The sequence below is a fragment of the Rossellomorea sp. LJF3 genome, assembly GCF_037046045.1.
GTDB lineage: Bacteria > Bacillota > Bacilli > Bacillales > Bacillaceae_B > Rossellomorea.
Map to the genome: position 1 here is coordinate 1 of NZ_JBANLY010000022.1, position 55,862 is coordinate 55,862.

General features: G+C 43.8%; 56 protein-coding genes, 2 tRNA genes and 1 rRNA gene. 3 read left to right on the plus strand and 56 right to left on the minus strand.

All coding sequences use genetic code 11. From position 1 onward, the window contains the following. Nucleotides 1-463: 463 nt before the first annotated feature. The 18 genes from lysS to spoIIE form a co-directional block, all read right to left on the minus strand. Nucleotides 464-1,960, minus strand: coding sequence for a lysine--tRNA ligase (lysS, locus tag V8G47_RS17150; protein ID WP_336201170.1), 1,497 nt, complete (start codon nucleotides 1,958-1,960; stop codon nucleotides 464-466). Between the two features lie 239 nt (nucleotides 1,961-2,199). Then, on the minus strand, nucleotides 2,200-2,424 hold the full coding sequence (locus V8G47_RS17155; protein WP_336201171.1) for a helix-turn-helix domain-containing protein: 225 nt from the start codon (nucleotides 2,422-2,424) through the stop codon (nucleotides 2,200-2,202). Continuing rightward, entirely contained in the window at nucleotides 2,376-2,900 is a 525-nt protein-coding gene (gene folK, locus V8G47_RS17160) for a 2-amino-4-hydroxy-6-hydroxymethyldihydropteridine diphosphokinase (protein ID WP_034763018.1), read from the minus strand. The genes V8G47_RS17155 and folK overlap by 49 nt, the downstream gene beginning before the upstream one ends. A 1-nt stretch (nucleotide 2,901) precedes the next feature. Next, nucleotides 2,902-3,261 (minus strand): dihydroneopterin aldolase, encoded by a 360-nt coding sequence (folB, locus tag V8G47_RS17165; RefSeq protein ID WP_336201172.1) that lies wholly within the window; start codon nucleotides 3,259-3,261, stop codon nucleotides 2,902-2,904. Further along, nucleotides 3,254-4,027, minus strand: coding sequence for a dihydropteroate synthase (gene folP / locus V8G47_RS17170; RefSeq protein ID WP_336201202.1), 774 nt, complete (start codon nucleotides 4,025-4,027; stop codon nucleotides 3,254-3,256). Before folP ends, folB begins: the two co-directional genes overlap by 8 nt. 52 nt (nucleotides 4,028-4,079) lie before the next feature. Then, a complete protein-coding gene (pabC, locus tag V8G47_RS17175) occupies nucleotides 4,080-4,949 on the minus strand; it encodes an aminodeoxychorismate lyase (protein WP_336201173.1) in 870 nt (289 codons plus the stop codon). Nucleotides 4,950-4,952: 3 nt separating this feature from the next. Next, a complete protein-coding gene (gene pabA, locus V8G47_RS17180; protein ID WP_336201174.1) occupies nucleotides 4,953-5,537 on the minus strand; it encodes an aminodeoxychorismate/anthranilate synthase component II in 585 nt (194 codons plus the stop codon). Then, on the minus strand, nucleotides 5,534-6,934 hold the full coding sequence (pabB, locus tag V8G47_RS17185; RefSeq protein WP_336201175.1) for an aminodeoxychorismate synthase, component I: 1,401 nt from the start codon (nucleotides 6,932-6,934) through the stop codon (nucleotides 5,534-5,536). The genes pabA and pabB overlap by 4 nt, the downstream gene beginning before the upstream one ends. Before the next feature lie 159 nt (nucleotides 6,935-7,093). Beyond that, entirely contained in the window at nucleotides 7,094-8,023 is a 930-nt protein-coding gene (cysK, locus tag V8G47_RS17190; protein WP_159360924.1) for a cysteine synthase A, read from the minus strand. Between the two features lie 231 nt (nucleotides 8,024-8,254). Beyond that, nucleotides 8,255-9,136, minus strand: coding sequence for a peptidyl-prolyl cis-trans isomerase (locus V8G47_RS17195; RefSeq protein ID WP_336201176.1), 882 nt, complete (start codon nucleotides 9,134-9,136; stop codon nucleotides 8,255-8,257). A 25-nt stretch (nucleotides 9,137-9,161) separates the two neighbouring features. Continuing rightward, nucleotides 9,162-10,043 (minus strand): Hsp33 family molecular chaperone HslO, encoded by an 882-nt coding sequence (gene hslO / locus V8G47_RS17200; RefSeq protein ID WP_336201177.1) that lies wholly within the window; start codon nucleotides 10,041-10,043, stop codon nucleotides 9,162-9,164. Nucleotides 10,044-10,062: 19 nt separating this feature from the next. Then, nucleotides 10,063-10,830: a type III pantothenate kinase gene (locus tag V8G47_RS17205; RefSeq protein WP_179126166.1), complete on the minus strand. Its 768-nt coding sequence runs from the start codon at nucleotides 10,828-10,830 to the stop codon at nucleotides 10,063-10,065. Nucleotides 10,831-11,216: 386 nt separating this feature from the next. Next, nucleotides 11,217-13,178, minus strand: coding sequence for an ATP-dependent zinc metalloprotease FtsH (ftsH, locus tag V8G47_RS17210; protein ID WP_336201178.1), 1,962 nt, complete (start codon nucleotides 13,176-13,178; stop codon nucleotides 11,217-11,219). 103 nt (nucleotides 13,179-13,281) lie between these two features. Continuing rightward, complete coding sequence (hpt, locus tag V8G47_RS17215; protein ID WP_034762998.1) at nucleotides 13,282-13,830, minus strand: hypoxanthine phosphoribosyltransferase; 549 nt, start codon at nucleotides 13,828-13,830, stop codon at nucleotides 13,282-13,284. A gap of 3 nt (nucleotides 13,831-13,833) precedes the next feature. Continuing rightward, a complete protein-coding gene (tilS, locus tag V8G47_RS17220; protein WP_336201179.1) occupies nucleotides 13,834-15,237 on the minus strand; it encodes a tRNA lysidine(34) synthetase TilS in 1,404 nt (467 codons plus the stop codon). A 68-nt stretch (nucleotides 15,238-15,305) separates the two neighbouring features. After that, nucleotides 15,306-16,313 (minus strand): serine/threonine-protein kinase, encoded by a 1,008-nt coding sequence (locus V8G47_RS17225; RefSeq protein WP_336201180.1) that lies wholly within the window; start codon nucleotides 16,311-16,313, stop codon nucleotides 15,306-15,308. Further along, complete coding sequence (locus tag V8G47_RS17230) at nucleotides 16,282-17,022, minus strand: VWA domain-containing protein (RefSeq protein ID WP_034762994.1); 741 nt, start codon at nucleotides 17,020-17,022, stop codon at nucleotides 16,282-16,284. The genes V8G47_RS17225 and V8G47_RS17230 overlap by 32 nt, the downstream gene beginning before the upstream one ends. 91 nt (nucleotides 17,023-17,113) lie before the next feature. After that, nucleotides 17,114-19,600, minus strand: a complete 2,487-nt coding sequence (spoIIE, locus tag V8G47_RS17235) for a stage II sporulation protein E (protein ID WP_336201181.1) — start codon at nucleotides 19,598-19,600, stop codon at nucleotides 17,114-17,116. A gap of 289 nt (nucleotides 19,601-19,889) precedes the next feature. Here spoIIE and V8G47_RS17240 point away from each other — a divergent pair. Together V8G47_RS17240 and V8G47_RS17245 are read left to right on the plus strand one after the other, a co-directional pair. Continuing rightward, nucleotides 19,890-19,966, plus strand: a tRNA-Met gene (locus V8G47_RS17240). Nucleotides 19,967-19,975: 9 nt separating this feature from the next. After that, nucleotides 19,976-20,047 (plus strand) — tRNA-Glu (locus tag V8G47_RS17245). 53 nt (nucleotides 20,048-20,100) lie between these two features. Here the strand turns inward: V8G47_RS17245 and V8G47_RS17250 are convergent. The 27 genes from V8G47_RS17250 to metG all read right to left on the minus strand — a co-directional run bounded on the left by V8G47_RS17250 (nucleotide 20,101) and on the right by metG (nucleotide 46,747). After that, entirely contained in the window at nucleotides 20,101-20,571 is a 471-nt protein-coding gene (locus V8G47_RS17250) for a DinB family protein (RefSeq protein WP_336201182.1), read from the minus strand. 164 nt (nucleotides 20,572-20,735) lie between these two features. Beyond that, nucleotides 20,736-21,161: a S1 domain-containing RNA-binding protein gene (locus V8G47_RS17255; RefSeq protein WP_098353691.1), complete on the minus strand. Its 426-nt coding sequence runs from the start codon at nucleotides 21,159-21,161 to the stop codon at nucleotides 20,736-20,738. Nucleotides 21,162-21,235: 74 nt separating this feature from the next. Beyond that, complete coding sequence (locus V8G47_RS17260; protein ID WP_060674209.1) at nucleotides 21,236-21,625, minus strand: FtsB family cell division protein; 390 nt, start codon at nucleotides 21,623-21,625, stop codon at nucleotides 21,236-21,238. Nucleotides 21,626-21,668: 43 nt separating this feature from the next. Next, complete coding sequence (gene yabQ / locus V8G47_RS17265; protein WP_261749129.1) at nucleotides 21,669-22,322, minus strand: spore cortex biosynthesis protein YabQ; 654 nt, start codon at nucleotides 22,320-22,322, stop codon at nucleotides 21,669-21,671. Then, a complete protein-coding gene (yabP, locus tag V8G47_RS17270) occupies nucleotides 22,319-22,615 on the minus strand; it encodes a sporulation protein YabP (protein ID WP_034763030.1) in 297 nt (98 codons plus the stop codon). The genes yabQ and yabP overlap by 4 nt, the downstream gene beginning before the upstream one ends. Nucleotides 22,616-22,713: 98 nt before the next feature. Next, complete coding sequence (locus tag V8G47_RS17275) at nucleotides 22,714-22,980, minus strand: RNA-binding S4 domain-containing protein (RefSeq protein ID WP_159363168.1); 267 nt, start codon at nucleotides 22,978-22,980, stop codon at nucleotides 22,714-22,716. 22 nt (nucleotides 22,981-23,002) lie between these two features. Continuing rightward, complete coding sequence (gene mazG / locus V8G47_RS17280; RefSeq protein WP_336201183.1) at nucleotides 23,003-24,463, minus strand: nucleoside triphosphate pyrophosphohydrolase; 1,461 nt, start codon at nucleotides 24,461-24,463, stop codon at nucleotides 23,003-23,005. Nucleotides 24,464-24,476: 13 nt separating this feature from the next. Continuing rightward, nucleotides 24,477-26,093, minus strand: coding sequence for a putative polysaccharide biosynthesis protein (locus V8G47_RS17285; RefSeq protein ID WP_336201184.1), 1,617 nt, complete (start codon nucleotides 26,091-26,093; stop codon nucleotides 24,477-24,479). 157 nt (nucleotides 26,094-26,250) lie between these two features. Continuing rightward, nucleotides 26,251-26,787 carry a stage V sporulation protein T gene (spoVT, locus tag V8G47_RS17290; RefSeq protein ID WP_034762981.1) on the minus strand — a complete coding sequence of 179 codons (537 nt, stop codon included), beginning with the start codon at nucleotides 26,785-26,787 and terminating at the stop codon, nucleotides 26,251-26,253. 299 nt (nucleotides 26,788-27,086) lie between these two features. Further along, complete coding sequence (gene mfd, locus V8G47_RS17295) at nucleotides 27,087-30,617, minus strand: transcription-repair coupling factor (RefSeq protein WP_336201185.1); 3,531 nt, start codon at nucleotides 30,615-30,617, stop codon at nucleotides 27,087-27,089. Nucleotides 30,618-30,702: 85 nt separating this feature from the next. Beyond that, complete coding sequence (locus V8G47_RS17300; RefSeq protein ID WP_034762976.1) at nucleotides 30,703-30,933, minus strand: anti-sigma-F factor Fin family protein; 231 nt, start codon at nucleotides 30,931-30,933, stop codon at nucleotides 30,703-30,705. 115 nt (nucleotides 30,934-31,048) lie between these two features. Then, complete coding sequence (pth, locus tag V8G47_RS17305; protein WP_034762974.1) at nucleotides 31,049-31,606, minus strand: aminoacyl-tRNA hydrolase; 558 nt, start codon at nucleotides 31,604-31,606, stop codon at nucleotides 31,049-31,051. An 85-nt stretch (nucleotides 31,607-31,691) separates the two neighbouring features. Then, entirely contained in the window at nucleotides 31,692-32,345 is a 654-nt protein-coding gene (locus V8G47_RS17310) for a 50S ribosomal protein L25/general stress protein Ctc (RefSeq protein WP_336201186.1), read from the minus strand. Between the two features lie 244 nt (nucleotides 32,346-32,589). Beyond that, entirely contained in the window at nucleotides 32,590-33,549 is a 960-nt protein-coding gene (locus V8G47_RS17315; RefSeq protein ID WP_336201187.1) for a ribose-phosphate diphosphokinase, read from the minus strand. A gap of 13 nt (nucleotides 33,550-33,562) precedes the next feature. After that, the gene (gene glmU, locus V8G47_RS17320; protein ID WP_336201188.1) at nucleotides 33,563-34,936 is read right to left on the minus strand and encodes a bifunctional UDP-N-acetylglucosamine diphosphorylase/glucosamine-1-phosphate N-acetyltransferase GlmU; all 1,374 of its coding nucleotides are present in this window, start codon (nucleotides 34,934-34,936) and stop codon (nucleotides 33,563-33,565) included. Between the two features lie 488 nt (nucleotides 34,937-35,424). Further along, the gene (gene spoVG / locus V8G47_RS17325; protein ID WP_032085215.1) at nucleotides 35,425-35,718 is read right to left on the minus strand and encodes a septation regulator SpoVG; all 294 of its coding nucleotides are present in this window, start codon (nucleotides 35,716-35,718) and stop codon (nucleotides 35,425-35,427) included. Between the two features lie 171 nt (nucleotides 35,719-35,889). Continuing rightward, nucleotides 35,890-36,264, minus strand: a complete 375-nt coding sequence (locus tag V8G47_RS17330) for a RidA family protein (protein WP_336201189.1) — start codon at nucleotides 36,262-36,264, stop codon at nucleotides 35,890-35,892. Nucleotides 36,265-36,279: 15 nt separating this feature from the next. After that, nucleotides 36,280-37,116 (minus strand): pur operon repressor, encoded by an 837-nt coding sequence (purR, locus tag V8G47_RS17335; protein WP_261749137.1) that lies wholly within the window; start codon nucleotides 37,114-37,116, stop codon nucleotides 36,280-36,282. A 71-nt stretch (nucleotides 37,117-37,187) separates the two neighbouring features. Next, complete coding sequence (ispE, locus tag V8G47_RS17340; protein ID WP_034762961.1) at nucleotides 37,188-38,042, minus strand: 4-(cytidine 5'-diphospho)-2-C-methyl-D-erythritol kinase; 855 nt, start codon at nucleotides 38,040-38,042, stop codon at nucleotides 37,188-37,190. Between the two features lie 229 nt (nucleotides 38,043-38,271). Continuing rightward, nucleotides 38,272-38,454, minus strand: coding sequence for an alpha/beta-type small acid-soluble spore protein (locus V8G47_RS17345; RefSeq protein ID WP_098438557.1), 183 nt, complete (start codon nucleotides 38,452-38,454; stop codon nucleotides 38,272-38,274). Nucleotides 38,455-38,573: 119 nt separating this feature from the next. Next, a complete protein-coding gene (gene veg / locus V8G47_RS17350) occupies nucleotides 38,574-38,843 on the minus strand; it encodes a biofilm formation stimulator Veg (protein ID WP_032085220.1) in 270 nt (89 codons plus the stop codon). A gap of 688 nt (nucleotides 38,844-39,531) precedes the next feature. Further along, complete coding sequence (gene yabG / locus V8G47_RS17355) at nucleotides 39,532-40,425, minus strand: sporulation peptidase YabG (RefSeq protein ID WP_079534934.1); 894 nt, start codon at nucleotides 40,423-40,425, stop codon at nucleotides 39,532-39,534. A 231-nt stretch (nucleotides 40,426-40,656) separates the two neighbouring features. Further along, the gene (rsmA, locus tag V8G47_RS17360) at nucleotides 40,657-41,535 is read right to left on the minus strand and encodes a 16S rRNA (adenine(1518)-N(6)/adenine(1519)-N(6))-dimethyltransferase RsmA (RefSeq protein ID WP_336201190.1); all 879 of its coding nucleotides are present in this window, start codon (nucleotides 41,533-41,535) and stop codon (nucleotides 40,657-40,659) included. Further along, nucleotides 41,528-42,088: a ribonuclease M5 gene (gene rnmV, locus V8G47_RS17365; RefSeq protein ID WP_261749139.1), complete on the minus strand. Its 561-nt coding sequence runs from the start codon at nucleotides 42,086-42,088 to the stop codon at nucleotides 41,528-41,530. The genes rsmA and rnmV overlap by 8 nt, the downstream gene beginning before the upstream one ends. Nucleotides 42,089-42,206: 118 nt before the next feature. Beyond that, nucleotides 42,207-43,442 (minus strand): ubiquitin-like domain-containing protein, encoded by a 1,236-nt coding sequence (locus V8G47_RS17370; RefSeq protein ID WP_336201191.1) that lies wholly within the window; start codon nucleotides 43,440-43,442, stop codon nucleotides 42,207-42,209. A 250-nt stretch (nucleotides 43,443-43,692) separates the two neighbouring features. After that, entirely contained in the window at nucleotides 43,693-44,460 is a 768-nt protein-coding gene (locus V8G47_RS17375; RefSeq protein WP_336201192.1) for a TatD family hydrolase, read from the minus strand. A gap of 325 nt (nucleotides 44,461-44,785) precedes the next feature. Next, nucleotides 44,786-46,747 (minus strand): methionine--tRNA ligase, encoded by a 1,962-nt coding sequence (gene metG, locus V8G47_RS17380; protein ID WP_336201193.1) that lies wholly within the window; start codon nucleotides 46,745-46,747, stop codon nucleotides 44,786-44,788. A gap of 486 nt (nucleotides 46,748-47,233) precedes the next feature. Between metG and V8G47_RS17385 the strand changes: the two genes are divergently transcribed. Beyond that, entirely contained in the window at nucleotides 47,234-47,515 is a 282-nt protein-coding gene (locus V8G47_RS17385; RefSeq protein ID WP_034762946.1) for an AbrB/MazE/SpoVT family DNA-binding domain-containing protein, read from the plus strand. A gap of 56 nt (nucleotides 47,516-47,571) precedes the next feature. Here the strand turns inward: V8G47_RS17385 and rsmI are convergent, their stop codons facing one another. The 11 genes from rsmI to rrf form a co-directional block, all read right to left on the minus strand. After that, nucleotides 47,572-48,444 (minus strand): 16S rRNA (cytidine(1402)-2'-O)-methyltransferase, encoded by an 873-nt coding sequence (gene rsmI, locus V8G47_RS17390; protein ID WP_336201194.1) that lies wholly within the window; start codon nucleotides 48,442-48,444, stop codon nucleotides 47,572-47,574. 20 nt (nucleotides 48,445-48,464) lie between these two features. Next, on the minus strand, nucleotides 48,465-49,226 hold the full coding sequence (locus V8G47_RS17395) for a tRNA1(Val) (adenine(37)-N6)-methyltransferase (RefSeq protein ID WP_336201195.1): 762 nt from the start codon (nucleotides 49,224-49,226) through the stop codon (nucleotides 48,465-48,467). A gap of 380 nt (nucleotides 49,227-49,606) precedes the next feature. After that, nucleotides 49,607-49,981, minus strand: coding sequence for a DNA replication initiation control protein YabA (gene yabA / locus V8G47_RS17400; protein WP_336201196.1), 375 nt, complete (start codon nucleotides 49,979-49,981; stop codon nucleotides 49,607-49,609). Between the two features lie 14 nt (nucleotides 49,982-49,995). After that, entirely contained in the window at nucleotides 49,996-50,823 is an 828-nt protein-coding gene (locus V8G47_RS17405; protein WP_336201197.1) for a PSP1 domain-containing protein, read from the minus strand. A gap of 7 nt (nucleotides 50,824-50,830) precedes the next feature. Next, entirely contained in the window at nucleotides 50,831-51,814 is a 984-nt protein-coding gene (gene holB, locus V8G47_RS17410) for a DNA polymerase III subunit delta' (protein ID WP_336201198.1), read from the minus strand. A 17-nt stretch (nucleotides 51,815-51,831) separates the two neighbouring features. Continuing rightward, nucleotides 51,832-52,272: a YaaR family protein gene (locus tag V8G47_RS17415; protein ID WP_336201199.1), complete on the minus strand. Its 441-nt coding sequence runs from the start codon at nucleotides 52,270-52,272 to the stop codon at nucleotides 51,832-51,834. Between the two features lie 17 nt (nucleotides 52,273-52,289). Beyond that, nucleotides 52,290-52,619, minus strand: coding sequence for a cyclic-di-AMP receptor (locus V8G47_RS17420; protein ID WP_034762933.1), 330 nt, complete (start codon nucleotides 52,617-52,619; stop codon nucleotides 52,290-52,292). A 134-nt stretch (nucleotides 52,620-52,753) separates the two neighbouring features. Beyond that, a complete protein-coding gene (tmk, locus tag V8G47_RS17425; protein ID WP_336201200.1) occupies nucleotides 52,754-53,386 on the minus strand; it encodes a dTMP kinase in 633 nt (210 codons plus the stop codon). A 15-nt stretch (nucleotides 53,387-53,401) separates the two neighbouring features. Further along, nucleotides 53,402-54,817, minus strand: a complete 1,416-nt coding sequence (locus V8G47_RS17430; protein ID WP_336201201.1) for an aminotransferase class I/II-fold pyridoxal phosphate-dependent enzyme — start codon at nucleotides 54,815-54,817, stop codon at nucleotides 53,402-53,404. 164 nt (nucleotides 54,818-54,981) lie between these two features. Further along, nucleotides 54,982-55,182, minus strand: coding sequence for a sigma factor G inhibitor Gin (locus tag V8G47_RS17435; RefSeq protein ID WP_034762928.1), 201 nt, complete (start codon nucleotides 55,180-55,182; stop codon nucleotides 54,982-54,984). A 573-nt stretch (nucleotides 55,183-55,755) separates the two neighbouring features. Next, a 5S ribosomal RNA gene (gene rrf, locus V8G47_RS17440) occupies nucleotides 55,756-55,862 on the minus strand; the annotation flags it as partial.

Genomic DNA, 55,862 nt, shown 5'->3' on the forward strand with positions numbered 1-55,862 from the left:
CCTGAGCCAGGATCAAACTCTCCGATAAAAGTTTGAATAGCTCTTTAAAAATAAATCTAGAATTAACGTTGACGTATTGTCTTGTTTTGTTCAGTTTTCAAGGTTCAATGTGTAAGCGCTTCGTTTGAAGCGACCCTTACTATGTTACATGAATGTTAACTTGTTGTCAACAACTTTTTAAAAGAAGTTTTTATCAAGTTTTTCATATTGTGTGTCGCGTTTTGCGGCAACAGATAATACTATACCACCATAAAAACCCCGGCGCAAGAGTTTTTATGATTCTTTTTTAACTTCTATATAATATCAGTCTAATGACATTGTTTCCTTTCATTTTTACGTAAAAGAATGAGCTCCTTTAGTCCCGATTGAGTGTTTGCACCAAATTAATATCTGCCTTCCTTTTCGATATGATTCAATAAAAAAACAGCCAAGGCTGAACCCTCGGCTGTTTTTACATATCTTATTAGTCACGGTGACGCATCAATGGGAATAATAGTACGTCCCGGATAGAAGGGGAATTGGTTAACAGCATAACAAGTCTGTCGATGCCGATACCCAGGCCACCAGTCGGCGGCATTCCGTATTCAAGAGCCTCGATGAAATCATTATCCATCATGTGGGCTTCGTCGTTTCCTTCTTCTCTTTCTTTTAATTGTGCCTCAAAGCGTTCTCTTTGATCGATTGGATCATTAAGCTCCGTGAAGGCATTGGCATGTTCACGGCCTACGATGAATAGTTCAAAGCGATCCGTGAAGCGCGGGTCTTCGTCATTCTTCTTCGCAAGTGGAGAGATTTCCACAGGATGACCATAAATGAAAGTAGGCTGAATCAGCTTATCTTCCACCTTTTGTTCGAAGAATTCATTGACGACGTGACCATATTGCATGTTGCCTTTGATTTCGATGCCGTGTTCTTTCGCAAGGGCACGGGCATCTTCATCGGACATTTCCTGCCAGAAATCTACACCTGTGTGCTCTTTAACGGCGTCTACCATATGAAGACGAGTCCATTCCGGCTCAAGATTGATTTCATTGTCAGCGTATTGAACTGTGGTAGATCCGAATACTTCCTTTGCAATATGGGCAACAAGATTTTCAGTTAGAGCCATGATATCACGGTAATCCGCATACGCTTCATAAAGCTCGATCATCGTGAACTCAGGGTTATGTCTTGTTGAAACTCCCTCGTTACGGAATACACGTCCAATTTCGTATACTTTTTCAAGCCCGCCAACGATCAGGCGTTTTAGATGAAGCTCGATTGCGATACGCATATAAAGCGGCATATCAAGAGCGTTATGATGTGTATTGAATGGACGGGCAGAAGCCCCACCTGCGATTGCGTGCATCATTGGTGTTTCTACTTCCAGATAACCGTTATTGTCCAGATATCTTCTCATGGATTGAATGATGCGGCTGCGGGCGATGAACGTTTCTTTGCTTTCCTGACTTGTAATCAGATCGAGATAACGTTGACGATAACGCTGTTCAACGTCTTTTAAACCGTGGAATTTTTCAGGAAGCGGGCGAAGTGCTTTCGTCAGCAGGTGGAATTCTTTCGCTTTAACAGAAAGTTCCCCTACCTTTGTTTTGAATACAGTACCCGTGATCCCTACGATATCACCAAGGTCTGCTGTATTGAAAACCTCATATGCTTCTTCACCGATGGCATCTTTACGAACATAGATTTGAACTTGTCCAGCCAGATCCTGAAGATGGGCAAATCCCGCTTTACCTTTTCCACGCTTCGTCATGATACGACCTGCGATCGTGACAGTGATATCTTTCTCTTCCAGTTCCTCTTTAGAAAACTCATCGAATTGAGATTTGATATCCGATGAACTGTGTGTACGATCATATCGTTTACCGAATGGATCCTGTCCCTTTTCACGGATGGCTTCCATCTTTTCGCGTCTGACGCGAAGCTGGTCATTGATTTCTTCGTGACTCATGTGTTTCACTCCTATTCTATCTGCTTGCTTTAGTAGACTAATACGGTTATATACCATACTATTTTACACAATATCTATGTTTGTAACACCCCTAAAGTATGAGTAATTTCAGAAACGTACGCCAGGGTGCCCGAAAACCTATTGAAAAAATCTAAAAAAGGCCGATCCAATTGGGTGACAGTGTCACATATTGGTTACAGCCTTATCTAGAATAACATAAAAAGGAATACAGGTGAATCAAGCGGCTTTTACTCACTACGGCCAGATTCTTCTTGAGGCATCAGATCGTTCAGTGGAATCTCCAGGACTTCCGCAACGTTCTCCAGAAAATCCTCTTTCGGTATCCGACTCCCCCGTTCCACTTCCCCAAGGACCGAAACGGAGATGGAGAGTTCCTTGGCCAAACTTTCCTGAGTAAATCCTTTTAACTTTCTGAATGCACGAATGCGTCTTCCCCATTTATCTGTTTCCATAACCGAACTCCTTCTTTGTCAGGTATTTCGTCCAGAAATTCAGCCAACGGGGCATTAAAAGACGGGTGCTCAATACTCGGAGCCACCTCTAATAACGGGATTAATACAAATGCTCTTTCTTGCATTCTTGGATGAGGGATGAGAAGATTCTCTGCTTCGATCGTTTCGTGATTAAAGAGTAGGATATCGAGGTCGATTATCCTCGGACCCCATTTGAACTCCCTTTCCCTTCCAAGGTCGATTTCCACCTGCAAGCACTGATGTAATAGAGTTTCTGGACTTAAACTGGTACGAATTTCGATGACCATGTTCAAAAATTGATCTTGTTCTGTAAATCCTACCGGGTCTGTTTCATACAGAGAGGATCGTTTCGTTACCTCTATCTTACCATGACTGCCTAAGATGTTTATGGCTTTTTCTAAATAACCCGCCCTGTCTCCCATATTGGAACCAAGGGAAATATATGCAGTATTCATCCTATCGACTCCTATTAATCTCCACCGCTACCGATCGGTAATGACCAGGAATGGGTGGATCAGGCTTGATTAGTGTGATTTTACAGCTCTTGACAGCGTTGAATGTTTTCAGGATCCGGGAAGAGATGTCTTCAGCAACAGCTTCGACCAGATTCCTGGGCTCTCCTTCCACAACACTTTTGGTGATGGAATAGATCTCCGCATAGTTTACGGAGTCTTCAAGCTGATCGCTTTGACCGGACTTCCTTAAATCTAAATGCAACTCTACACTAACACGAAAACGTTGTCCAAGTTTGTTCTCCTCCTGGAATACACCGTGATAGCCGTAAAACTCCATTTCGTTCAATAGAATCTTATCCATACCTTTTCTCCTTTCCAACGAGGACATCCATCATTTTTGCCATGCGTGCCATTTCCTTCACATCATGAACACGTACGATGTGACAGCCTTTTTGAATACCGTAGCAAACTGTAGCCCCCGTCCCCTCCATCCTCTCCTCCACAGGGAGATCAAGGACATGTCCGATGATGGATTTCCGTGACGTTCCGAGCAGGACAGGATAGCCAAGGGAGACGATGGCATCCAGATGCCTCATCATATCTATGTTCAATTGTACTGTTTTGGCAAAACCAATGCCAGGATCGAGGATGATCTGTTCATCTTTTACACCCGACCCCTTAGCGATGAAGATACTCTCCTGCAAATCTTGAATCGCATCCCGCACGAAGTGGCTGTATTCCCGATTATCCCGGTTATGCATGAGAATGATCGGGGCACCGGTATCCGCTGCTACCCGTGCCATTTCAGGGTCCTTTTTCGCACCCCATACATCATTAATGATGCTTGCGCCTGCTTCAAGCGCTTTTCTTGCTGTGGCAGCCTTATACGTGTCAATGGAGATTGGTACGTTCACTTCCCGGGCGATCGCTTCAATAATCGGCACAACCCGGGAAATCTCTTCTTCGGCAGGTACGACCTCGTGGCCTGGCCGGGTCGACTCCCCCCCTATATCAATGATGTCTGCACCCATCTCCACCATTTCTTTCGCCCGTTCCACAGCCCGGTCTAACTCATTGAAAGACCCGCCGTCAGAGAATGAATCGGGCGTGATATTCAGTATCCCCATGATAAGGGTCTTCTCTGTAAAATCAAGTTCGTATGTTCCGCACTTCACTGCGTCATCCCCCTCTCATCATTTCCTGTATGGAATTCAAGTGTCGTGTATATTTCGTGTACTGCTCATGAAAGAGCCCTACGTACTTCCCATGTCTCCCCGGTAATCGTATAGAATCCATTTTGTTTACCGGTATGATCTCTTGAACGGAATTCGTGAAAAACACTTCATCCGCTTCAAGCATTTCCACTTTTTCAAACATCCCGACCTGTACCGGTATATTCAATCGATCGGCAAGAGCCAGGATGAACTGCCTGGTGATCCCGTTTAACAGTCCGGTTTCCACCGACGGCGTATATAATCCTCCGTCCTTTACCCAGAAGAGGTTGGAGGTGATCCCTTCACAGAGGAACCCTTCTTTTGACAGAAAGATCCCTTCTTTATCCACGGTTGCTCCGATTTCCCTTTTTGCCGCCATATTGTTCAGGTAATGATGGGATTTGAGACGTTCTTCCGTTTCCGGAGTGTTTCTCCTAAGCTTTAGGAACACCCCTTCCTTTTCCTTTAATGGGGCGGAAGGCGGTAACTCCTTTTGAAAAAGGATGACGGTTGCCTCCTCATAAGGAGTCGTCTTCAAGCCGATTTCTCCTGGTCCGCCTGACACATTGAACCGGCAATACGCATCCTTAAGGTCGTTTTTCTTTAACAGATCCGAGATGGTCCACCTGATCGTTTCCTCATCCAGGTGGGCTTCAATATTCAATTCCTTTAACCCCAGTGATAGTCTGTTCAGATGATCCTTTAGCAAAAAGGGATGACCGTCATAGGTTCGAAAGGTTTCAAATACTCCCATCCCGTACAAGTAGCCGTGATCGAATGGAGAAATGACCGCTTCTGACTGGTGTACGATGTCCCCGTTCATATATAGATACATGGGTCAGGACATCCCTACTTTTTTATACGCGTTCAGAAAGTTAAGGAGCAGCCGCTTCCCCTGCTCCGTCATGATGGATTCAGGGTGGAACTGTACTCCCTCCACGGGAAGGTATTTATGTCTGATTGCCATGATCTCTCCCTGTGCCGTTTCCGCTGAAATGTCGAAGCAATCCGGAAGGGTCTCCCGTTTAACGATCAGGGAATGATACCTCGTTGCATTGAAAGGATTCGGCATTCCTTCAAATACGGTTTTCCCGTCATGGATCATCGGGGAGACCTTTCCGTGCATCAACCGTTCGGCACGAATGACATCTCCTCCGAAAACCTGGGCGATCGACTGATGTCCGAGACAGACGCCGAAGATCGGAATCTTCCCGGCAAATGTCCGGATCGCCTCAAGACTTACACCCGCTTCGTTCGGGCTGCACGGACCAGGAGAAATCATCAAATAATCCGGGGACAAAGCTTCAATTTCATCGGGGGTGATCTCATCGTTTCGCTTCACGATCAGTTCCTCCCCAAGCTCCCCTAAAAATTGCACAAGATTATAGGTAAATGAATCATAGTTATCAATCATGAGAATCATAGATTTTCTCCTTCCGCCATTGCCTTTGCGACCCAGAGGGCTTTCGCTTTCTTGAGGGATTCTTTGTATTCGTACGCCGGATTGGAATCGATCACCACTCCCGCTCCTGCTTGGATGTGACCTTTTCCTTCTTTTACAAGCATCGTCCGTATGACGATGTTCAATTCCATATCGCCATTGAGACCGATCCAGCCAATGGAGCCTGTATAAATGCCCCTCCTGACCGGTTCAAGCTCTTCGATGATCTCCATCGTCCTCACTTTGGGCGCACCGGTAATCGTTCCCCCGGGAAAAACGGATCGAATGACATCCGCCCCTGTTTTGGTTTCATCCAGTTTGCCCCTGACATTGGATACGATGTGCATGACGTGGGAATATTTTTCGATCACCATGAACTCGTTGACTTCGACTGTCCCGTACTGGCATACCTTCCCCAGGTCATTCCGCTCAAGATCCACAAGCATCACATGCTCGGCTCTCTCTTTTTCATTATGGATCAGTTCAAGGGCAAGTCTCTCATCCTCATCCGCATCCTTCCCACGGGACCGGGTACCTGCAATCGGCCTCGTGCTAACTTCCGTTCCTTTTTTCTTCACGAGCAGTTCAGGTGACCCGGAAACAATCTGGAAATCAGGGCTATGGATATAACTCATATAAGGAGAGGGATTTAATTCCCGAAGCTTTTTATAAACCTCATATGGCTCTGTTCTCAACTGTTGAGACTGCCGGACAGATAAATTCACCTGAAAGACATCCCCCTGTGAGATATAAGCTTGAATTCTTTTCACTGCTTCTGAGAATTCTTCCTCATCCATCGACACTTCAACATCCGCCATGTCGTCATTAGGACCCTTCTTCTTTTCATTCCTGGATGGCAGGACATTATCCCATGAGGCTGTCCACTGTGAAAGCTTCGCCTCTGCCGATTCCGGATCCTGCTCGGATAAAATCATTGTCCATATACAATTCTCCTGGTGATCGAAGACCGCCCACTCTTTCAGGTAGTAAAAATAAAGGTCGGGAATCTCCAGATCATCACGTCCCAGCGAAGGAAGTTTCTCGATCTTTCTTGCATAGTCATAACTAAGAAAACCGATCACTCCCCCCTGGAAGTCAGGGAGATCCTCTCTTCTTTCCGTTCGATGGGGGGTCATCCATTTTTCCAATTGAATCAATGGATCTCCATGTATCACTTCAGCTCCAGTAGAGTCTTGTATTCTCAAACCTTCCGGAATACTTTGTAAAATGACGTCAGGTTGCAGTCCAGCCACACTATATCGACCACCCCGTCCGCTTTCTAACAAAATGTGATGTGTTTGATGCTGACTGAGCTGTTCATATGCTGCGAAGAATTGTTCTTTGGTTGTATGTTTTTTATGAAAATACAGGTGCTGCACGGACCCCTCACACTCCTAATGTTTATCTCCTTTCATGATACATGAACTTCGGGAAGGTTTCATCGTTAAAAAAATGAAATTATCATAGGCTGAGAGGTTTTTTAAACATAAAAAATGGACCCCGAAGCAACGTGCACTTCAGGATCCTGCATTCAAATTCTATTCTTCATCAAATTGGTATAGTGGGGTGCTTAAATAGCGTTCCCCGTTACTAGGGAGGATGGCGAGCACTTTTTTGCCCTTCCCTAACTTCTTCGCTACTTCAAGGGCTGCATAGATGGCTGCCCCGGAGGAAATTCCGCCCAGGACACCTTCTTCTTTTGCTGCTCTTCTTGCATACTCAAAAGCTGAATCCTTATCGACCTGTATGACATGGTCATATACATCTGTATCTAAAATTTCAGGGATGAATCCGGCACCGATCCCCTGAATTTTATGAGGACCCGGCTTTCCTCCTGATAAGACTGGGGAATCAGACGGCTCGACTGCGTATAATTCAACCGATGGATAATGCTTTTTCAACACTTCACCAACACCTGTAATCGTTCCGCCAGTACCGATCCCTGCGATAAAGGCATCAAGCTGATCACCCATCTGCTCAACGATTTCCGGTCCGGTCGTTTCACGATGAACCTTGGGATTAGCTTCGTTTTTAAATTGCTGCGGCATGAAGAAGCCTTTTTCTTTCGACAGCTCTTCCGCTTTGCGAATGGCGCCATTCATTCCTTCAGAACCCGGTGTCAACACAAGTTCTGCACCGTAGGCTCGTAACAGGTTGCGCCTTTCTGTACTCATCGTGTCAGGCATGACGAGCAAAGAACGGTAACCTTTAGCGGCAGCGACCATGGCAAGGCCGATACCCGTGTTGCCGCTTGTCGGCTCAACGATGGTATCTCCGGGTTTGATCGTACCTGCAGCTTCCCCTGCTTCAATCATGGCCAGGGCGATCCGGTCTTTCACGGAACTGCCCGGATTCATGTATTCTAATTTTAAATAAACATCCGCACTATTCTCATCCACTAATCGATTCAGTTTTACCACTGGAGTCTGACCTATTAATTCTGAAATTGAATTGGCTACTCGCACCATTCGTTCATCACTCCTAATTCCAAGTAAATTTGTTGGTTTTAATAAAATGTAACAATATTCAATATATTTGTCAACGATATTGCTTTTCTTTTCCGGGCACTGCTCTACGACCGACGCCGCGATGCACACCCTCCTCACTCACCTACATTTATATGCACCTTGCACTTATCCTATGTTTCGTTGAAAGGGTTCGAACTATGTAAAAGGAGCTGACCGAAGCCAGCTCCTTCATTATTCCTGTTTGCCATAAAACCACTCGACGTCCACTTCATCCCAAAAGGATTCAGGCTTTAGCGGTGTTTCGACTTGCTCTAATGCAATCTGCCTGCGAATTTGTGATTTTACTTCCTTAAACGAAAAATCCCTCTCCTTCAGGATACCGTCTACATAATAAATCACATAGTCTGAATCCTGTTGAATCGGTGATGTCCATTCACCCTGTGATAACGGTTCTACCTCCGCCTTCGCTTCCGGGGAAAGAATATCCCCATCAATGGGAACATACCCAATGTCCCCTCCTAAATGTGCGCTTTGCTCATCGGTAGAGCGCTCCATGGCCAATGCTTCAAAGTTAGATCCGCCATCGAGTTCCTTCAGAACCTGCTCCGCTTCTGTTCGATCCGCTACCTTTAATTGCTTCAGCTTATACATTTTAGGGATTGAATACTGGTCCTCATTCTGAGCATAGAATTTTTTCATCTCTTTTTCAGGAACCTGAACGTCCTTCGTAATGAGCTCCTCTAATAATAATTCAGATTTGATCTGCTCTTTCAGCGTAGCTTCATCTTCAAGATTCTCTTCATCATAGGCATTATAAACCGATTGAATAAGGTAGTATTCCTGTTCTACTTCTTTATTTGAAACAGAAATATCGTATTTCTTCGCCAGGTGGTCGATCACTTTTTGATTGACCATGGCCCTCAGTTCTTCTTTACCATGTTGCTGCTCCAGTGCGTATAACCAATCCTCCCGGGTAACGGATTCCCCGCCGACCGATGCCACTACTTCCGGAGTACCGACTTTCCGTGAGGACCAGTTCCACACAAGCGTGATCAGATTCGTGACAAGCAGTACTCCGATGACCACCATGAGTACAGACCGTTTAATTCTCATTTCTCCCATTCTCCCTGGATGTAATTTATTCCTTAGCGCTTGCTTTCAGTTCTTCTAATTCTTCTTTAGAAAATATATAGGTTTCATTACAGAAATGACAGCTTGCTTCCGCACTGCCGTCTTCATCGATCATCTCTTGAATTTCCTGTTCCCCTAAGCTGATGATGGCATTCGAGAAACGCTCTTTATTGCATTGGCACTTAAATGCTACTGGAAGTGTTTCGAGTACTTTGACTTCCCCTTTTCCAAGTACTTCTTCCAATACCTCTTCAGGACTAAGGCCTTTTTCGATCAATTTAGAGATTGGAGGGATTTTCGCCAGACGTTCCTCAATCTTTGTAATCGTCTCATCCTCTGTACCGGGCATAAGCTGGAGGATGAATCCTCCTGCAGCTAGTATCGAGTTGTCTGGATTGACCAGCACTCCGACCCCAACTGAAGAAGGCACTTGTTCTGACGTGACGAAATAATAGGTGAAGTCTTCCCCAAGTTCTCCCGATACAATGGGAACCTGACCTGAGAAATGATCTCTCATACCGATATCCTTTACAATCGATAACGTACCTTCCGTACCGACCGCACGGCGGACATCAAGCTTTCCGTGCTCATTCAAATCAAAGTGGACATGTGGATTGGTCACGTATCCTCTGACCTCACCTTTTGCATTGCTGTCCACAAGGATGGCTCCGATCGGACCGCCGCCTTCTACTTTGATCGTCAATTTATTTTCACCTTTGAGCATAGCCCCCATCATCACACCGGCACTGATGCTTCGACCAAGTGCTGCAGATGCAGTCGGCCATGTACCATGTCTTCTTTGGGCTTCTCCTACTGTATCCGTACTTTTGACAGCATACGCACGTACTTGTCCGTCATAGGCTAACGCCTTTACTAAATAGTCACTCATGGTTGTAGCTCCTTTCACTCTAGTTCATGTTTCTCTTATAGATTAATTTTAGCCCTTTCAACGTCAAGAATGGATCTACTACGTCAATGCTATTGGATTCTTTCGAAATCAGCGTGGCCAATCCTCCTGTTGCAATGACCGTTGGCTCCTTCTTACTTTGTGCTTTCATTCTTTGAACGATACCTTCGACTTGTCCGACATATCCATAAAGGATACCCGCCTGCATAGCTGTGACGGTATTCTTACCGATGATCTGTTCCGGACGGGCGATTTCGATCCTTGGCAGTTTGGCCGCCTTCGAGTACAGGGCCTCCGTTGATATACCGATTCCCGGGGCAATCGCACCACCCATATATTGTCGTTCTTCATTGATATAGCAATACGTCGTCGCTGTACCGAAGTCAACGATGATAAGCGGGCCGCCATACTCGTGAATGCCAGCGACTGCATTGACGATCCGGTCCGCTCCGACTTCCCTGGGATTTTCGTACTTTATGTTCAAGCCTGTCTTAATCCCTGGTCCAACGACAAGTGGAGTAATATGAAAATACTTCTCGCACATGCGTTCCAAACTGAACATGATTGGAGGGACAACGGAAGAAATGATGATTCCGTCAATTTCCTCAAACGTCAGATTCACATGCTCAAATAGATTCTTTACAAGCATGCCAAACTCATCTTCTGTTTTATGTCGATTCGTTTCAGCTCTCCAATGATATTTTAAATGGTCATTTTCATACACACCAAACACGATATTGGTATTCCCTACATCCATTACAAAAATCAATATCCTCACCTACTAAGCCAATTGTTTTCACACTGCCAACATCATACCATAATTTATTTAGAATAGGTACAAAAGCGGAACCGGCTGGTCAGACCCGACAAGCATAAGACGAACCGGCCAGAAAAGCGTTCTTTGCAGGCCCAGCGAACCATGACAACCCGTGTGTTAGCAGAATCCAGCCGTTTTCATAAGTAATTCAGCGGAAATACTCCTTTATTCAGCCAGAATCACTGAAAATCCAGCCGATTTTAAGAAAAATCCGGCCGAAAAAAAACATAATCCAGCCGTTAAACAATATTATCCAAATCAACAAAACAATCTAATCCGAATTCTACCCGGCACAACACAAAAAAGATGCACCCACGAATGGATGCATCCTTTTTTATTTACGTGCGATCAGAAGTAGAGTCGTCTTCTTTGGAAGTCGTGTCTTCTACAATCGCAGTTTCTTCATTTTTCTTCTGGATATTCACCTTCACGTCACTGTTTTCCTGATCGGATTCATACGTGCGTTCAGGCAATTTGCCGTGATCCATTAGAGACTTGATTTGCGCTGCGTCTAATGTTTCTACATCCAATAAAGTTTTGGCAATGAGTTCAAGCTTGTCACGGTTCTCAGTAAGAATCCGCTTCGCTCTCTCATAGCTGTCTTTAATGAGACGCTGCATTTCTAAGTCAATTTCATACGCGATGGCATCTGAATAGTTTTGTTCACTATTGATGTCACGTCCAAGGAACACTTGACCACCTTGGGATTGACCGAACTGAAGTGGTCCGAGCTTGTCACTCATACCATATTCAGTGACCATTTTACGGGCAATTCCAGTTGCACGTTGGAAGTCATTGTGCGCACCAGTGGATACATCTCCGAAGATGATTTCCTCTGCCACACGACCACCGAGTAATCCGGTAATCTTATCAAGAAGCTCAGGCTTCGTCATGAAGTAACGATCTTCCTTAGGAAGCATGACAGCGTAGCCGCCAGCCTGCCCACGAGGAACGATGGTTACTTTATGTACCATGTCAGCTTCATCAAGGACTAACCCAATCACGGTATGACCCGCTTCGTGGAATGCAACGATTTTACGTTCTTTTTCAGATATGACGCGGCTCTTCTTCGCAGGACCTGCAATGACACGGTCGGTTGCTTCGTCGATATCACGCATATCGATTTTCTTTTTGTCCTCACGAGCCGCAACAAGTGCCGCTTCGTTCAGAAGGTTTTCCAAGTCGGCTCCGGAGAAACCTGGTGTTCTCATGGCAATCGCTTTTAGATCGACTGAATCATCAAGCGGTTTGTTATGAGAATGTACTTTAAGGACAGCTTCACGGCCTTTTAAGTCTGGACGATCTACTGTGATTTGACGGTCGAAACGTCCTGGACGCAATAATGCCGGATCCAGAATGTCAGGTCTGTTCGTTGCAGCAACGATGATGATTCCTTCGTTCGCTCCGAAACCATCCATCTCAACAAGCAACTGGTTCAGGGTTTGCTCACGCTCATCGTGACCTCCGCCCAAGCCTGCTCCACGCTGACGACCGACTGCATCAATCTCATCGATGAAGATGATACAAGGCGCATTCTTCTTCGCGTTTTCGAATAAATCACGTACACGAGATGCACCGACACCGACAAACATCTCAACGAAGTCGGAACCACTGATTGAGAAGAATGGAACTCCCGCTTCTCCAGCTACCGCTCGTGCAAGTAGGGTTTTACCGGTACCAGGAGGTCCCACTAGAAGGACACCCTTCGGAATACGGGCACCCACTTCAGAGAACTTGCGTGGATCCTTTAAGAATTCCACTACCTCTACAAGCTCCTGCTTTTCTTCATCTGCTCCCGCTACATCTTTAAAGCGGACTTTCTTCTTCTCTTCACTGTAAAGCTTTGCCTTACTCTTACCGAAGTTCATGACACGGCTTCCGCCGCCTTGAGCTTGGTTAAGTAAGAAGAAGAACAGAATGAAGATGATGACAAACGGAATGATGGTTGTGAAGAAAGATACCCAGCCGCTTGTTTCCTTGGCCTGTAATACTTCCACATCAATGCCCTGCTCTGACGCAGCCGCATTGATTTTATCCATCAGCTTTCCATCTGTAGTAAGGACATAGGTCAAGAAGTACTCTCCTTCTTTAGCCCCTTCCATCTGTCCTTTTACTTCATAAACACCTCTGCCAGGTTGAATTGAAAAAGAAGAAACATCTCCGTCTTCAAGGTTATTAATAAATGTACTGTACTCGATATTTTTGGTTGGCTCGTTGTTGTTGCTGAAATAACTCACCACACCTATGATCACTAAAAAGACCAGTAAATAGAATATGGTGTTTCGAAAGATCCGGTTCATCCCTTACCTCCTCCCACGGGTAAACAAACTAAGTAAAATAGTATCATAGAAAATCATGGCATTACAACAAATTGCACTTACAAGATTCCTCTTTAGAATATACTTATTCTCCTGTTGTATACACTCTTGGTTTTAAAACACCGATATACGGCAGATTACGATATCTTTCAGCGTAATCAAGGCCATATCCGACCACGAACTCGTCAGGAACAATAAAGCCCACATAGTCCGCTTTGATATCTGCTTTACGACCGGTTGGCTTGTCAAGCAGAGTCACAATGCTGATGGATTTTGCCTTACGATAGCGGAAAAGCTCTACCAGATAGCTTAATGTTAATCCGCTGTCGATGATATCTTCAATGATGAGGATATCACGACCTTCCACTTTCGTATCTAAATCTTTCACAATCTTTACTTCTCCGGAAGAGACAGTAGAGTTCCCGTAGCTGGATACATCCATGAAATCCATTTCCATATGAGTATCCATGCGCTTACAAAGGTCAGCCATAAAGGGCATCGCACCTTTTAAAACGCCAATCGCCAAAGGAAAACGATCTTGATATTCCTCTGTTAATTGTGCACCTAACGCTTTAATCTTTTCTTGAAGTTCTTCTTCTGAAATTAACACTTTCTCAATATCTTGGTTTAACAATGTTCAACTGCCTCCTAGAAGATGATTGCTTGTAAATTGTAGTACTAAACTATTTTCCTGCTCTTCTCCCAAATCGTAAATAGACTTCTTCATGCCCGGAACCCAGAGTATACGTTGTTCAGCGTCCACTACAACCGGCCACTCCTCACGAAGGTGAGCGGGAAGTTTATGATCGATAAAGAGGGTTTTCAGCTTCTTGGAGCCTTCCATCCCCTTCACTTTCATTCTATCCCTACTTCTTCTCGTTCGCACGTAAAGAGGGAGGGACACAGTGCTTGGATCAAGATAGATCACATCACTGGTACAGTCCGGGGTGTGCGGGGAAGAATAGAGATGAAACTGATATTCACCTTGAATGTCCAGCCCCTTATCAACCTTCAGCTCATAACAATATGGAACCTCGGTCAAGGCTAATTCTCCAAAGTGAAAATAGCATGTATGATACGCACGTGTTACCTTAAGCCCCTTTGGTAAGTCTATGCTGGCATTCGGCGCTTTTCCTTTTAAAATACCCAATACATCGTAAATATGTATAGACGATAAGGAAGATGGTCTTCGTTTGTAAAGATAGTTTAATATTAGATTAATCCCTCTTCTTTGTAAAGGCTGAGCCATTGCAAGAAAACCATCGATATGTATTGAGGAGTAATCCCCGGTGTTATTCCATACCTTATTCAACTTTTCCTTTGTTAATTCCTCTAAATATGCCTCATCTTCTGCCAATTCTTCACTAAATCGTTGGAATTGAAGATGGACATGAGGGTTTTCCTGTTTTAAGAATGGAAGGATTCTCTTTCTAAACCGATTCCTTGTATAAGCTTCCTTCTGGTTACTGGGATCTCTTCGCGGCTCTAGATCATGCCTATCACAATAGTTCTCGATCTCCATTTTAGTCACAGTCAGGAACGGCCGGATAATGTCGCCGTCAGCAAATGATCGTTTCAGGGGAATGCCGGCTCTACTCGCCCCCGATGCCCCTCTTGTCAATTTCATCAGGATGGTTTCGATTTGATCATCCCCATGATGACCCAAGGCAAGCTTGGTTGCTGACACCTCTCTCATGACTTCCTCCAAAAACCCATAACGAATCTTTCGGGCCATATCCTGCATACTTCCATTTTCGGCTTCGATTTCCTTCGAAACATCCACTCTTTCTCCGTAAAAGGGGATATTCCGCTGATGACAGAAATCCCGGACGAACTGAAGCTCCTGAAAGGATTCGTCCCCCCTGAACATATGATCCAGATGGGCCGCCGCCACTTCCACCCCTAACTCACCTTTGTTCGAGTCAAGAAAGTGCAGCAGCGCCAGGGAATCAGGACCACCTGATACTGCTACCAGAATGCGGTCGCCCTTTTGAATGAGCCGGTGATCTTGAATGAATCGTTTTGTCGTATGCTCTAACATTGTGCTTCCTCTTCCTAAAACCATTTTCCCCATTGTATCAATTTCTACTGGTTTCTCACACCGTTAAGCTACAGCAATTCCCCATAAATATACAAAACGTACAGGAGAGATACAATGATCACGACAAGCACAGTCTCCAGAAAGTGACTTGAATTTTTATTCCGCTGATTTTGATATCTGCTTGGGTGGGGGGAAGATGTTCTTACAGTAGAGCTTTGCGGAACGGATTTTTGGGCCTTCGGTTTAGGTTTCGGCTGCTGCACCGGCTGGGCATGAGAAAGTCCATGTAAAAGACTCTCTCTCATTTCATTGGCAGATTGAAATTTGCCTTCGAGGGAAGCAAGGATCGTCCCTGCAAACTTTTTCAGCTGGTCCTTGGAATCCACAGCCTGCCTCAGTTGTTTTATATTCCCTTCCCCGGTCTTGGTGAAACGCGTTGGATGGGCCAAATTAATAAGAATCATCCCTACTGAGAAAAGATCATAGGAAGGTTCCGCCCTCCTGGATCCCCCTATCCAATATCCCCTATCAAAAAACTCCGTAAACTCCTTGATCGCCCGGCCATTGATGGTCGTGCCCCCAACGTCAATACAGCGAATTCTGTAAGGAGGACCCGTCACAATTAAGTTTTCTGGCTTTAAATCCCCAAAGACCCATCCTTCCTTATGAATCCGCTCCAGGTCTGTGAGGAGCTGGGCGACGAGGACACCTGTCCAGGAGAATCCCTTTGATTGAACAAACGACAGGAGATCGGTTCCCTGTATATATTCCATCACGTAGAAATGGATTTTTTGACCCCTTACCTCCCAATCATCCACATCAAGAAGCTTGGGCCCAAGGGGGGAACCTTGGACCTTGGAGAAAGCTTTTAATACATTGACTTCAGATGTAATCGATACATTGCTGTCACTCATTTTCAACGCCTGGTATCCTGAGGACCCTTGCACAAGGTATACAATCCCGTTCGCCCCATATCCCAATTCTTTTACAATCGTATAAATATGTTTATACCACTTGCCTCTTATAACTGTTCCAGGGGGGAAACTAAATGGTTTCTTCGAAGTATTGTTCATCATCGCCACGAGAGAGCAATCCCCTTAATGAACGTTTTTTCTTAAAGTGTGTGATGGCCTCTGAGATCGCAGGCCCCGTTGGAGTGATACCGCCTGGAGACAATTTAGAGAAAATACTCGTCAGTGTTTCGAGCCTTGGTGTCCAATCCAGCAATTTTTCGACATCTTGTCGTTTCCCGGGAAATACAAACACAGAAAACTTGTTATCTCCCATACGTGCATTTAAGCTCAATGACAGATCCAGTAAGGCTTCTTTGACCGTCGGAAGCTTGTGCTTCATGCTTGCTGACGTATCGACAAGAATCAACACTTCCATATCGACGGACTCACCCAGTTCATCCACGACTTCCATAACCTCTCCACGCTGTTCGGGAGGAAGCTCTTCCATGGAGGCAGATTTCCCGAGAATTTGTTTCAACTCTTTATTCACAACTCCCTGCAAGGTCTGGGTCATGGCTTTACGCGTGACCATCTGTACCGTTTGAGAAAGCTGTTGCGCATATACAATCTGGCTCACCCCACCCCCCGATAGAGCAATCCCTTCAATTTCCTGCATTCCATTATCATCTATGACGTCATTGTCCATCACACCAATTACATTGACCGAGATTCCCTGCTCCTTGGCAAGGGCTGCCATCGCAATTGGGTCTTCTCCTTGATTCGAGCAACCATCCGTAATTAAAAGAATTTGACGAAGTGTACCTGGCTTCATCAGACTCCCCTCCTCATTCTAAAGTTGATATCATCTTCGCCGAATAAGGAGGGATTTATACTCTAGTTAACTATTTTAAAGGGTTCCTACCCTAGGAAATTTTATCTTTCGTCTTCGATTTTTGCGTGGGGATGGATGACCATTTCGGTATGTTATGTTTGATTTTCGATACCACGATAGTCATATCATCTTCTATTAAACCGGAGCTCGACCGGATGACCTCCTCCATTAATATGTCTGCCACTTCCTGTGGATCATCGGTTTCGAGTTCTTTTATCTTTCGCTTCATCCACAGGTCATAATTTTCTACATGCTTTGGTCCCTCAAAGGCACCGTCACTCATCATGATGAGAAGATCTCCTGCTTTCAATTGTTCCGAGACGACATCGACATCAAAGTCCTGCTGAAGCATCCCCATCGGCAAGTTACTGGCTTCCACCTTGAGGATTTTATCCCCCCGCTTAATGAAGCTTGGGGTCGAGCCTATTTTTAAGAACCTCGAAGACGCATTTTGCAGATCGATCATGGCTAAATCCAGTGTGGAGAAGATTTCATCATTCGTTCTGAGGGAGAGAATCGAATTGATGGACTTGATCGCCACCTGTTCTTCGATCCCCGACTCCAGGATCTTTTTCAATAGCCTCAGTGTTTCATTGCTTTCGTAATGGGCCCGTTCACCATTCCCCATCCCGTCACTGATCGCAACGGCATACTTCCCCCTTCCCAATTCAATCATGGAGTAACTGTCTCCTGAAACCAGACCGCCGCCTTTTGCCGCATGGGATGCCCCTGTATCGACGACAAATTTCTTGGCAGATTGAAAGGTTACGTGACACTGACCATTCGGAAATTGAGCGCACTCCTCCTTTTGTACGACGATGTTTTCCCCTAATATATCGGATAGCATGGGTGCGATGAGCTTTTCCCCCTGTCCGTGACCTCCGCAATAAGGCATGGTCATATCGATATCGACATTCCCTTGCTCCAGATTATAGATTTCTATATTTTCGATCTCGATCCCGAACTCTCCGATACTTGCCAGGATCTGTTCTTCCTGAATATGATGATTCTCCCTTTCTCTCTGGATTTCTTTCGCAAAATTCCCCATGACTTCGGACACACCAAGCAACTGGTCAGCCACAAGCTTCCTGCTTTCCTGGACCTGTTTCTTCAATTTCAGATTGGCCTGATAGAAAGTGAGCTCCTGATAGATCGTATCCTTCAGCTTCTTCTCTCTCGTACAATGCTTCTCTACTTCTCTTGCAAGTCTCGGGGAAAGGGGGACCCTTCCCTGATCATACTCAGTCATCACTTCTTTCATGAGATTATAGGTTTTATCAAAATTCCGCGCCCAGCACTGATCCTTCTTAAAGCAGGTTTGACAGGTCTTCTCAGTGACATTGCTGAGGAAATAGTCAAATTCTTTATCTTCCTCCTCTTCAAACCGGTCTTCTATTTGTTGAAAGCTGTTCGAAAGAGCTTGAAACACTGACGAGAATTGAGTGACCCGGTTGGCGGTCACATCCCTCACCCGGCGCATATACCCCTGTTGGTCCTGCTGATATTCAGCTGTACCCGGTATATGCCTCGCAATTTTAGACGTTAAACTTTGAGGAGTGAGAAATAGGAGTAATATCGCTACCCCCGATTCATAAAGGGTTTTCGTTATGACAGTATCCGTATCCCCGTACATGCCCATCAGCAATGTAGCGATTAACAAACCGATTGCCGCTCCGAATTTCTTCCCTTCTTTCATGAGTCCGCCCAGAAGTCCGGAAAAAGCAAGCAAGCTCATTTGATAAAAGCTTGAAACGTTGGCTAAACTGAAGACGAGGCCGGTCACGACCCCTACCGTCGAGCCCACTGTGGCCCCTGCAATAAAGGAAAACAGCAGTACCAGATATCTTGATAACACATGTTCTACAGACAGATTGTATACGGACCATCCGATCGTTCCCGTCATGATCGAGGCCAGAAGGATGATCAAGCTCACTACTTCTTCTGTTTTCAGTGATTTCCTTCTGCGCTGAACCGTGACAAGGGGGACGCTCTGGATGAAGATATAGGTTAAGAGAAACGCAAGGCTTGCTTCAATTACCGCCATGACCCCGTTATAGATCGTCAAGGCCTGTCCCTGTTGGATATAATCGAGCCCAAGCTTTGCAGCCATCACCGTAAAGAACACATAGAAGGCGACAACCCTCACATTATTCTTGTGATATTTTTGCGATAATCGATACGTTAACAGGAATAATACCGCACTGACAAACGTATAACTGATACTAGGAATGGATAAGGTGAGCGCTCCTGCCAGCAATCCCATCAGTGCAATCGGTGACTTCTCTCTCCGGATAATATAAACCGACGCAAAGAATGGCAGAGCAAAAGGTGTCAGATGTGAAAGGATTAAAGCTCTTCCGAGGAGAAACCCGATGACGAATAGAGCAACCCCCTTTTCTACGAATAACCACTCAAGCTTTGAATAAATGGACCGGATCCCCTTGGACAGTTCCACCCTCGTGTGTTCAATGTCTACGTTCTGAACTGGTTCGATGATCGACTGATCGACTTTCCCCATGTATGAAACACTCCCCATTTCTTTTTTGTTCAGTATAAAGGGTACAAGCTCAAAACTTTGTCAAAATGAGGGAATGCATTCCAAGAATGTTTCGACGTCTTTCTATGGTTTCCGGTAAAATATTCAGAATATTCCAGTTCCCTTTCTTTTCGAGTTTGGATTTTTTCTTTTAAAATGCTTATGTAACTATGCTTAAGGGAATTTTGACAATTTCTTTATAATTGGATATTGACAAGTAAACCCTTTCTGGGTATCATAGTTTTTGTGCCAAAAAGGCGCATATCCATATGGCGGTGTAGCTCAGCTGGCTAGAGCGTACGGTTCATACCCGTGAGGTCGGGGGTTCGATCCCCTCCGCCGCTACCATATTGTGTCGGCCCGTTGGTCAAGCGGTTAAGACACCGCCCTTTCACGGCGGTAACACGGGTTCGAATCCCGTACGGGTCATAGAAAAAAGACTATCATCATGATAGTCTTTTTTTGTTTATTCTATTATCCCGTCAAACCTTTTCGGCAGATACCATTTCTTCGATCTGCTCCTGATGGTGCTTATCGTGACCGATGAAGTCTTCGAAAAATTCTTCCAGGGTGAAGCTTTGATCCCCGACTTTGAACGATTGCCCGAAATCATCGTCCGGTACGTTTTTTACATATGTGATCATCAGATCCCTTGTTCTGATCCCTTCTTCGATCAAATCTCCCTGGTTCACTACGCGATGGGCATAATCTTCCGCTTCTCCATTAAATTTCTGAAAATCAGGAAAGGGTGGGAGTTCTGCTCCTTCTCCAATATACGGGAGAATCTCCTGTAAAGAATATTGATCCCATTTAATGATGTGGGCTATATTGGCAGCGATCGACCATTTATCTTCCTCCATAGGCTTGAACCATTCAGCTTCACTTAGCAGCTTCAATTCCTCCAACCACATCTTAAATGACTCATAATGATCGATAATCTGTTCGTATTTCATCCATTCTGCCCCCACTCACGTTATTTATCTCTACCTATTCGATAGGAGCAGGGGATTTTCCTGTGTTGATGTCTATCAATAATATAAAAAAACAGGCATACCCATCAGAATGGGTACGCCTGTTTTCCGTTCACAAACTGCTATATGGGTTAATAGACAGCAAGTTAACCTTTTTTCGCCCCTTTTCCACCACGACGAGACTCAGTATTTTTCTTTAAAGATGATAAACGATCTTCACTGTCTTTCAAGAAACGTGCCATCTTTTGTTCGAAACTTTCTTTCGTGCGAGTGTCGTTCGGTTTATTATTACTACGCGGGCGCTGAGGACGCTGAGGGCGCTGCGGGCGTTGTGGTTGATCTTTCGCTTTACGGATGGATAAACCGATCTTTCCATCTTTCTCAACATTAATAACTTTAACCGTTACTTCGTCGCCGACTTTAAGGTGTTCGTTAATATCCTTAACATAGTTGTCTGCAACTTCACTAATGTGAACTAATCCTGTTGAACCTTCCGATAATTCCACGAACGCTCCAAAATTTGTAATACCTGTTACCTTACCCTGTAACTTGCTGCCTACTTCGATTGACATAAAAGAAATGCTCCTCCTTAAAATTATAAAAGATAAACCTTACTATATATTATAGCCAATTAAAAAAAAGAGTGTCAATAAGACACCTCTTCTTCTTTCTCTTTATCTGGCTCAGGTATGTTGAAAATAATCTCACCTTCATCTGATAAAAAGTAATCCCGGCGCGCCAGTTTGGCTATATATTCATCATCGTTAAGCTTCACAATCTCTTCTTCCAAGGCTGATTGCTTATCTTTCAGGTCTTCTAACTTTTTTTCCAATTGTGCTTTTTCCGTTTGTTTATCTTCTAAAACCTGGGCTCTGGAAATGAGGGTCGAGATTAAAAATCCACTAATTGCCAACACTAAAACAAAGAAAACTGCTAATCGACGGACCAAACGCTTTTTTCTCTTAGAAGAAGATTTATGCATATGCTCCTGATGGCGGACATATTCATTTTCCATTGGTGTCACGTTTTTTCTCATTCCCAAACCTCCTTTACAATATGGAGTGGCAAAGCCTTAAGCCCTATTCTTTATCTTTAGGTTTCTTTTTGAACTTTTCTACCACTCTATATACTTTTTTGATATACGCTTTAAAAATTCCTGCCACTTTATTATATAACTTCTCGACTCTTTTTGTAAGATTTTTCGGCAATAAATTCCAAATACCCTTCAATATCCACCATATCGGTGTGATTACGAGCTTAATCGCCCATTGCATCACTTTCATGATCACCTTTAAAAGGAATAATATGACGGATAAGAGCCCTTTTCCTATAGATAAAACAATCGTGATGAGAAGCACAATCATCCATTTTATCGGTGAATAAATCAATCTTTTCACCATTTTCACTCCGAAATTATACAGGGAGATAAAAAACAATATCAGGCGTTCAAGGAACGCCAAATAATGCTGCTTGATCAACGCCTGGTAAGCGGCAAAACCGCATAATAGCGCAATGAAAATATAAAAACGGATCTCACCGAAATTCACGACGAATAAAATATAAAAAATCGAAAGCGCCTGCAAAACCCAAAACATGATGTCATTGATGAATACAAGCCACCGTTTTCTCTCGGACCGGTGTAAGAACCGGGAATACGTGTCCAACGTCATACCAAATAGTGCCCCCATGCCGATCATGGAGAGCATGGTATAGAACTGGGTCGAGAGGGTCATCGAAACAGCTTGCTAAAGAAGCCTTTAGCCTTCTCCCCGTTTTGTTCATCCAGGTAGACGAGATCGAACACCTTTCCTTTTATAGAGACGATGCCTTTATCCACATCCAGATTTTTCATTTGAAGATTCTGGCCCCTGACGGAGAGGAATCCCATGACGGTTTCAAGGAGGAACTCTTCGTTATCGAAGCTTTCCACTTGCTTCACTCCTGTAATATCGAGGAGCTTGCGGCCCCTCATCATCACGTCATGTTCCTGAAAGGTTTTATCTTTGTTTCCATCATATTGATTCATATCCATCCCTCACATTCCCATAGTACAAGCTTTGTAACTATGTTTATGTGTATGGGGGAAAAATAGAACCAAATAACAGACCGAACGCTATGTATCCCTTACTCCGTTTCCTCGATCCTTTCCTCTGAAAGGACGGAATAAAGCCCGCTCGCTTCTTCTTTTTTCGTTGTTTCAAGAAGCCTTTCAATCTTTACCCTCATAATCCTCTGGCCAAACCTTACGCTTAATTCATCCCCGACTTTTACATTGGAGCTTGCTTTGGCCTGCTGTCCGTTCACAGTGATACGTCCCTGGTCGGCAATCTCTTTCGCCAGGGTTCTTCTTTTAATGAGCCTGGATACTTTTAAAAATTTATCTAATCTCATGGATACCATTGTACATTTCCCCTTATTCGATATTCATCTCTTTCGCTTCGTTCCAAAATTGGTCCAACTCTTCCAATGTATAATCTTCAAAACTCTTACCCGATTTCATGACTTGTTCTTCCACATAGGAAAACCTGCGGTAAAATTTCGTGTTCGTCATGGCTAACGCTTCCTCAGGGAAAATTTTATAAAATCTGGCCACATTGATCAGAGCGAATAACACATCTCCAAATTCTTTTTTCATGTCGTGTTCACTATTATTCTCGACTTCTCTTTCGAATTCCTTTAATTCTTCCCATACTTTTTCCCATGCTCCTTGAGGATCTGCCCAGTCAAAGCCTGATTTCGCGGCTTTTTTCTGGTATTCATATGCCTTCATTAGAGCAGGCATGCCTTTAGCCACGTTCTTGAGCATCGGTTCCGTCCCGCTCTCCTTTTCACGGCTTTTGATTTCCTCCCAGTTTGCTTTCACCTGTTCCGAGTTTTCCACCTGAACGGTTCCAAATACATGAGGGTGTCTCCGGACCATCTTGGATGCCAGTCCTTCGATTACTTCTTCCATGGTGAACATGCCCTCATCCTCGCCTATTTGCGCATGGAGCATGATTTGAAGGAGGACATCCCCCATTTCTTCGATCATATGATCAATATCTTCTTCCTCGATGGCTTCCAGTAGCTCATATGTTTCTTCAAGGAGATATTTCTTGAGTGAGTGATGGGTTTGTTCTTTGTCCCACGGGCAGCCATTCGGTCCCCGAAGCGTCGAGATGATTTCCCTCAATGTCGCAAATTGCTTAAAGGAGGATTCCATTTCCTCGACAGCCGGAACATAGAGGCTTGTCAAATTACTGAGACCCGCAACCCGGTCAAGCTCCACCAGCGGGATCCGCTCCACCTTTTCTTCCGTGCTTCCGGCAGCCGTTACAAGGGAGACCTCATAATCATACGGATAAAGCTCCATCAGAGTGAGCTTCACTTCAGAAGCAATGAAGCCATCATATACCTGACCGATGATAAGCTGCTGGTTCATATGGATATCATGAAGCTTTAAGTTGGTACCATCGAGAAGCTGGAACCCATCAATCGGATCCGCTCCCACAGAAGCAAACAGAGCATCGATAAAGCTCTGTCCCCCACCGATTTCCACGTGGATCTTTCCTTCTTTATGTAGGTCCAACAGCATTTGGACAGCCTTTTCTGCGACCAATGGGTGACCCGGAACGGCATAGACAAGGGAATGCTGCTCTGATGCTGTGATCAGGTTTTGAACAATCTCTTCGTATACGAGATCGAACTGATCATGTTTTTCATAGACAGCATCGAAAGAATGATAGGTGATTCCCTCTGCTGCTAAATCCTTTACGACGGGATGCTGATCCGTCCTCAAGTAAAGGTGTGAACTGTTCTTAATCCTCCTGTATACTCCCAATGGCAGCTGTTCCATATCTCCTGCGCCTAACCCGACTATCGTTATCGTATTCATGTTAATCTCCTCGCTACTTATTATTCGGCTGAACTTTATTCATCAACCACACCCATTTACTCCCAAATGGCAAGAAACTGATGTCTTCTCTTGAAAGAACATTCCCTCTTAAAAACACGATCAAAAAAATGATGCCGCCGATACAAACGCCTCCTATTGAAAAAAGGATGGAAAGCGGACGCCCGGGCATTCCATTATTCAAAAGTGTATCATATATACACAACAGCCCCTGTAATCCAATTGTCATGGCCGCCCCGCTCAGCAGCAATGTCTTATAAAAAGAGAACGTAAAAAAACGGATCGGAAACCATTTTCTAAGCTTTACTACCATCATGATGGCAATGATGCTTAAAGAGCCAACAGTCGAGATCGATGCCCCCATGACTCCCATCATTGGGATGAGAAAAGCATTGCCCAGGTATTTCACTAAAATCCCCATGACGATACAGAATGCCGGGTAATAAATCCTCCCGATTCCCTGAAAAATGCCTGCAAACGTCAAAATGAGGCAGCTGAAGAATATTGATAGACAGAAGACAGCGATAATCTTGGAACCGAGGGCATTCTCAAATAGCATCGTATTGGTCGGCACCATGATATTGATGATTCCCAGTGTGGCAGCAAAACCGATGGTAATGCTGATCTTAAGGGAAAGCTGACTGTACTCTCTTACTAGAGATTCTCTTCTTTTGAGATAGGCACTTGTCACCAATGGGACGATGGTCAGTGAGATGGATGTAGCCACTACCGTCCCGAGCTGGACAAAGGGTTGTCCCCGGTCATAAATCCCCTTCCACGTTTTCGCGCTTTCCGCTTCCATCCCAGATGACAGAAGAAGGGAATATACATTTAATGAATCGACAAATTGGAGTAACACGAGCAACATGGCACTTACACAGATAGCTGTTCCATTCTTGAATAACCGGGACCAGATCTGTACGTAATCGGCAGGAAGGGAAAGGTATTTCCGTGAAAACAGCTTTTCCCTCCGTGCAGTAAGGAAAGTAAGAAGAACAAGAAGTCCGCCCAGACCACCGGTAATCGACCCGAACAGCGCTCCTTTCCCTGTAATATATAAAGAGTACCCCTGGGTCACCAGGATCGTCGAAAAGATCAGAATCGTCGCCACCCTGATCGCTTGTTCGGTCACTTGAGAAACAGCCGTTGGCACCATATCCTCTTTCCCTTGATAATACCCCCTGATGACGGAGAGGGGGGCTAATAATAGGAACGATAAAGAAATCACTTGAAGTAACGGCTTCAGCAGGGGATCTCCCATCCAACGTGCTATCATGCCTGCACCGAAGTAGACGAGCAGAAACCAGGAAAACCCAACGAAACAAAGAAATAAAAAGGAGGTGACGGCCACTCTCTTTGCGCCTTCTTCATCATCTCCTTCTAATTTCTCCGCTACCATCTTTGAAATGATGACAGGAAATCCATAGGTGGATAGAGCGATGGCAATTCCGTAGAATGGATACACCTGCTGATATATATAAAACCCGATATCTCCAACAATATTTTGAAAAGGTACCCGATAAACAGCACTTAATACTTTGGTTACCAATGCCGCAATCGTTAACACCATGGCCCCTTTCAAAAATCGGCCGGAGGAGTACTTCTGACTCAACCCATTTTCCTGCCTTTCTATACCTCTTACTTCTATCTGAACAGACCGAAGAAAAAATCATTTATATACTGGTCATTTTACCATAAAGGGTTGTATGTTTTCTCAAATGGGGATGACGGCAAAAAAAAGAAGAGCGGCTATTTGCCACTCCTTTTAGTTATGACTCCATTTGTCTTGCTAAAAAGCCAGCTGCCGTTTCTACTGCCTTTTGTTCCACTTCGCCTACTGTACGATCCTTTGAGAAAATCGCAACGGCACCAATCGGATCTCCATTTGCGACAATCGGAGCAATCGTATAGGAAGCAAGATCCTCACCGTGTCCTTCAACAAGCTCAGCTTGTCCCTGTTGAGTGTGTAATAGAGACGTGCGGTCATCCATTACCTTCTCGATGAGTTCACTGATGTTCTTATTTAAATACTCTTTCTTTGAAGCGCCGGAGATGGCAATGACAGCATCCCGATCACAAATTAACACGGCACTTCCCAAACTGTCGTACAATGCTTCGCCATATTCCTTAGCAAAGTCACCAAGTTCACTGATTGGGGAATATTTCTTTAAGATGACTTCTCCGTCACGATCAACGAAGATTTCCAGGGGATCTCCCTCGCGAATCCTTAATGTCCTGCGAATTTCTTTCGGAATGACGACACGTCCTAAATCATCAATACGACGAACAATACCAGTTGCTTTCATCTATAGTTGCCTCACTTTCATCAGATGATTTTTATTTGGCAATGCATCCACCTTTGTTGAATACTTTACCATTGTTGAGTTTAGTATCTTACAACTTAGAAGTTCTATACACATTCAGTTATTTTTTCTGTAATTTCACTAAAATTCTAATGCAGGTATCTTTTTCCATTGTTGGCAGCTGCATAAATACTAATACCCTTATCATAGTAGAGTGAAACAATCCACGCGTTTACATTTTGGTTACATTATTATAACGAAGGTAAGAAATACCACTGGTATGTGTCGAATTGATGAAATGATCACACATTTTCTTCTATTTTTACCGCTTCATCCAGATGTTTGATGATGTCATATGCCATGTTAAACCATTTGGACGGTTCCAAGCGTGTTGTATTAATCGATATTTTAAGCTTGGAGCCTTCCATTCCAAGTCCGACTGCACGGCCGTGTTTGTTGCAAAGATTGAATACCTTGGAACCGTCGATATGTGCCGTTCCTTCCGGTGACATAAAGATATTCACGGTTTTCTTATCCTGCTTGATGGATTCGAGCTTTGTATTCTTGGCATAGATCTTCATTTCAGAGATGAGGAATAAGTAGCCCACCTCTTCCGGATATTCACCGAACCGGTCCAGGATCTCTTCTTCCAGCTCCTCGATTTCTGGAAGGGAAGAAAGAGATCGGAACCGTTTATACATTTCGATCTTTTGATGACCATCTTTAATATAATCATCCGGAATATAAGCGTCGATTTCGATGTCCACCTCAAAGCTTGATTCAGGCTGCTTCGGAAGATCCCCTTTTCTTTCTTCGATGGCTTCTTTCAGCATTTGGGAGTACAGGTCGAATCCGACAGAATCGATGAATCCATGCTGCTGCGCCCCGAGGAGGTTACCCGCTCCACGGATCGTCAAGTCACGCATGGCAATTTTGAACCCGGATCCCAGTTCCGTGAATTCTTTGATCGCCTGTAATCGTTTTTCCGCCACTTCTGTCAGCACCTTATCTTTCCTATAGGTGAAATAGGCGTAAGCCACCCGGTTCGAACGCCCGACACGTCCCCTTAGCTGATAAAGCTGGGATAAGCCCATCCGGTCGGCATCAAACACAATCAACGTATTGACGTTTGGGATGTCGACACCCGTTTCAATAATCGTCGTCGTGACCAGCACATCGTATTCTCCTGCAAGGAAGCTTAGTATGACGGCTTCGAGCTCATTTTCACTCATTTGACCGTGAGCATAGGCAATCCGGGCATCTGGTACAAGCATGGAGATCTCATCGGCTTTTCTTTCAATGTCTTCGACACGATTATAGAGGAAATACACTTGGCCGTTCCTTGCCATTTCCCTTTCAATCGCTTCTTTAATCAGGGCACCGTTGTACTCCATTACATAGGTCTGAACCGGGAACCGGTTTTCAGGTGGAGTTTCAATAACCGATAAATCCCTTACACCGAGCATCGACATATGAAGGGTACGGGGAATCGGGGTGGCGGTTAAGGTCAGAACGTCGATATTCGTTTTTAATTGTTTGATCTTCTCTTTATGCGTGACACCGAACCTTTGTTCTTCATCGATGATCAAGAGTCCTATATCACGGTATTGAATGTCTTTTGAGAGAAGTCGGTGGGTTCCCACCACAATATCCACCGTTCCGTTCTTCAACCCCTTCGTTGTCTCCTGCTGCTGCTTCCTCGTTCTGAAACGGCTTAACAAACCGATTTCCACAGGGAAGTCCTGAAAACGCTCTTTGATGGTTTCATAATGCTGTTGTGCAAGGATGGTGGTAGGCACGAGGATGGCCACCTGTTTTCCATCTGCAATCGCTTTGAAGGCGGCCCTGATCGCAACCTCGGTCTTTCCGTACCCTACGTCCCCACACAATAAGCGGTCCATCGGACGTTCTCTTTCCATATCGTGCTTGATTTCACTGACAGAGCGCAGTTGATCATCCGTTTCTTCATACGGGAAAGCCATTTCAAATTCTCGCTGCATGTCCCCATCTGGAGAAAAGGCATAACCTTTTGCCGCTTCCCGTTCAGCATAAAGCTTGATCAGATCATCGGCGATATCCTGAACGGAAGATTGAACCTTCGACTTGACCTTCTTCCATTCACTTCCACCCAATTTATAAAGCTTTGGATCCTTATTTTCCGAGGCCACATATTTCTGGACCAGTTCAATTTGATCGACCGGTACATAAAGTTTGTCATTCCCCTGATATTTCACATGGAGATAATCTTTGTGAACCCCGTTGATCTCCAACGTTTCGATCCCAAGGAATTTACCGATCCCGTGATTCACATGAACCACATGGTCCCCGACTTTCAGCTCAGAGTAACTTTTGATCCTCTCTGCGTTTGAAAGTTTCTGCCTTCTCGGCTTCTTTTGGGTTTTCTTATTGAACAATTCTTCTTCTGTAATAACCGCAAGTTTCTGAAGAGGGAGCTCAAATCCGCTTGTCAGGCTTCCATTGATCATCTGGATCGTTCCCGGCAGGAGCTTATCTCCATCTTCGACAAAGGCAATCTCTATCTTGTAATCGTCCAGTACCCTTTGAAGCTTCTTGACGCGTTCTTCATCCGGTCCTAACAAGACAACGGTATATCTTCCTTTTTTCCACCTGTCCAACTCTGCCTTCAATACGTTCATCTGCCCATGGAAATTCTGCATGGGCTTCGTTGAAACATTGAAGATGTTTTGTGGACTGGTATTCGGAATATGGCGCAGGAACAATGAGAAATACACCTTTGGCAGCTTCGTCTTACTAACTAACGAAGAAAACGTGTGGGATACAGGGACGTCTTGAATGATCTGTCCTTCCTGAAGCAGGGATGTATACCATTCCGCTTCCTCTTTCTCCAGGGATTCACTCATTTCCTGGACGCGACTGTATTCGTCAAAGAATAGAACCCCGTCCTCTGGTAAATAATCTAGCAAACTACTAGGCTTTTCGTATGCGAGGGACAGGTACTTAAAGATTTGCTCAGGAACCTGCCCATTTTCGAGCTGACTCACCTCATACCCTATGTACTCTGTCATCTTCTCTTTTACAGCCGCTGATTTGACCTTCTTCAAGCTTGCGGAAAGACCTGCATTGATTTCATGAATGAGTCTCTCCATATTTTCATACTTCAATAAGACCTCTGTGGCAGGGCCTATTTCAATCTCATTGAGTTTATCAATCGAACGCTGGTCTTCAACCGAAAAGAGGCGGATCGAATCAATTTCAGTGTCGAATAATTCGATCCGGACAGGGTTCTGAGTGGTTAATGGGAAAATGTCGACAATCCCTCCGCGAAGGCTGAATTCACCAGGTGTGCTGACCATCCCTGTCCGTTGATAGCCCATTTGGACCAGTTGATTTAACACTTCATCCAAATCGATATCTTCACCCATTTGAAAACGGATCTGATTCGTTGCCCACATCGATTGAGGGGGAAGGATTTTCCGTAATCCGGCAACAGGCACAATATAGACACCCTTTTGATGATTGGAAAGCTTATTCAATACTTCGATTCGTTGTGCCCTCAACTCCGGACTTGCCACACTTAGTTCAGCTGCGATCAGCTCATTAGCAGAATATAAATATACTTCGTCCTCAGACAAAAATTGAATGAGATCGTCATAGACTTTCTGTGCCTGAAACAAATTATGCGTCACCACTACGGTGGATTTATTCGTTTGTAAATATACATCTGCTATATAAGCTGTCCGGGATGAGCCGGACAATCCTGCCACAAGTTGTTCAGACAGTCGTTCCTCCACTCCAGCGATGACGGACTGTAGTTCTTCACTTTGGTGAACCTGCTTTAAAATACCTTTCAAGTGTACGCTCCTCCCCTGTGGTTCTTTCTATAAATAATCTAAAAGTATAAACAGAAAAATGCTTTGGTTCTTCACCAAAGCGTTCTTACTGAATGATATGATCTAATTCATGGTAGTCCGGATTTCTCTCCAGGCTCTCCTGACAATCTTCACAAATCGTTTTTACTTGGATGTCCCCGTTGTCCTGATAGTGAACCATATGCAGCCGTTCTTCATCCGTCAGCATATGAATCCCGAGCTGCTCGGAATGAACGGATACATTTGAAAGAGTCCCAACATTCGTCCCGCAATGCCGACACTGATAATGGATCGCCATGTCTTTCCCTCCATACACATTTATACTGTTAGTATGAACCTGTTAGAAGGGAGTTATTCAAACCCATGAAAGGATTTACGATGAAGGGACCCTGGAAATTCAGTATATGACATGGTCAGTTGAATTTATTCATGACCTCAAGGAATGGTTTATCCAACCAGGTTTCACATGCTTCCACGCTTGAAGAAATGGCTTTATCCAGTTCGGGCTGCTCTTCCTTCGAAAACTTCCCCAGGACGTAATCCGGGACGCTCATTCCATTGGTCGGACGGTCGATGCCCACCCGCAGGCGATTAAACTGCTGGGAACCTAAATGGGCAATGGTCGATTTAATGCCATTATGCCCCCCGGCACTTCCCTTTTGCCTTAATCTTAATTTTCCTACAGGCAAGTCCAGATCATCATAAATGACAAGTAAATCCTCATCTTCAATTTCAAAATAATCCATCAGGGGTACAATGCTTTCCCCTGACAAATTCATATACGTAAGCGGCTTTAACAGAACGACCTTTTCACCCTTATGATGGTATGTGCCGTAAACACCTTTAAACTTGGACTGGTTCAACGAAACGCCCAGTCGATCGGCTAATGCATCTATAATAACGAAACCAATATTATGTCTCGTTTTCTCATATTGTGATCCCGGGTTCCCGAGCCCAACGATTAATTTCATTTCTAACACCTCTTCTGACCTTATACCTCTAGAATAACGTAAAAAGCGCAACCTGCAAAAGGTTACGCCAAAAAATATTGATTTTTTACTCTTCCTTCGATTCACTTTCATCACTGGCTTCCGATTCTCTTCCTTCTTCATTCTCAGGTGTGCCAGCTTCCTGCTCTTCACCACTGTCGATTTCCTCTTCTTGTCTTGGAGCAAGGATGGAAGCAATGGTGCGGTCGTCCTCTTCATTGAGAGTGACGCTGTACTTATCACGGATATCACTGATCGTTACCGTTTCTCCCACTTGGAGCTCGGTTACATCCACTTCGATGGATTCCGGGATGTCCTTCGGTTTGGCTGTTACAGATACCTCATGCAACGGCTGCTGCATCACGCCACCGTCCTTCACGCCTGCCGCTTCTCCTACAAGCTCGATACGAACATCCGCATCGATTTCTTCTGACATATTCACAGCAAGGAAATCAACATGCGTGACAGCATCCTTCAGGTGGTCCTGCTGGTAATCACTTAAAATGACGTTTTGTTTATTACCATCTACATTTAAAGAAATGATCCCGTTTCTTCCTACTTCACGGATGGTTTTAATGAATGTAATGGCATCTACCATAATTGGTGTATTATCTGCTTTGTAGCCGTACACGACTCCTGGGATATTCCCCTCATGTCTCAGCTTTGTTAATGAAGATCGTTTAAAATCTTTCCTGGTATTTGCTTTTAATTCTGTTGCCATGTCTAATCCAACACCTTCCCTAATCTTTTATGTTAGTTAAAGTTCTATATATAGTAATTACCCTAATGTGATTTGAAATAAACATAGAAAAATCAATTCATTATAGGAAGATTGCTTCGGGGATTTTGACAGATAAGGGTTTCAAGCCTTTCCAACCGAAGCCGGAAAACGAAAAAAGAAGAGCTGGTCCCATAATTAAAAGGACAAGCTCTTCTTTCTATGCACAAACTACAAATATTAATTCTTAATCAAAAAGCGTGCTGACAGATTGTTGCTCATAGATGCGGATGATCGCTTCGCTGATCAAAGGAGCCACTGACAGGGACTTCACTTTACCGATCATTTTCTCTTCACCCAGCGGGATGGAGTTCGTCACAACCAATTCTTTAATATTGGAGTTTTCGATGCGTTCGATGGCAGGGCCAGAAAGAACCGGGTGCGTACAGCAGGCAAAGACTTCTTTCGCTCCGTTTTCAACCAATGCATTGGCTGCCAGTGTAATCGTACCGGCGGTGTCAATGATATCATCGATCAAGATCGCGATTTTCCCGTCGATATTACCGACAATGTTCATAACCTCTGCCACATTCGGCTTCGGACGACGCTTATCAATGATCGCGATAGGCGCTTTCAAGCGTTCTGCAAGCTTACGTGCTCTCGTCACCCCTCCATGGTCCGGGGACACGATAACAAGCTCTTCCGTATTGAATCCTCTTTCTTCAAAGTAATCCGCTAGGATCGGCACACCCATGAGGTGATCGATCAGGATATCGAAGAAACCTTGAATTTGAGGAGCATGCAGATCCAGTGTGATGACACGTGTAGCACCGGCTGTTTCTAAAAGGTTCGCCACTAATTTAGCAGTGATCGGCTCACGCGCTCTCGCTTTACGGTCTTGGCGGGCATAACCATAATAAGGCATCACGATATTAATCGTCTTGGCAGAAGCACGTTTCAGGGCATCCACCATGATCAGAAGCTCCATCAGGTTTTCATTTACCGGCTGACAAGTGGATTGGATGACAAATACGTCACAACCACGGATACTTTCTTCGATGTTGATTTGGATTTCACCGTCACTGAAACGTTTTACGGACGATTTACCTAATTCCACCCCTACTTCATCAGCAATTTCCTTTGCAAGATGGTAGTTTGAATTAAGAGAGAAGATTTTCAACTTGGAATTAATATAAGAGTTTGGCATTGTGGACCTCCCATTATTTCTTATGATTTAAATTTTGAACATAATTTTCTTTATTTACTTGGCGAGCTCTTGCAATGGATAGAGACTCACCGGGAACATCCTCAGTAATGGTAGAACCAGCTGCAATGTATGCACCCTTCCCTACGTTGACAGGGGCAACCAGATTAGAATTACAGCCTACAAACACACCGTCTTCAATCTTTGTCAGGTGCTTATTCTTCCCATCATAGTTCACTGTGATCGATCCACACCCAATGTTGACGTCACGTCCCACTTCAGCATCACCAATGTAGCTTAAATGTGAGGCCTTACTCGCTTTACCGAATGTTGCTTTCTTGATTTCTACAAAGTTACCGATCTTCACTTCATCTTCAATGGTAGAAGCAGGGCGGATATGAGCAAATGGCCCAATTTGAACATCCGCTCCGATCGAACTGTCATGAGCCACAGACTGTTTCAAGACTGTACGGTCCCCGATCTGACAATCCTTCACCTCGGAGTTCGGTCCGATCATGGCATCTTCACCGATTGATGTGCTGCCTTTAAGTACTGTGCCAGGCAGGATCACGGTATCTCTTCCGATCGTTACATCTGCATCGATATACGTATTGTTTGGATCTTTGATCGTTACACCATTACGCATATGGAATTCATTGATGCGCTTTTTCATTGTGATCTCTGCTTGAGAAAGGGCCACACGATCGTTGACACCAAGCGTCTCATCAAAGTCACTTGTCTGGTATGCACTGACAATTTCACCTTCCGATTGAAGGATCTCAATGACATCCGGCAAATAATATTCACCTTGTACGTTATCATTCGAAACCTTCTTGAGAGCATCGAATAACGCTTTATTATCAAAACAATACGTTCCGGTATTAATTTCTTTCACGCTTCGTTCTTCTTCACTTGCATCTTTATGTTCCACAATGCGTTCCACTAATCCATCCTGGTTACGGATGATCCGTCCGTATCCATCAGGGGATTCTGTATGACCCGTCAAAATGGTCGCTTTGGCACCCTGTCCTTCATGATGCTTCACCAGCGCTTCCATCGTCTCTCCTTTAATGAGCGGCGTATCGCCACATACCACCAAAGTCGTTCCTTCCAAGTCACCCAGGACATCTTCAGACTGCATCACAGCATGAGCTGTCCCTAATTGCTCTGCCTGAAGGGCGAAATCACTCTTGCCTTCTAAATGCGACTTCACAAGCTCCGCACCATGACCGATGATTGTGACAGTCTTCTCTATATGTAGTGTTGAAATTTGGTCGACCACATGTTCCACCATCGGCTTGCCACACACAGGATGAAGAACTTTATAAAGCTTCGACTTCATTCTTGTACCTTGTCCGGCAGCTAATATAACGGCATATCGATTTGTCATTTTTGGTCCTCCAATAACCTTTTTATCCATAACGAATATATCCTAAAAACTCTACCATTTCAAGGATTCAAATAAAAGTACATATATTTGACAAACAGAAAAGCGGAGGCGGCTTGACCAGGCCCGACAAGCATAAGATGAATTGACCGGAAAGGCGCCCTTTGCCTTTTTGGTCAATTTAGCTTATGACCTCGAGGGACTAGCCGCCGGAGCTGGACATCGCAGAAAAGCGGAGGCGGCTTGCCCAGAGGCGACAAGCATAAGACGAGTAACCAGGAAAGGCATTCTTTGCCTTCAATTCGAAAAGCAGACCCCCATGTCGAATTTTCTTTACCACAAAAAACAAAAAATTGTTTATTTAGAGGTTTCGAATTTCTTAAAGCCTGGGTATACAAAAAACGTAAGAACCAGCGCATTTTAAAAAGGGGCTCCAAAAGACAAAAAAAAAGAGCCTTACAAAAAGTAGGCTCTTGATGCTATAGATCCTATTAGGAAGCCCCAGCTTCTTCTAACTCAACTTCTTCCAGCTCTCCTAAACGATGGTACTCAGCTAAAACGGCGTCTTGAATCTTGCCGCGGGTACCCGAATTGATTGGATGAGCAATATCACGGAATTCTCCATCCGGAGTCCGCTTACTTGGCATCGCTACAAATAAGCCATTGTTCCCATCAATCACGCGAATGTCATGAACAACAAATTCATTATCCAGCGTAATAGATGCGATAGCTCTCATGCGACCATCGGTGTTTACTCGGCGTAATCTTACGTCTGTTACTTCCATTCTGTTCACCACCTTTTTCCCTAGATGAAATCTACTCTATGTATTCAACGAATTATTTAGATATTCCTTCTTAAATTGTAAAATTTTTTGAAAAGTTTTATTTTTTCCATTCATTCAACCATCCCATTTGAACTACACTTCTTTTTTGGTACAAAAAAACACCCGTGAAGATTACTTCACGAGTGCGATTACTTCAATTTCAACCAGGGCATCTTTAGGTAAGCGGGCTACTTCCACACAAGAACGGGCCGGCTTGTGGTTGCTGAAATATTCCCCATACACTTCATTGATCGCCCCGAAATCATCCATATCCTTGATGAAGACCGTTGCTTTGACCACTGTTTCGATGGAAGCCCCAGCTTCCGATAATACAGCTTGAAGATTGCGGAACACTTGATGCGTCTGCTCCACTACATCTCCTTCGATCATTGAACCCTCAGCCGTCAAAGGAATCTGTCCTGAACTGTAGAACAAATTATTGACGACAATCCCTTGTGAATATGGCCCGATTGCTGCCGGTGCTTCCTTAGTAGAAACTACACGCATAGTAGATGCCTCCCCTTATGGTAAAAATGTTAGATTGGATTGAAAGTAATTTCCTTCCGTTAAGGAAATCTGTTTATCCTTTTCGTTTACATCAGACAATTTCAACAATGAAACATAATCATCCACCAATCGTCCGTCCATGCTATTGGATTCAACCAGAACCCCGATCCCCGACAAGGTGGCTGAAAACTCTTCCAACAGGTTTTTCATTCCATTGATGGTCCCGCCAGCTTTCATGAAATCATCGACAACCAATACTTTGGACCCTTCCTTCAAACTTCTTTTAGAAAGAACCATGGATTGGATTCTCTTCGATGAACCGGACACATAATTGATGCTCACTGTCGATCCTTCGGTTACACGGCTGTCCCTTCTGACAATGACCACCGGCACATTCAAATATGAGGCAATCGCATTGGCAATCGGGATCCCCTTCGTTGCGACCGTCATAATGACGTCTATATCTTTTTCAGCAAATGCGGATGCCAATAATTTGCCGACACTCTTCATGAGCTGCGGGTTACCAAGCAGGTCGGTCATATAAAGGTATCCGCCCGGTAATAGGCGATCGGAGCTTTCCAGGTGGATACAAAGCTCTTCAATCATAGCCTTCGCTTCCTGACTATTTACCTTTGGCACATATTTCACTCCACCTGCTGCCCCGGGAACCGTCTGTACCGTCCCGACACCCCGTCCCTCAAATGTTTCCTTTACAATCGTCAAGTCTTCACTGATGGAAGACTTGGCAGAACCGTACCGTTCAGAGAAAAAAGTCAAGGGCACAAGTTGGTGGGGCCGTTCTAATAAATAGTGCGTCATATCAATCAATCGTTCGCTGCGCTTAAACTTCACCAAAGAAACCTCCTAAATCCGAATATTATAATGTAAATATATCATTAATATACGGATTTCGGCAAGAGCTCTTAATCTCCAAGCATGCGCACTGCGAAAACTTGATCACAAAACCCTCTTAAACCATTGTAGATTCGATGAAGTCTTGATTCATATTGCACCAATCCATATACTGTCGGTCCGCTTCCGCTCATCAGAACGGCATCGGCACCGAACCGCTCCATTTGATCTTTTATCTGGGAAACTTCCGGATGCATATCCAATGTAACCGATTCGAGTACATTCCCAAGATTGGAGCAAATATCACGATAATTCCCATGTTCTAAAGCTGATACCATTGCGCTGGTATCCGGATGCTGTATGTTTTTCAAGTCCAGATTTTTATACACATCCGCTGTTGAAACGCCTATCGTCGGTTTTGCCAGGATCACCCAGCAGTTCGGGGGAGCGGGAAGATGTTTGATCTTCTCTCCTCTTCCCGAGGCCAAGGCTGTCCCTCCATAAACACAAAAGGATACATCAGAACCGATTTCAGCACCAAGCTCTGCCAGTTCGTCCATACTCAGACCTAAATCCCATAAGCGATTCAGCCCTTTCAAAGTCGCTGCAGCATCACTGCTTCCCCCTGCCAACCCTGCCGCTACAGGGATCACTTTATCGATGGAAATGGCTACACCCTTCTTGATGTTCAATTTCTCTTTCAACAGATGTGCAGCCTGATAGGCAAGGTTTCTTCCATCATCCGGCACAAATCGATTGTGGGAAAGAATTTTGATCGTATCGTCTGAAAGATTCGTCAGTTCAATTCTATCCGCTAAATCGATTGTCGTCATAACCATCTCAACTTCATGGTAACCATCTGAACGTTTATGTAAAACATCAAGTGATAGGTTAATTTTTGCCGGCGCCTTTACTAATAACCTCATATCATCACCTTCTTACCAATACTCTTTGTTATATTGTATCATACACTTATTATAGAGAGTGTTAACTTCTAAACATACTCATATAAGTATGTTATTTTATCACGTAAAGTACTGATAGGAAAGATGGCGTTGCCTTTATAAACAAAGGCCGCCGGAAAAGCATGACACTTTTTAGGCGACCTTTTGTATATGGTACTGATAAAAGATGTAATCCATATGTGTAAAAGAGTTAGTGCGGATGGTGTTCGGACAGCTGCCTGCTTGCTCGCTCGACTGCACGCTTTACCATATTCCCTGCGTCCCGGGACGTGATCCCGCCCCAGCCATCCTTCTGAACAACGTCATAGAACCCTAATTCCTGAGCGATTTCCTCTTTTAATTGGTCAGACATAATCCCTCTTCTTCTACTCATTGTCTACCTCCTTTAGTTGCACCACATCGTTAGTATGTGTACGTAGAGGTCAAATAATGTTGAAAGATCATATGTAAAACATGTATTTTTAAACAAATAAAAAAGCAGCAAACAATTGTCTACTGCTGGCTAAAGATGATATTTCCTGTTGCTTCATCATAAAATGTTAATTGAACTGTCTCAGTGAGAACATCTGCATAGCTGTAAGAAACTCGTTCGAACGCATTCTCTTCTTGATCCAGCTGAACCACGAATACAGAAGGATACGTTTCGGCTAGAACACCTGAACGCTCAATTGTTTTTCGACGTCCACCGTTTGCTTTAAGCATTAAACGTTTCCCCAGATTAGAATCAAGGGATCTTTTAATGTCGGCTAATGTTTTTGGCATTTCGCTTCCACCTCACTGTTATTAAATATAACACATTATGAAATTTTAGTCAAATAAATTTATTATTTTAACAAGAATCATGAACACCTGTCAATATATTTTATTCAACAAAAAGTACGTTTTTTCTACAACCCTAACATTCCCCAATGAATGAAAAATTATGTAAACAATAAAAGCGGAGGCGACTTGACCAGGCCCGACAAGCATAAGATGAATGGGCTGAGAAGGCGTTCTTTGCCTTCTTGGACCATTTAGCTTATGACCTCGAGGGACTAGCCGCCGGAGCTGGATAACACTAAAAGCGGAAGGGCTTTGCCCAGAGGCGACAAGCATAAGACGAGCCTGCCGGAAAGGCGTTCTTTGCCTTTTTGGCAGGGTTGGCTTATGACCTCGAGCCTCTAAGCCCTGGAGCTGGATAACAATAAAAGCGGAGGCGGCTTGCTCAGGCCCGACAAGCATATGGCGAGTGCATCAGAAAGGCGTTCTTTGCCTTTTTGGTGCACTTGACTTATGACCTCGAGGGACTAGCCGCCGGAGCTGGATAACAATAAAAGCAGAAGGGCTTTGCCCAGAGGCGACAGGGTATTAAAAAACCACCACCCAACCAGTATATGACCCGTCAAAATGAAATAGACCTTACAATTCACGCATAAATTGCAAGGTCTTCGAAGGTTTTGTCGAACCTTCCCTATTCTTCTTCTGTGATTTTGTACGGCATTCCCGTCCGAAGAACACCCTTCGTCTCGATTCCACCCAATCCTTTGTCTCCTGTCAGTGTATTGCGGATGACATCCCAGACATTCACCGAATCTTTAAACCCCGTGAAACAGATCTTTGCCACGATATAAACGGGATCTAAGGCATGGATATTGACTCTTGACGGGGAACTCGCGAAGTTGGCACCTGCATGGATCAGGGATTCAAAGTGGGATTGACAGGCGCCGGCGAAGATCACGAGCTGATCCAGATGGGGGGATTTGCTGCGTGCCTCTCTTACTGCCTGAACAAAATACTTCGAATGGCGGTACGCGTTGATATCAGCCTTGGCCCCTTTCGACTTGGAGTAGGCATCGTGGCCAGTTAATACAATAATATTCGGTCTATATTTATCGATAAGGGATCCGATTTGGTTAGGCATCTCTGTTTCGCTGCAGTGGACGCCTTTTACCGGGACACCGATTTTCTCATAAAGATCTAGGCATTTTCTTAAATAGCTGGGATCTCCATCAAGATGAAGCACTTTCCCCGGGACTTGGAAATAGTTATAATCGTCTCGATAAGCATTCGTTACCCTGTATTCCTGCTTATACTTGAGAAGCTCTATATCCTGTCGGAACAGATCCAGGGATTGTTCTTCTTTCGAACGAAATTCCTGTGCAATCCGGTCCTGTTCTCTAGGGTCCATCTTCTTCAAATCATGAAAAGGAGCATCCGCTATTAATCGAAAATCTTCACCATACAGTACTGCCGTTTTATGACCATCTATCATTCGGATATCTATTACCCTGAATAAAATATCACATCGATATGAAAGGCGACCTACGACATCATTGATTTCGATATTCACATCAGTCACTCCCATGGGCTAAACATTGGTTGATAAAACAAAATAGGAAATCAACAAGCCGAGGAGGGACTGCATCCGCCTGCCCTTCTCAAAGCCCTTCCTTATCATCCATTAAGTAAATATTCCCTGTGATAACCTATGCACTCCCGGAATATTCCGTGTCAATAAAATGGGAGTAGACTGTTCAGTTTATCTAGACAAAAAAATGACTAAACGCTCCTTCGCGTTTAGCCATTTATGCATACTTTAGTTGAAATTCGGGTACAACTCATCGCTTAAGCGGCCGAATTCCTGTATCGTCAGTGTCTCCCCCCTGCGGGTAGGTTCGACGCCCGCTTGGGATAAAGCCTCCAGGATCAGTTCTTTCTTTCCCTTCCCTTGAGGGAGTTGACTCGTTAAGTTATTTAAAATCGTCTTTCTTCTTTGAGCGAAGGACGAGCGTGTAACGGTAAATAGGAAGTCTTCACTGATGACGTCTACAGGAGGCTTCTCACGCTTCGTCAGACGGATGACGGCAGAGTCTACATTCGGCTGGGGCATAAAGACCGTTTTAGGGACAGTCATGACCATCTCTGCCTCTGTATAATACTGAATGGCGATGGAAAGTGATCCATATGCCTTTGTTCCCGGCTGAGCTGAAATACGGTCCCCCACTTCCTTTTGGAGCATGACGCATATTCCCCTGATCGGGAGACGCTCCATCAACAATTTCAGAATGATGGGCGTGGTGACGTAATACGGAAGATTGGCTACCACCATGATATCGTCGAATCCTTCAAATTCCCTGTTTATGATCGCTTCAACATCCGCTTCCAGGATATCTTCATTTATTATTTTCACATTATCATAAGGAGACAGGGTGTCATCCAGGATCGGGATCAGTCGCTGATCGATCTCAAAGGCTACAACCTTTCCCGAAGTACGGGCAAGGTGTTCTGTCAGGGCTCCGATTCCAGGTCCGATTTCAATGGCCGCTGTTTTCTCGGATAGTCCTGCATATTCCGTTATGTTCCTTAAAATATTGGGATCAATTAAAAAATTCTGGCCAAGGCTCTTCTTAAACGAAAATCCGTACTTTGAAAGGATTTCCTTCGTTCGTATCGGGGTTGCAATATCTTTATGCATGTTCTTCCTCCTGAATGATTTCCATTAACGCGTTTTTAAATTCTTCTTTTTGAATATTAAACATCCGTAAACGTTTTTGCAGCTGTTTTCCATTAGTGTATCCGATTCTAAGCTTCTCACCAAGGGCTATTCTCCTGTCCTTCGACTGCGGGCTCCCGATTAAACCGGCATCGATCAGATCTTCCTTTGAAATGATTTCTGCCTGATCGACATCCAACAAATGAGCTTCCTTCAAGGACTCCCTTATAACGTCCGGGCTTGCATGTTCGACACCTATCCCCCTGCCTGATTTCGGCAGCGCGTCTTTCTTATGTACAAAAGCATGCTTGCATCCGGGTACCGCTTCACTCACGATCTTTCGAATTCGCTCTCCCGGATAATCGGGATCCGTAAATATGATAACGCCCCTTTTTTCCTGGGCGTGCTTGATTTTCTCTATAGTAGCAGGAGACACCGCAGAACCATTCGTTTCGATCGTATCTGCGTTGACGGCACGCTGAATGGCTACCGTATCATCCTTACCTTCCACTACAATGATTTCTTTGATTTTCATAATTCCTCCAAAAAAGTTGAAACATTTTTGCCTTTCCATTCGTCTAATAAATGAAGACCTAAAGCTATTATAACGGTTTTAACCGAGAAATAAAAAAAAGCAGGAAAACACCCTGCTCTTAGTTCAATATTTTCACTTTGATGGTTTTTCTTCCCCAACGATAAGCGTCTGATTTGGATGAGAAGAATACATCGATTTTATTCCCTTTGATCGCACCGCCTGTATCTGCCGCAACAGCATATCCATAGCCTTCCACATAGACCTTTGAACCTAAAGGAATAACGGAAGGATCGACTGCGATCACTTTTACGTTAGGATTCGATTTTAGATTGATGCCTGTAGCCGTATGGCCGGAACATCCATTACAAGAAGCTGTGTACGCAGTAGAACTGACATAGAACTCCCGTCCACCACTAGGAGCGGCTGACGCTTCTGCACTGGATGATGAGGATGAAGAACGTCCACGTGAAACCTGGGCCACTAACACCTTTGTTCCAACATTAACGATTTTATCCTGACTTTCTTCCACGACTTTTTCACTCACTAATTTTCTGGAAACCTCTTTACCATTCTCTTTTACGATTTCATACTTCTTTTCAACTTTTCCGTTTTTACCTTCTTGAACGACTTTCTCTTTTCCTTTTGACAGGTCGGAGTCCTTCTTGGAAATAACGGTGAAATTCTTTGTCTCTTCCACTACATCGGTGACTTTTTCAACTCGAACGACATTTACGACATCATTTGCTTTAACAACTTTGTCTAAACTTGGTTCAACACGGTCTGAATCTTTTAGTGTAATTCCTTGTTGCTTTAAAAAGTCAGCGACCGTAGTCGAAGTAGACCATACCTTTTGCTCTTTTCCACCGTTTACAAGCTTAAGTGAAAATGCGGGATCAATCTTTACCTTCATGTTCCCTGTTACTTTTTCTGATAAGCCGGGTTGGACCTTATCATGTTCTCCTACTTGGATTTCATTTTCAGAGAGTAACTCTTTTACTGTTTCAGCAGTCGTCCAGATTTTTTTCTCCTGGCCACCTACTGCTATCCCTACCTGTTTTGCCGGTTCCCAAACGATATTCATGTTATTTGAAACCTTCGTATTCCCCGAGGGGTACAAATAGTCTTCTGAGCGGGGTGAAATCTCTAATTCTTTTAATATATCTTGAATCGTGTTTGCATGCGTCCTAATCTCTTTTTGCTCGCCGTCTAAGGTCAATGCTACAGTGTTCTTGGATCCTTCATAAAAAAGAATTCCGAATACAGCTGCCGATGTTACTATTGTTCCAATTGTAACAATCCATTTCCTTCGACTCAAAGACTTGGAAAACAGGCTTTTCATGGTTTTAAAGTTCATGAAAAACGCCTCCTTTTCTCGGAGTGATTATATAGAGTTATCCAGTGACTGTCAACCCTTACTTCTTCTAACCTAATCTAGAAAAATATTACAACCCGGTGAACACAAAACATATTATGCAGAAAATGCAAGAAAAAGAAAAGAGAGAGTTATCGACACGTTTATCCTATGAAACACGATTCCTATGTAGAACTTTTTGTTTTACTTAACAATTTGGACAAGCTCTCTCAATTCTCGACAATATTTGATGTCAGTTTATGTTGAATAATTTTATTGCATTTTCTGTTGTAATCTTTTCTACTTCCTCCAAAGACACTTCTTTCAGTTCAGCGATTTGTTCCGCTACAAGCTTCACGTAAGCCGGTTCATTTCTCTTCCCTCTATATGGATGAGGGGCAAGATAAGGACAATCGGTTTCAATCAGAAGCTTCTCAAGCGGGATTTCTTTTGCCACATCTTTTGGTTTCTTGGCATTCTTGAATGTTACGGGACCTCCAAGGGAAATATAGAAATTCATTTCTACGCATTCTTGAGCGATTTCAGGACTTCCACTGAAGCAGTGCATGATCCCTCCGACTTCCTCCGCTCCTTCTTCCCTCAGAATATCGACTATATCCTGTGTGGCTTCACGGTTATGTATGACGATCGGGAGTTTTACTTTCTTAGCTAGTTGAATCTGTTTTCGGAATACTTCTTTTTGAACATCCTTGGGGGATTTGTCCCAATGATAGTCAAGCCCCATTTCCCCTATGGCAACTACTTTAGGGTGCTGTGAAAGTTCTTCTATCCAAGCTAAATCCTCATCATTCATATCAATTGCATCCACTGGATGCCACCCGATTGCGGCATATAGAAAATCATATTGACCAATGAGTTCCATGGCCCGGTTAATGGTCGGACGGTCAAAACCGACAACCACCATTTTTTCGACTCCAGCTTCCCTTGCCCTTGACAATACCTCCTCCAGATCTTCGTCAAATTGTTCAGCATTCAAATGAACATGTGTATCAAATAGCATATAAGACACTCCTTGTAATAAAGATAAGTTTAATATAAAAACGCATGACAAGCATCACATTCATGTAACATTCATATTACATATTATGGTTTCTTTGGATATTTTTTATTTACGGGGTTCCAATTACAGTCACATTTCATTTTATCTATTTTAGTGACAGAACCAAAATCATCTGTTTATCCTTCTCATTTAACTATATTTATATAATTAATAATGAAGTTATTTTCTTTATTAACAATTATCATCGAGAGAATTCATTATATACATATAATAAAGGGATGTTCCACGTGGAACATCCCTTTATTGATCTATCACAAAGAATCATTTATTTAACTTTTGTTCCATTTGGTAAGGACTGATCAATGGAAGCAAGAGACAACGTTCCATTTTCTTCTCCGGCAAGGATCATTCCTTGGGAAAGTTCCCCACGAAGTTTTACCGGCTTCAAGTTCGTTACGCAGATCACTTTCTTCCCAACGAGCTCGTCTGGCTGATAGAATTTCGCAATCCCCGATACAACTTGACGTTTTTCAAAGCCGAGATCCAATTGCAGCTTTAGTAGCTTATCGGCTTTTTTAACAGGTTCCGCTCCAAGCACTTCGGCTACGCGAAGCTCGACTTTCATGAAATCGTCAATCCCGATTTCCTCTGAGGCTTCCGGTGCGGAAACTTCCTTCTTCTCTTCCACGACAGGAGAAGACCCCTGCATTTTCTCTTTAATAAAGGCTACCTCTTCCTGAAGTTCAAGACGCGGGAAGATAGGCTCCCCTTTTTTGACTACTTCGGTGCCTGTCGGAATTGCTCCAAAACGCTCAAGGCTTTCCCATGTGTGCATTTTTTCATCATGCAGATTCAGTTGCTCGAAGATTTTCTTAGGTGTTCTTGTCAAGAAAGGCTGTAAGAGGACTGCCACTCTTCTCAACGATTCAGCCAAGTGACTCATCACACTTCCCAGTTCTTCTTTTTTATTTTCATCTTTCGCCAGGGTCCATGGCTGCGTTTCATCAATGTATTTATTCGTACGGCTGATTAACTGCCAAAGGCTGGAGAGGGCAACTGAAAACTCCATATTTTCCATCGCTTCTTCATATTTCTTCACCGTTTCATTATTCATATCCAGGAGTGCTTGATCAAATTCCCCTTTGGAATCCACATAAGTTGGAATGACTCCATCGAAGTATTTATTAATCATGGCCACTGTCCGATTCAATAAGTTCCCCAGGTCATTGGCCAGGTCAAAATTGATTCTCTCTACAAATCCTTCCGGCGTAAAGACACCGTCCGATCCGAATGGCACTTCTCTTAACAAATAGTAGCGAAGAGAATCAAGACCATATCGATCAATAAGGGTTACAGGATCTACGACATTCCCTTTGGATTTGGACATTTTTCCGTCTTTCATCAGAAGCCATCCGTGAGCGAAGACTTTCTTAGGAAGCGGAAGATCCAAAGCCATCAGCATGATCGGCCAGTAGATCGTATGGAAACGGACAATTTCTTTTCCTACCAGGTGCACATCCGCTGGCCAATATTTCAAGTAGTTTGCGTCTTGTTCGCTGCCATACCCTAAAGCCGTGATGTAGTTGGAAAGGGCATCGATCCAAACATAAATGACGTGTTTTGGATCACCAGGTACTTTCACTCCCCAATCAAAAGTGGTACGTGAAACAGCAAGGTCTTCCAAACCTGGTTTAATGAAGTTATTCACCATCTCATTTTTCCGGGATTCTGGTTGAATGAACTCAGGATTCTCTTCATAATAAGCAAGTAGGCGATCGACGTATTTACTCATTTTGAAGAAATACGATTCTTCCTTTACTTTTTCAACCGGGCGTCCACAATCAGGGCAATTCCCGTTTTCTAATTGTCTTTCCGTAAAGAAGGATTCACATGGTGTACAGTACCATCCTTCATACTGATCCAGATAAATATCGCCTTGCTGGACAAGCTGATTGAAGATTTTTTCCACGATATCCTTATGACGCTTCTCCGTCGTCCGGATAAAGTCATCGTAGGAAATATCCAGTTTACCCCACAAGTCTTTAATGCCGCTTACAATTCCGTCAACATATGCCTGAGGTGTGATTCCTTCTTCCTCGGCTTTTCTTTGAATCTTCTGTCCATGTTCGTCCGTCCCCGTAAGGTACATGACATCGAATCCACGCATTCTCTTGTAACGGGCCATGGCATCACCGGCAACCGTGGTGTATGCATGTCCAATATGTAAATTTCCACTTGGATAATAAATCGGCGTTGTAATATAGAAGGTGTTCAACTTTTCTTCCACTTCCTGTTCCTCCTCTTTTTTCACTTACCCCCACAAACCCAAATCAGGCTCCGTATGGTTTATAGTGGCAGGTCTGTTATATACATCCATTCTTGACCTTACCTATCATCTTAACCTCTTATCTCATCAAAATATACCTAAAATAAAGGGTTTCTGCAACTAAACAATGTTGATTTTAAGTTTTGTCGAAATGGATAGTGAATATTGTCGAACATTGTCGAAGTTATTCATTAAATAAATAAAATTCGACATTCTCATTTATTATTACTTTCATTACAATAATATTCAATTGGTAATACATTTTTTTACAACAAAGCGTAAAGCTTATTATAACAAGACTTAATCATCCATTTATTATTAATAATTTACAGATTTAATTATTGACGAGATTCTTAATCGTTGGTATGATAGTATCAGTTAATGAAATTTGTCGAATATTGACGAAACAGATAGAGATAAATAATATTTATTTGGAGGAGATCTCAAATGAAGTCTACAGGTATTGTAAGAAAAGTTGATGAACTGGGCCGTGTCGTTATTCCAATCGAACTACGCCGTACATTAGGTATCGCTGAGAAGGATGCTTTGGAAATTTATGTGGATGACGAAAGAATCATCTTGAAGAAATATAAGCCAAGCATGACTTGCCAAATCACTGGTGAAGTTTCTGATGACAACATCAAGCTTGCAAATGGTAAATTAGTTCTTAGCCGTGAAGGTGCAGATCAGTTACTGAAAGAAATCCAGGAATCTTTACAATCAAAATAATCCTTTGCTATATGACAGGCCTGAGTCCATTCGACTCAGGCCTTTTTATTTTGCAGTTATTCCACGTGGTAAGCCTGGTATACTTCCCGTTTAGGGAGGGATCTCTCTTTGGAGACTTGTTTGATGGCTTCCTTTGATGACATGCTTTCTTCATCTACATAGTGTTGGACATGATCTTGCAGGGAGTAGCTGCTCCACCAAGTGACTTCTTCCTCTTTCTCTTGTGGACCTGCCCCTTCGATCAACAAGCAGAATTCACCCCGCACTTCTCCTTCATTCGCCCATTCGATTACTTCCTCGATTGAACCTCGGATGAATTCCTCAAACTTCTTCGTGAGTTCTCGGCAGATGACGATTTGTCTATTTCCCAAAGCCGCATATAATTCCTTTAATGTTTCTTTTAATCTGTGGGGTGATTCGTAAAGGATAAATGTATCTTCCAACGATTTAAGGGTTTCAAGCTCAGCTCTTTTGTCTTTTTTTCCTCTACGTAGAAAACCATAGAAATAAAATGGCTGAGGAGCTAAACCTGAGGCGATGAGAGCCGTAAGGGCGGCGTTTGCCCCGGGCAATGGAATGATGGCAATGTTGTGTTCGATTGCTTCTTTCACCAATTCATAACCTGGATCTGAGATCGATGGCATTCCTGCATCACTGACAAGGGCCACGAGCTCTCCCCTCTCCATTCGCTCAATCAATTTCTGTCCGCTCGTTTCTTTATTATGTTCATGGTAACTGATGATTGGTGTATCAATTTCAAAGTAATTGCACAGTTTCTTGGTATTCCTCGTATCCTCCGCTGCAATCACCGTCGCTTCCTTCATCATTCGGATGGCACGGAACGTCATATCCTCGAGATTCCCGATCGGTGTGGGGACAAGATACAGGCTTCCTTTTTCACTGTCCTGAAAACTTTTCTGCTGGTTCATGGTGAATATCACCTCCTGGATCATGTTTGGTGGTTTGTTTTATGATTTCCATATAGCATATCATGTACTTCTTTAGAGTACTCATTCTGCTCATCGTACACATATAAAGGCGGAAGGATCTTTAGGTCCGGTTTCCCATCTTTTATTCCTTCTATTAATATCGTGTTGGCCTCTCTCCCGGGCTTAGGATAAACAAATCGTAATCGCTTGGGCTCCAGACGATGCTTTCTCATCAATGACAGGATATCCATCAAACGTCCGGGGCGGTGAACGAAGGATGCCTTCCCTCCCTGTTTCAGCAAATAGCTGGACGCTTTGATGGTATCCTCAAGGGTGCATAAGATTTCGTGACGGGCAATCGCATAGTGCTCGTTCACATTGCGTTTATCTCCTGGCGGTGTAGTGAAATAGGGAGGATTGCATGTAACCACATCATAGTGAGAATGATGGAGGAGTTGATCAATCTCTTTTACATCCCCCATTTTCATCGTGATCTGATGTTGACGATCATTATACTCGACACTCCGCTGTGCCATATCATATAGACGCTCTTGAATTTCCACTCCAGTTATGTGGACATTGGTTCTTGCACTCAGCAATAACGGGATGATGCCGTTCCCTGAACATAAATCAACCACTTTCCCCTTATGAATCGGCAAATAGCTGAAGTGGGCCAAAAGGACTGCATCTGTGGAAAAAGAGAACACGGAAGGACTTTGAATGATCCTCATGTTTTCAGCCAATAAATAATCTAAACGCTCATCTTCTTTTAACTCGACCATGCCTTCCCTCCATTTTTTCTTCTATTATATGTTGTTAGGGTTTTCGATTTGTCCAGCTCCGACGGCTAGCCCCTCGAGGTCATAAGCTAAATGGCCCAAGAAGGCAAAGAACGCCTTCTCAGCCCATTCATCTTATGCTTGTCGGGCCTGATCAAGCCGCCTGCGCTTTTCGATTTGTCCAGCTCCGGCGGCTAGTCCCTCGAGGTCATAAGCTAAATGGTCCAAGAAGGCAAAGAACGCCTTCTCAGCCCATTCATCTTATGCTTGTCGGGCCTGATCAAGCCGCCTGCGCTTTTCGAATAAAAAGGACCAATCCCACTATTTCCGTGGATCAGTCCTTTTTATCTGTCTGTATTCTTTTCAGAAAAATGAAGTGTCCTTTATTTCTTATTTAAGAAAGAAAGGCAGAATAAGCAGTCTTCATCCTTCCGGGGACTTCCGAAATGTATGTTACAAATATGGAATCCTTCCTGGTATAGTCGGGCAAGGTTGTCATAGCCTTCTCCGATATCCAGTGTTTTATCTTCTAAGTCTGACTCACTCGTCGTACCCGCATCGCTGTTTGCTTGTACCTTTTTTGGTGAGTTCTCTGTATGTTCCAGTCTACGGCGCAAATGTTCATTTTCTAACTTTAGAGAATTATTTTCCTCTAACATTTCAGCTAGGCATTGTTTGAGCTCACCTAATTGATGATACAAATCACCAATTTGTTGTTCCATGTTACTGACTGAATCAAAGAACTCTTTCTTATCCACGACACTACACCCCGTTACTCTGTGGCTTGGAATGATACGGCACCTTCGTTCATAATTTCATCTAATGTGAATTCCAGAACCCGGTCTTCTTCTTTGATTTCCACCTGAAGAATACGTTCCAGAATATTAAGACCTACCACTTTACCTTTTCCATGAGGTGTCTTAATCACTTCTCCGATATCAGGTAATTCTTCTTTCGCTGCTTCATACTCGTCATTCTCGTATTTCAGACAGCACATCAAACGTCCGCATAAACCTGAAATCTTTGTGGGATTAAGGGATAGATTTTGATCCTTCGCCATTTTGATGGACACAGGTTCAAAATCACCTAAAAAGGTCGAACAACACAGCATGCGGCCACAAGGACCAATACCACCAAGCATTTTAGCTTCGTCTCGAACGCCAATCTGACGAAGTTCAATGCGCGTACGGAAAATAGAGGCCAGATCTTTCACCAGCTCCCGGAAATCAACACGTCCATCAGCCGTAAAATAGAATATGACTTTATTACGATCGAATGTATATTCTACATCTACCAATTTCATATCCAATTGATGCTGATTAATTTTATCACAACATACGTTATAGGCTTCCGTTGCAGACGACTTGTTCTCGTCCACGATCAATCGATCTTTTTGATCGGCGATCCGAATCACTTTTTTCAATGGAAGCACTACATCGTTTTCTCCGACTTGCTTTCTCTCTACGACTACTTTTCCAAATTCGACTCCGCGGACCGTTTCAACGATTACATAACAATCTTTTTGAATGTCCAAATCACCCGGATCGAAATAATAGATTTTACCCGCTTTTTTAAAGCGAACTCCTACAACATCGTACAAAGGACCATCACCCCTGCAGTTTTAGCATAAGCTGTTCTACTAGCAGCTGCGAATTCATATTGGCGTTTAACTTGCGTTTTGCTTCAAGGATCACCGTCATATTAGTAGAAAGACGATTGGTTGATACTTGAAGTGCGTTGGATTTCCAGTTTTCCTTTTGGTCCGGGTACACGAGCTGCTCTTCTTTTCCTAACTGGATATGAAGTAAGTCTTTATATATTAGAAGTAAAAGATCCAATGCTCGATCGACTTGATCTTTTTCTTTGAAGTGCTGTACAAAATCCTCTTGTATTTTGACCATTGCTTGGAAGGGACTTTTTTGGAGGACTTCATATAATTTTAACACTATTATTCTTGCTTGTGCAAACCACTCATTTTGACATATTTCTACAGCTTCCTCATAATGGTTCGTCAAGTTGGCTGCAAGAGTGGCAAAGTGAGGCGGAATTCCCTCTTCCAATAACTGTTTGGTCAGCTGTTCTTTCGGTAACGGTTTAAATGATACCGTCTGGCACCTGGAAAGAATGGTCGGCAGGATCCGATGAATATTCTCTGTGATGAGAATCGCTGTGGTATCCGCCAACGGCTCTTCAAGAAACTTTAATAGGCTGTTAGCGGCATTCGCCGTCATCTTATCTCCGTGAACGATGATGTAGATCTTCTTCTTGGATTCTACACCCGTTTTCGAAAATTCTTCTTGCAGACTTTTAATCTGATCCTTCTTGATAGATAGACCATCAGGCTCCACCATATGCAGATCCGGGTGATTCCCGTGATTGATCCTTTTGCAGTTGGAGCAGACTTCACATGGCTTTCCGTCTACCCGGTTCAGGCATAATAATGCCTTGGCGAACAGCATGCTCATTTCTTTCTTTCGTGTCCCTTTTTCACCCTCGAATAAATAAGCATGAGCGACACGATCCTTCAATATACTATTCTGCAGCATCTGAAGGACGACTGGCTGAAATGGTTGTATCTCTTCAAACAACATGTCTTAACATCACTCTCTTACATATAAAGATTAATAAGCAGACCTTTTATTTCGCCGATTTTCCCTAATATATCAATGGACTTCTTCTCTTTATCCAATACATCTTCCGTTAAACCGACAAGATGCTGGTCCACCGTTTCGACGATATTCAGCTTTCGTCCCTCCCCATATTGATTCCAGGTATGGGACTGCTTCAGGTCCATTCCGAAGTCGACTGCTTCCCGTACAAACTTCTTGACCAATGTTTTATATTTGGCAAGATCTTTGAATGTCCTTGACTGGGCTAAGCGGGTTCCGGCGTCCTCTATCGTCCCAAGGAGCTTATTAAGCTGGTCCATCTGCATTTTCTGATCATGTTTCTGAACGAGCTGACCGAACTTCACTTGACCGTTACCGCCAGTTCTCTGATCTTTCGCCACGCTATCCAAGGACACACGGTGGTCCTGATTAATTTTCATCGTGATCCAACCTCACTTTAAAACTGATGGAATTGCTCTACCGGGAGAACGAATACCGTCGCTCCGCCTACGGCCACTTCTACGGGATAAGGCACATAGGAATCTGCATTTCCACCCATAGGAGAAACCGGTGCTACCATTTGATCACGTGACTGACAGTTTTCCTTAATAACCTGTAATGCTTTCTCCACACGAATATCCTCAGTACCAATAATGAACGTCGTATTTCCTGACTTCAAAAAACCGCCGGTGCTCGCTAATTTTGTCGAACGAAAATTATGTTCCATCAGGGCATTAGACAAACGATTGCTATCCTTATCCTGTACAACTGCCATAATTACCTTCATGAATGAATTCCTCCGTTATAAAGCCATTTACTTCCTTCTATTATATCATTGAAAAGACTTCAATGCTTAATCTAAAAAAGAGACGGATGACAGGCAACGAATATTCGCCCGGCAGTCCGTCTCTTCTATTAGTCTCACCTGTTTAAATAACCGGTCACGATTTCATACGCATCAGCAAATACCGCTTCCTTACTCTTACTGGCATCGATGACTTGAATGCGATCCGGATATTGTTTGATCAACTTCTGATACCCCTCACGGACGCGAGTATGAAATTCAACCGATTCGAGATCCAACCGATTCACTTCTCTGCCGTTATGCTTGGCAATTCTCTTTAACCCCTCTTCGGGATCAATGTCAAAATACAGCGTGAGATCCGGCATCTTATCTTCAATCGCAAATTGATTGATGTCCATGACTTCTTCCATCCCGATTCCACGGGCATTCCCCTGATAGGCAAGGGAACTGTCAATAAACCGGTCACAAATGACGATCCTGCCTGCCTCAAGGGCCGGGATCACTTTCTCCACCAGATGCTGACGTCTCGCAGCTGCATATAACAGTGCTTCCGTCCGCTTATCCATTTCCGTGTTCTTTGTATTTAATATGACTTCCCTGATCTGCTCAGCTATGGAAATACCTCCCGGCTCCCTCGTCTGTACAACATCCAGGCCATCCTGCAGCAGTTGTTGATATAACTCTGATAATATCGTTGACTTCCCGGCTCCCTCGGGGCCTTCAACGGTAATGAACAATCCTTTTGTCATCTGTTTCCCTCCGCTTTATCGATACACATACACACAGTGGTCAGCCAATCGGTGATGCCCCTGTATGTTTGCCTTATTCCTTATATATTCGTTTAAACGCCGGATTACATCAGCAGTGATCCGTTCCCCCGGCACCAATAAGGGGATGCCCGGTGGATAAGGTGTCACCATTCCAGCAGAAACTTCTCCTTCTGCTTCGTCCAGGGAAATCAACACTTCCTCTTTCCCGTCCATTTCCTCCAGGGTTAATGCCAAGCTGGAAAAAGGGGTTGTCCTTTTCGGGCCAGTTATCCCCTCCATAGGCATGACTTCCACCTCAGGCTCATTCTCCAGCGCCTTGTTTATCCTGATGATCGCTTCCGTATACGGAAACGAAAAACCCTTCTTTACTAAAGGAAGAATCAGCAGTACCTGATTCGGATCAGCAAGCTCAGGGTATACACCTACAGATTCTAACAGCTCCTTTAGAACATAACCCGTTCGCCCTTCGAACTTCATGATCAGCTTTAATGGATCATGTGCCTGTTGAACAATGAGCTGAGGATGGATCCGTTCAATCCCATCTATAAATTCGCGAATATCCTCAAGTGTTTGATCCAAGTCCTCTTTTAAAAACGTCCCGACATAGGATCTCGCATAATCAAGGGATGCCATAATCGGATACGAAGGACTACTTGATTGTAGCATAGTTAAATAGTCTTTTACCTTATGCGCATCCACCCGGGTACTTCCAATATGTAAATACGATCCCATCGTCATGGCCGGGAGCATCTTATGAGCGGAATGAACCACAATATCTGCCCCGCACCCCATGGCGGATTCTGGAAAAGGCGGACCCAATGTAAAATGAGCACCATGAGCCTCATCAATGATACAGATGACATCATGCTTATGACACTCATCTATGATTTCTTTAAGATTGTATGTAAACCCATAATAAGTTGGATATGTGAGTACACAAGCCTTCACATGAGGGAATACTTTCATCGCTTCCTTTATATTATCCAACCGTATCCCAAGGGCGGTCCCCATGTCATCCCACTCTGTTTCAATAAAAACTGGAACAGCCTTGGCAAGCCTGATGCCGTTCAGCACCGACTTATGACAATTCCGTTGAACAAATACCGTATCCCCAGGTTCACAGGAAGCTAGGATCGCTGCAATATTCCCTACGGTACTTCCATTCACCAGAAAATGACTCACTAAAGACCCATATACATCCCCAAGCAATTCCTCCGCTTCCCGGATTGCCTCATGGGAATCATGTAAATCATCCAAACCACTCAACTCTGTAAGATCCGATTGATAAAACGGCTGATCCTGGACCAATAAACCGTTCTTATGCCCTGGTACATGAAATGAAATGGGTTGTATGGACCGATGCCTCTCGATCGCCTCAATCAGCGGGGTTCTTGTATGATCTCGCTTCATTCCATCTATCTCCTTAAAGTAAAATATCCATCCATATCGTATCATAACCATGCGGCACCATGCTTCGGAGAATTCAAATCTTATGTAGATAATGGTGAATCAACGAAACTCATAAACCATTGAACCGACAGCAAAAAAAAATCATAACCATGTATACCTTCTGGTTATGAGTAGATTTGAGGAGTATTCACTTTTTTCAGCCTTTGTATGAACGTTTTGTACAAAGGATCATTCGTTTCTGTGTGAACCATTTCCTTTTCACAATCTGTGCAGATAAACGATGTGTATAGATGGATTCCAACCTTCTTTTCAACGTGACAAACGATGCACTCTTCCAAAGCCGCCTTACGTTCCTGATTTAACATAGGGCCCTCCACCTCCATACAATCTATTCTGCCTCAAAACCACTAATTGTATACATAATTATAAACATTTCAACTGACAGAATAATCAAGTGTACTTTCATCTTATGTTGCTGTTACCGTGTCTGTGTATGTCTTATAAAAAAGATTGTGAAAAGATGTTGGTATATCTTTGGTGTAGCTTTTTAGAGTTATAGACTGGGAGAGATACGGAGGCGGTTTTTCAGGGTAGCCGTTTGGGCAGAGGAACAGATGCAATCATGTAGTTACAAAGGAAATATACAAAAAGTAAGGGCATAATCGGAGGTTAGATGGTGGAATGACGAGATTGTAGCCCTCAGCGGTCATTTTTGGGGAGGTTTATGAATAGAATGGATTCGCAGGGTCGGGATTGCGTCGTTTTTGACTTTATTGCGTCATTTTCGAAGTAATTGCGTCATTTTTTTATTATTTGCGTCATTTCCACCCTTAATTGCGTTTTTTACCAAATATTACCTTCAACGGATTCTCTGCACACACTTCTGAACAATCAAATAAAAAAAGAGCAACCCCTAAGAGCTACTCTTTTTCCTATTTGCCTGGCGACGTCCTACTCTCACAGGGGGAGATCCCCCAACTACCATCGGCGCTGAAGAGCTTAACTTCCGTGTTCGGCATGGGAACGGGTGTGACCTCTTCGCCAT

Coding starts and splice junctions, on each gene's coding strand:
- V8G47_RS17155 (WP_336201171.1), bottom strand. CDS start 2,424: ATGGAAACAGATAAATGGGGAAGACGCATTCGTGCATTCAGAAAGTTA.
- folK (WP_034763018.1), bottom strand. CDS start 2,900: ATGAATACTGCATATATTTCCCTTGGTTCCAATATGGGAGACAGGGCG.
- folB (WP_336201172.1), bottom strand. CDS start 3,261: ATGGATAAGATTCTATTGAACGAAATGGAGTTTTACGGCTATCACGGT.
- folP (WP_336201202.1), bottom strand. CDS start 4,027: ATGGGGATACTGAATATCACGCCCGATTCATTCTCTGACGGCGGGTCT.
- pabC (WP_336201173.1), bottom strand. CDS start 4,949: ATGTATCTATATATGAACGGGGACATCGTACACCAGTCAGAAGCGGTC.
- pabA (WP_336201174.1), bottom strand. CDS start 5,537: ATGATTCTCATGATTGATAACTATGATTCATTTACCTATAATCTTGTG.
- cysK (WP_159360924.1), bottom strand. CDS start 8,023: ATGGTGCGAGTAGCCAATTCAATTTCAGAATTAATAGGTCAGACTCCA.
- V8G47_RS17195 (WP_336201176.1), bottom strand. CDS start 9,136: ATGAGAATTAAACGGTCTGTACTCATGGTGGTCATCGGAGTACTGCTT.
- hslO (WP_336201177.1), bottom strand. CDS start 10,043: ATGAGTGACTATTTAGTAAAGGCGTTAGCCTATGACGGACAAGTACGT.
- ftsH (WP_336201178.1), bottom strand. CDS start 13,178: ATGAACCGGATCTTTCGAAACACCATATTCTATTTACTGGTCTTTTTA.
- tilS (WP_336201179.1), bottom strand. CDS start 15,237: ATGTTAGAGCATACGACAAAACGATTCATTCAAGATCACCGGCTCATT.
- V8G47_RS17225 (WP_336201180.1), bottom strand. CDS start 16,313: ATGATGAACAATACTTCGAAGAAACCATTTAGTTTCCCCCCTGGAACA.
- V8G47_RS17230 (WP_034762994.1), bottom strand. CDS start 17,022: ATGAAGCCAGGTACACTTCGTCAAATTCTTTTAATTACGGATGGTTGC.
- spoIIE (WP_336201181.1), bottom strand. CDS start 19,600: ATGGGGAAAGTCGATCAGTCGATCATCGAACCAGTTCAGAACGTAGAC.
- V8G47_RS17250 (WP_336201182.1), bottom strand. CDS start 20,571: ATGAAATACGAACAGATTATCGATCATTATGAGTCATTTAAGATGTGG.
- V8G47_RS17255 (WP_098353691.1), bottom strand. CDS start 21,161: ATGTCAATCGAAGTAGGCAGCAAGTTACAGGGTAAGGTAACAGGTATT.
- V8G47_RS17260 (WP_060674209.1), bottom strand. CDS start 21,625: ATGAGAAAAAACGTGACACCAATGGAAAATGAATATGTCCGCCATCAG.
- yabQ (WP_261749129.1), bottom strand. CDS start 22,322: ATGACCCTCTCGACCCAGTTCTATACCATGCTCTCCATGATCGGCATG.
- yabP (WP_034763030.1), bottom strand. CDS start 22,615: ATGAATCAATATGATGGAAACAAAGATAAAACCTTTCAGGAACATGAC.
- V8G47_RS17275 (WP_159363168.1), bottom strand. CDS start 22,980: ATGAGATTAGATAAATTTTTAAAAGTATCCAGGCTCATTAAAAGAAGA.
- mazG (WP_336201183.1), bottom strand. CDS start 24,463: ATGAATACGATAACGATAGTCGGGTTAGGCGCAGGAGATATGGAACAG.
- spoVT (WP_034762981.1), bottom strand. CDS start 26,787: ATGAAAGCAACTGGTATTGTTCGTCGTATTGATGATTTAGGACGTGTC.
- V8G47_RS17300 (WP_034762976.1), bottom strand. CDS start 30,933: ATGGCGATCCATTATCAGTGTCGGCATTGCGGGACGAATGTTGGGACT.
- pth (WP_034762974.1), bottom strand. CDS start 31,606: ATGAAATTAATCGTTGGGCTCGGGAACCCGGGATCACAATATGAGAAA.
- V8G47_RS17310 (WP_336201186.1), bottom strand. CDS start 32,345: ATGGCAACAGAATTAAAAGCAAATACCAGGAAAGATTTTAAACGATCT.
- V8G47_RS17315 (WP_336201187.1), bottom strand. CDS start 33,549: ATGCCAAACTCTTATATTAATTCCAAGTTGAAAATCTTCTCTCTTAAT.
- glmU (WP_336201188.1), bottom strand. CDS start 34,936: ATGACAAATCGATATGCCGTTATATTAGCTGCCGGACAAGGTACAAGA.
- spoVG (WP_032085215.1), bottom strand. CDS start 35,718: ATGGAAGTAACAGACGTAAGATTACGCCGAGTAAACACCGATGGTCGC.
- V8G47_RS17330 (WP_336201189.1), bottom strand. CDS start 36,264: ATGCGTGTAGTTTCTACTAAGGAAGCACCGGCAGCAATCGGGCCATAT.
- ispE (WP_034762961.1), bottom strand. CDS start 38,042: ATGAGGTTATTAGTAAAGGCGCCGGCAAAAATTAACCTATCACTTGAT.
- V8G47_RS17345 (WP_098438557.1), bottom strand. CDS start 38,454: ATGAGTAGAAGAAGAGGGATTATGTCTGACCAATTAAAAGAGGAAATC.
- veg (WP_032085220.1), bottom strand. CDS start 38,843: ATGCCAAAAACATTAGCCGACATTAAAAGATCCCTTGATTCTAATCTG.
- yabG (WP_079534934.1), bottom strand. CDS start 40,425: ATGGGAGTGACTGATGTGAATATCGAAATCAATGATGTCGTAGGTCGC.
- rsmA (WP_336201190.1), bottom strand. CDS start 41,535: ATGCATAAAGATATTGCAACCCCGATACGAACGAAGGAAATCCTTTCA.
- rnmV (WP_261749139.1), bottom strand. CDS start 42,088: ATGAAAATCAAAGAAATCATTGTAGTGGAAGGTAAGGATGATACGGTA.
- V8G47_RS17370 (WP_336201191.1), bottom strand. CDS start 43,442: ATGAACTTTAAAACCATGAAAAGCCTGTTTTCCAAGTCTTTGAGTCGA.
- V8G47_RS17375 (WP_336201192.1), bottom strand. CDS start 44,460: ATGCTATTTGATACACATGTTCATTTGAATGCTGAACAATTTGACGAA.
- V8G47_RS17385 (WP_034762946.1), top strand. CDS start 47,234: ATGAAGTCTACAGGTATTGTAAGAAAAGTTGATGAACTGGGCCGTGTC.
- rsmI (WP_336201194.1), bottom strand. CDS start 48,444: ATGAACCAGCAGAAAAGTTTTCAGGACAGTGAAAAAGGAAGCCTGTAT.
- V8G47_RS17395 (WP_336201195.1), bottom strand. CDS start 49,226: ATGGTCGAGTTAAAAGAAGATGAGCGTTTAGATTATTTATTGGCTGAA.
- holB (WP_336201198.1), bottom strand. CDS start 51,814: ATGTTGTTTGAAGAGATACAACCATTTCAGCCAGTCGTCCTTCAGATG.
- V8G47_RS17415 (WP_336201199.1), bottom strand. CDS start 52,272: ATGAAAATTAATCAGGACCACCGTGTGTCCTTGGATAGCGTGGCGAAA.
- V8G47_RS17420 (WP_034762933.1), bottom strand. CDS start 52,619: ATGAAGGTAATTATGGCAGTTGTACAGGATAAGGATAGCAATCGTTTG.
- tmk (WP_336201200.1), bottom strand. CDS start 53,386: ATGACAAAAGGATTGTTCATTACCGTTGAAGGCCCCGAGGGAGCCGGG.
- V8G47_RS17430 (WP_336201201.1), bottom strand. CDS start 54,817: ATGAAGCGAGATCATACAAGAACCCCGCTGATTGAGGCGATCGAGAGG.
- V8G47_RS17435 (WP_034762928.1), bottom strand. CDS start 55,182: ATGTTAAATCAGGAACGTAAGGCGGCTTTGGAAGAGTGCATCGTTTGT.